The sequence below is a fragment of the Mesorhizobium sp. SARCC-RB16n genome (assembly GCF_008520305.1).
In the GTDB taxonomy this organism is placed as follows: Bacteria; Pseudomonadota; Alphaproteobacteria; order Rhizobiales; family Rhizobiaceae; genus Mesorhizobium.
This window is the reverse complement of record NZ_ML703285.1, coordinates 56358-112841: the sequence shown is the minus strand read 5'-3', so window position 1 is coordinate 112841 and position 56484 is coordinate 56358. Positions and strand designations below refer to the sequence as shown.

The window sequence follows — 56484 nt, the reverse complement described above, 5'->3', positions numbered from 1 at the left end:
CTCGGCCTTCGCCTGGTCGAGCGGGATCCGACGTACCTGCGTCGGCGCCTCGATCAAGTTCTCCATCACCGTCATGTGCGAGAACAGGTTGAAGGACTGGAACAGCATGCCGATCTCGGCGCGCCGTTGGCAGAGAAGGTCGTCCTTCACCTCATAGAGCTTGTCGCCCTGGAGGTCGTAACCAACGAACTGGCTGTCGACGAGCAGGATGCCGCCGCTGAGCTTTTCGAGATGGTTGATGCAGCGCAGGAACGTGCTCTTGCCGGATCCCGACGGGCCGATGATACAGGCTACCGATCCCTCCGGTACATCGAGGTCGACGCCTTTGAGAACTTCAAGCTGGCCATAGGTCTTGCGCACGCCGCGCGCGAACACCATGGAGTTGGCCGGCACGCCGAAGCGGGTACGATTTTCGGACTTCACATCGCTCATCGGGCAACGCCGCGCAGGCTGACGGCGTTGCGCAAGGCGCGCATCGTCAGGGGTTCTCGCCTGATATCGCTGCGGCCGAAATGGCGCTCCAGGAAATGCTGCCCCACCGACATGATGCTGACCACGGCGAGATACCAGAAGGCGACCACGATCAGCAGCGGGATCGTCTCGAAAGTGCGCGCATAGATGCTCTGCGCCGTGTAGAACAGGTCATCGACCGCGATGAATGTCACCAGCGAGGTCATCTTCAGGAGGTTGATCGCCTCATTGCCGGTCGGCGGCAGCACGAAGCGCATGGCTTGCGGCAAGGTGATGCGCTTCAGGATCATGCGGTAGGGCATGCCGAGCGCGCTCGCCGCCTCCGACTGGCCGGACGGCACCGACTTGATGCCAGCGCGGATGATCTCGGCCATGTAGCCGGCCTCGCACAGCGAGAGCGCCACCACGGCAGAGAAGAACGGGGTTATGAAATCATTGGTGCGTACGGAAAACAGTGTGCCGAGGAATGGCAGCGTCAGCGAGATTTCGCGCACCAGCAGCGACAGGTTGAACCAGAAGATCAGCTGGATCAGGGCGGGGACACCCCGGAAGAACCAGACATAGACGCCAGAAAAGCCGCGCAGCACCGGGCTCGGCGACACCCGCATGATGGCGATGACGGTGCCGACCACGATCGCCAGAACCATGATGATGACGGTGAGCATCAGCGTGTTGCCCAGGCCGCGCATGATCGAGGGGTGGAACAGGTAGCCGACGGCCGTGCCCCACGCGAAGGCCGGGTTGCTGGCGAAAGCGCGAATGATCAGGAAGGCCAGCAGCAGGGCGAACGCCGTGCCGACCCAGATGCCATAGCGGCGCTGCGGCACGACGGTCAGTCGTGACACAGCGGCGGAAACGCCTGGCTCGACGCCGATGTCGGTCGGGTGGGCAACGCCCATCGATGGATCTCCAGATTGCTGGCCGGCGCTGACCGATGATCAGGCGCCGGGTAATCTCATTCGGCGCGAAGCGCGTCCATGGAGCCGACGAAGTAGGGTTCCTTGATGGCGTATGCGCCCATGCCGTACTTGTCCAGGATAGCCTTGTAGGTGCCGTTCTTGAACAGCTCGGCAAGTGCCGCCACCATCATGTCGGCGGTCTCCTTGTCGCCCTTGGCGATCGCCATGCCGAGTGGCGCGACCTCGTAAAGCGTCGGCAGGACCACCAGCTGGCCCTTGCTCGTCACCTCGAAATAGCTCGATGCGGTGGCATCGTCCATACGCGCGTCGACCCGGTCCGAAAGCACGGCCTGGACGATGTCGGTCGAGGAATTGAACACCGACTTCTCGATGGCTTTCTGGCTCTTGTCGGTGCACTCCTTGCCGAGCTTGTCGACCAGGAAATCCGAGGCGCTGCCGGCCGAGACGCCGATGCGCTTGCCACAAAGCGGCGTATCGCCGCTGAAGCTCGTCTTCTTGTCCGGCGACGTGGAGACGGCCAGGCCGGCCTTCAGGAACATGACGAAATCGACCTGCTTCAGGCGCTCGGGCGTGGCCGAGAAGGTCTCCCAGGCGATCTTGAAGCGCCCGGCCGCAAGGCCGGGGATCATCGACGGGAACGGCGTGCGCTGGATATCGAGCTTGGCGTCGACGAGCTTGGCCACCTCGCCCGCGAGTTCGATGATGATGCCGGTCTGCTTGCCGTCGGCGTCGAGATATTCGAACGGCGCGAAGTCCAGCGTGTTGGCGACGGCGAGCGTTCCGCTCGCTTTCACCTCAGCCGATTTCGGCACATCGGCGGCCTTGGAAACCCCGCCCCAGACGGTGGCGGAGATCGCCAGCGCAAGGCTGGTCATTCGCAGATATCTGTTCATTGCTGTTCCCCTTTCTTGTCCTTGTTTGCAGTCTTCCGGCAAAGCCCGCGCCGGCAGCCGGCACGGGCCCGGCATCCCTTACGAAGCGGCGGCTTCGGCCGCCTTCTTCTTGCGGTAGTGATAATTCTTGTCGATGCGCTCCATCAGATAATCGCCATAGAGCACCGGCGCGTATTTAGGCTGTGTGCCGGCCGGCACGCAGACCGGCAGTGCTTCGATAGTCTCGTCCATCGAGGGATCGAAGAAGAAGGGCTGCGAATAGCGCTCGCGTCCGGAGCGGTTGATGACGCGGTGCGGCGTCGAGACGAACTGGTCGTTCGACCAGCGTGCCAGTATGTCGCCGACATTCATGACGAAGGAATCCGGGACCGGGGGCGCGGGAACCCAGTCGCCGGCCTTGTTCTTCACCTCGAGGCCGCCGACATTGTCCTGCGCCAAAAGGGTGATGAAGCCATAGTCGGTGTGCGGGGCCGAGCCGAAAAGCCCCTCCTCCTGGGGCTGTGTCGGATAGTGCAGCAGTCGCAGGAAGGTCGTCGGCTGCTCGAAATGGCGGTCGAGGCTGTCGGAGGGTAGTCCGAGCGAGAGCGCGATGGCGCGCACCATCTTGCGGGCGAGCGTGCCCATCTCATCGACATAATGCTCGATCGTCTGCCTGAAACCCGCCACGGCGGCCTCATCAGGCCACTGATTGGGGCCTTGCAGCGGCTTGTCGGCCAAGGCCCGGGGATCATCGGCGCCGACCTCGTGCATGAAGAAGATCGATTCGCTCTGGTTCGGCTTGCTGACGGTCGCCACCGACGAGGTCACGATGGTCGAGCCGGCAAAGGGCAGGTAGCCGCGGAAATTCTTGTCGATCTTCAACTTCGCCTTTTCCGCCTCGGGCAAGGCGAAGAAGCGCTTGGAGGCTTCGCGGACCGCTTCGACATCGGCGCGCGGAATGGGATGGCCGGTGACATAGAGGAAGCCGATCGTCTCGAGATAACGGCGCAGTGTCGCTGCCGTTGCCCGGATCGCGCCTTCGTCGTCGCCATAGAGCGCCGAGACATCGAGGATCGGAATTTCGGAAAAATCGCCGCGCTCTTGTGCATCCATTTTCGAACACCCTGTCTTGAACATAAGATACAGTACTGTATTTCTACACATCCAAACGGCCTCATCAATAGGCTTTCGATCGCAAAACGAAGGACGCGGCATCATGGCACCACGCAAGATCATCATAGACACCGATCCGGGGCAGGACGACGCGTTCGCCATCCTCTTCGCGCTGGGGTCGCCTGATGAACTCGATGTGGTCGGCATCACCACGGTCGGCGGCAACGTGCCGCTTGCCCTGACCTCGAAGAACGCGCTGAAGATCGTCGAACTCGCCGGGCGGCCGGACGTGCCGGTCCATGCCGGATGCCCGGCACCGATGGTGCGCAAGCTGATCACCGCCGAATATGTCCACGGCGAAACCGGCCTCGACGGCGCCGATCTTCCCGAACCGGCGACGCCCCTGCAGGACGAACACGCGGTCAACTACATGGTGCGCGCCATCATGGAGGCGCCGGAAGGCGAATTGACCGTCTGCACGCTCGGGCCGATGACCAACCTCGCCATGGCCATGACCATGGAGCCGAGGATCGTGCCGCGCCTGCGCGAAGTGGTTCTGATGGGTGGCGGCTTCTTCCAGGGCGGCAACGCCACGCCGGCCGCGGAGTTCAACATCTTCGTCGACCCGCATGCCGCCCACAAGGTGTTCGATAGCGGCGCGCCGGTGACCATGGCGGGCATCGACTGCACCTACACCGCGCTGATGACGCCCGAATGGCTGGAGCGCCTGCGCGCCACCGGCAGCCGCGCCGCGATCGAGGCCGCGAACCTGGCCGACTTCTACCGTCAATACGGCACCCACAAATTCGAGACGCCGGCACGCCCCATTCACGATGCCTGCGTCACCGGCTATCTCCTGGCGCCGCAGATCTACGAACAGCGCCAGTGCGCGGTGACGGTCGACATCGTCTCGCCGGAGACGATCGGCATGACCGTCGTCGACTGGTGGCACGTGACCGGGCGCCGCAAGAACTGCAACGTCCTGCGGCGCATCGATCCGGCGCCGTTCTTCGAACTGATGCTGGAGCGGATCAGCGCATTGCCCTGAGTCGCGCCTTCCGCGATAGATGGACGCTTGATGAGTCGCGAAGCGCATCGGAGCCGGCGAACGGATTTGCGGGCGTTGCGCGTGCGATGAAGGTCTTGATCGGATGAAATCGGACAGCGCCCCGGCCAAAAGCAAGAGATCGTCCAAAGCCGCCCTGCGCCCGAAGGCGGCGCGGCAGACGCTGAGCCGCGAGGCCTGGATATCAGCGGCGCGCAAGGTGCTGGAGAAGCACGGCATCGGCGAGGTCAAGATCGACCGCCTGGCGAAGCAGTTCAAGGTGACGCGCGGCAGCTTCTATTTCCATTTCACCAGCCTGGCCGATCTTCGCGACGGCCTGTTGCAGGAATGGCGAGATATCAATTGCCAGCCCTTCTGGGCGATGCGCGAGATGCTAGATATAGACGGCCTACAGTTCTTCACCGACATCGTGCATGTCTGGGTGGACGAGGCGCCGTTCAGCCCCCTGCTCGACCTCGCCGTGCGCGACTGGTCGCGAACTTCGAAAAAACTGGCGCAGGAGGTCAAGGATATCGACGACCTGCGCATCGAACTCCTGATCCGCTCCTTCCGCGCCATGGGCTATCCCGAGGATGAGAGCCTGGTCAGGGCCCGCATCACCTATTTCCACCAGATCGGCCAATACGCTCTGTCCTTCAAGGAGGACCCGGCGGTGCGCCGGAGCTACCAGCCGCTGTTCGGCGAAGTGCTGCTCGGCCCGCGGGTCCAGGAGCCGGGTTCGGCGCCGAGGCCGGTGGAAATACGCGGCGGACGGCGATAGCGGGGCGAAGGCGCATCAGCCCGTTGGGGGTATCGCGATGCCAGCATGGTGGCTTCCCAACTGCCAGAAGGGTAGCCGGAAGCGCTGACGCTCCGCTTCGACGACATGGAAGCCCGCCGCCCGGATCAGGTGCAATGGATCTCGGTTGAGGTGGCAGCCGCCGGCGAGTCGGCCCCAAGGCCGGTTCAGACGCTCCTGCCATTTGCGGCAGCGCGGCCCCTCGGCCTGGCCGTGCTCGATGAAGATCAGCCGGCCCGTGGGCTTCAGGATGCGCCGGATCTCGGTCAGCGCCGCCTCGGGATCCGGAATGGTGCAGAAGGCGTAGGTGACGACGACCGTGTCGGCGAAGGTGTCGGTCAACGGCAGTCTTTCACCGCTGGCCCGGATACAGTCGACATTGAATGGCAAGGAACGGCTCTTCGGTTCGGCCAGGCCGAGCATCGTGCCGTCGGGATCGACGCCGACCAGCCGCTTCACCCTGCCGGCGTCGTAATAGGGAAGGTTCAGGCCGGACCCGAAACCGACCTCGACGACAACGCCGTCTGCCCGTGGGATCAGGCGCCGTCGCATATGCGTGAAAACGCGGGCCGAACAGCCGACGTGGACGAAGTAGGGAGCCATGCAGCGCGCGTACCAGGAGAGACAGGATTGACACATGTCTCAGCCTCCGTGCCCTGCGCCGGCAGCGCCAACAGGGGCGCCACCGCCGGCAACAGGCCCTGCAGTGCAATGGTGGATGAGAGTATTGACCAGTGACATTTCTCGCTCCAAGGGAGTCTCATGATCGGGCCCGATCGGCCCGATGTCGTGGGAATGGATAGAAGGCCGGCGTCCCCTCAGCGTCCCCGCATGGCCGTGGTCGGATCGATGGAGCGATTGGAATTCCGATTTCTGGGTTTTCCGGAGTTCCGCTTGAACGGCCGGCGGGTGGAACTTGCCTTGCGCAAGGCGGCAGCGCTCCTCATCTACCTGGCCGAGGCCAGCGGGCCGGTGGCGCGCGATGTCGTCGCCACGCTTCTGTGGCCCGAGACCGACGAACAGGCCGCTCGCGCCCGCCTTCGGCGGACCCTCTATAAAATCCGCATCGCGTTCGGCAGAGAGATCATCGCCGCCACAGGCGCCTCGCTGAGCCTGCACCCAGCCTTGTCCGCCGAGATCGACACCAGGGTTTTCGAGCAGGCCTGCAATTCCCGCTCGCTCGATGAGGCAGCCGACGTCTACAACGACGATTATCTCGCCGGCTTCTCACTGCCGGACTGTCCGGAATTCGAGGAATGGATCTTCTTCCGGCGAGAGACCTTGCGCGGCCGGCTGGTGCAGGCGCTGGAGCGGCTCGTCGAAGCCAAGATCGCCGGCGGCGAGCCGCGCGGCGTGGTCGTTCATGCGACACGGCTGACGGCGCTCGACCCTTTGAGCGAAAGCGCGCACCGCCACTTGATCCGTGTCCACCTGGCCGCCGGGGACAGGGCAGCGGCCGAGCGCCAGATCGAGACGTGCATCCGGCTCTTGCGGGACGAACTCGGCGTAGCGCCGGACCCCGCCACGCTAGCCATGCTGCGCGAGCCAACTCAGGACGCTACCTTGGACGTGCCCAGGACGCGCTACGTCGCGGTGGACGGCATCCACATCGCGTACCAGATCGTCGGCAGCGGCCCGACGGACATCGTGCTTGTTCCCGGCTTCATTTCGCATGTCGAGCGTATCTGGGAAGACCCAGGCTGCCGCAACTGGCTGACCGCGGTTTCGCGCCTGGGTCGCCTGATCCTCTTCGACCGGCGCGGCATGGGACTTTCCGACCGGGTCGGCGCCCGTCCCACGGTCGAGGCAACGGCGCAGGATATTCTGGCGGTCATGAACGCGGCCGGCAGCCGCCGGGCCTTGCTGGTCGGCGCGTCGGAGGGCGGGCCGGGCTGTATCCGCTTCGCGGTCGCGCATCCCGATCGGCTGAGCGGCCTTGTTCTCTGGGGCTCGCTGGCGAAAGGCAGCCGTGCACCCGACTATCCCTACGCATTGACCGTCGCGCAGTATGATCTGTGGAAGCAACGCCTGCTCGCGGGTTGGGGTGGCCCAGCGGAAATCGAAACCTTCGCCCCAAGCCTCACTGGCGACCGTCAGGCGAGGACCTGGTGGGCCGGATTGCTCAGGGCGGCCTCCAGCCCGGGCGCGGTCGCGGGCCTGCTCGAGGCATTACGGGACGCCGATGTCCGTCACCTGCTGGCAAAAGTCTCCGCCCCGACGATGGTCCTCCACCGTTCCGGCGACCGCGCCGTGCGCATCGAGGCCGGGCGGTTCCTCGCGTCCAGGATTCCGGGCGCCCGGTTCATCGAGGTCGACGGCGACGACCACTGGTTCTGGGTCGGCGACCAGCAGTCGCTGCTCGACAGCATCAGTGCCTTTGTACGACGCGGCTGATCCCGCCTCACGCCGTCTTCTGTGCCACCAGTCCCAACTCTTCCGCCATCGCCTGACGCATCAGGAATTTCTGCGGCTTGCCGGTCACCGTCATCGGCAATTCGGTGCGGAAGCGGATGTGGCGCGGCACCTTGTAGTGGGCGATCTGGCCGGCGCAAAAGGCCTTGATCTCCTGTTCGGTGGCGACCTGGCCGGGCTTGAGCACGATCCAGGCGCACAGCTCCTCGCCATATTTGGCATCCGGTATGCCGAAGACCTGTACTTCCCGCACCTTGGGATGACGGTAGAGGAATTCCTCGACCTCTCTGGGATAGACGTTCTCGCCGCCGCGGATGACCATGTCCTTGACGCGGCCGACAATGTTGCAATAGCCCTCGGCGTCGATGGTGGCGAGGTCCCCGGTGTGCATCCAGCCGTCGCTGTCGATCGCCTCGCGGGTCTTTTCGTCGTCGTCCCAATAGCCCTTCATCACCGAGTAGCCGCGCGTGCAAAGCTCGCCCGGCGCGCCGACGGCAACGGTGGCGCCATCGGCATCGACCGCCTTGACCTCGACATGCGGGTGGATGCGCCCGACCGTCGAGACGCGCTTTTCCAGGGGATCGTCGACGCCGCTCTGGAACGAGACCGGGCTGGTCTCGGTCATGCCGTAGGCGATGGTCACCTCCGACATATGCATCAGCGACACCACCTTCTTCATCACCTCGATCGGGCATGGCGAACCGGCCATGATGCCAGTGCGCAGGCTGGAGAGATCGAAGGATGGGAAGTCGGGATGGTCGAGCATGCCGACGAACATGGTCGGCACGCCATAGAGGCCGGTGCAGCGCTCCTGCGATACGGCTTTCAACGTCAGGCCCGGATCAAAACCCTCACAGGGGAAAACCATGGTCGCGCCCTTCGACACACAACCCATCGTGCCCATCGACATGCCGAAGCAATGATAGAGCGGCACAGGGATGCAGAGCCGGTCGTCTACGGTTAGCTTGATGGCCGAGGTGACGAAATTGCCATTGTTGACGATGTTCAGGTGGGTCAGTGTCGCGCCCTTGGGTGCGCCCGTCGTGCCTGACGTGAACTGGATATTGATCGCATCGCCCGGCTTCAGCCCCTCGGAAATGCGGTCAAGGCTGTCATGCTCGTCGCGACCGGCCATGGCCAGCACGTCGCCGAAATTGAACATGCCTGGCGAATTCTCCTCGCCCATGCGGATGACGATCCTGAGCGCCGGCAACTTCTTTGCCTTCAGCTCGCCCGGTGTCGCCGTGGTGATCTCCGGCGCCAGCGTCTCGATCATGCCGAGATAGTCCGAGGTCTTGAAGCTGGCCGCCGTCACCAGGGCCTTGCAGCCGACCTTGTTGAGCGCATATTCCAGTTCAGTCAAACGGTAGGCCGGGTTGATGTTGACCAGGATCAGGCCGATGCGGGCGGTGGCGAACTGCGTCACCAGCCATTCCCAGCGGTTCGGCGACCAGATGCCGACCCGGTCGCCCTTATGGAGGCCGAGCGCCAGGAAGCCGGCGGCCAGCGCATCCACCGTGTCCGACAGTTCGCTCCAGGTGAAGCGCTTGTCCTGGCCGACGAACACGGCGGCATCGAGCGTGCCGTATTTGCTGACGATGTCGGAGAAAAGCTCCGGAATGGTCTTGTCGAGCAGCGGCACGGCGCGATCACCCGAGACATGCGCCCTGCCGTCCACGGGCGCGATGAAGACCCCGCCGGCGCGCGCGCCGCGTCCGCGCAGATTGGTGGCGTTCTTCAGCTCGTCGAGATTGACCGGCATCGCTGTCTCCTCCCAAGACTGGCTGAACCTATCAGCCTGCCGGGATGCTGGAAATCCCGTCGATGGTACTGGAACTCCTTCCCTGAAGGATCGCTATGCGACCGTGGCCGCCATCTTCGCTGCGATGTCGCGCAGGACGGCTTCGTCGGCGGCCGCACGTGTCTTCCTCGAGGCCACCAGACAGGCTTGCGATTTCAGGACCACGCCGTCGCCCAGCACCTTGAGATGATTGGCGCGCAGCGTCGAGCCCGTACTGGTGATGTCGACGATGACGTCTGCAAGGCCGGCCGCCGGCGCGCCCTCGGTGGCGCCGAGGCTCTCGACGATGCGATAGACCTGGATGCCGTGCTTGAGCGAAAAGAACTGTTGCGTCAGCCGCCAGTATTTGGTGGCGATCCTGAGCCGCCGGCCATGACGCTGGCGGAAATCGGCGGCGACGTCGTCGAGATCGGCCATGGTGTCGACATCGAGCCAGATGTCGGGCACCGCGACCACGACATCGGCATGGCCGAAGCCGAGACGGGCGACGATCTCGGCCCGCGCTTCCCAGTCGGCGAGATTTTCCCGCACCAGGTCCTCGCCGGTGATGCCAAGATCGACCGCGCCCTGGCCAATCTCGCCCGATATTTCGGAGGCAGACAGGAAAGCGACTTCGACATTGTTCAGGCCCTCGACGCGGGCGTGATACTTACGCTCGTCTCCCCGCAGGCTGACGGCGAGGCCGGCCTTGGCCAGCACCTCCAGGGACTGCTCCTTGAGCCTACCCTTCGATGGGATCGCCAGTGTGATCATGATGCCGCCCCCCGCAACGCCTCGATGCGGTCGAGCCACACCGAGAAGCCGACGCCGGGGATCGCGGTCTTGGCGCCGAGCAGCGTCAGCAACCTGTCGTAACGCCCGCCACCGGCCAGGGGACGCTCGCCATTAGCGGCCGCGATTTCGAAGACGATGCCGGTGTAATAATCGAGCGGACGGCCGAAAGCGGCATCGTAGCGGATTTCTCCCGAGGGCAAGCCATGCGCCTCGATTGCCTTGGCGCGAGCGGCGAACTTTTCCAACGCGGAACCCAATGAAAGCCCGGCACCAGCGGCGAAAGAATCCAGCGCCTGCGCCGCGCCATCGAGCGGCACGTCGATCGCCAGAAAACCCTTCAATGCCGCGAAGGCCTCGTTCGACAGCCGCACGCTGCGCAATTCGGCTTTCTCGATCAGCCGCCGAGCGATATCCGATGGCGCGCGCCCGGCGGATGCCGACAGGCCGGCCTTCTCCATGCCGTCGGCAATGTGCCGGGAAAGACCGTCCAGATCACCATCGAGGACGAGCGCCGCAACATCGCCAGAGAGCTGGCTGTTGCGTGGCGGGTTGGCAAGATCGGCGAGTGCTGCCTCCAGCATCAGCGCCGAGCCGAAGGCGCGGGCCAGCCGCATGCGCCAGCCGCGCGGCAGGCCGAGCGCCGCCAGCACTGCCTCGAAGATGCCCTGGTCACCGAGCGTGACCGCCAGCGACTGGCCGGGCAGCACCAGCGACAGCAGCGCATGCGCGTCGGCGACCGAGCGGGCATCGGCTTCAGCCGTGTCGCGGTCGCCGAGATCCTCGATGCCGGCCTGGAAGAACTCATTGCCGCCCTCGCGGCGCTGGCGAAACACTTCGCCGAGATAGGAGTAGCGGCGCGGCGTGCCGGCCTGGCTGGCTATATGGTCGAGGCAGACGGGAATGGTGAATTCGGGCCGCAGGCAGAGCGTCTGCCCGTTCTCGCTCTCGGTGAGGAAAATGCGGCGGCGCAGATCCTCACCGGCCATGTCGAGGAACGGATCGGCCGGCTGCAGCACCGCGACTTCGACGGCATGTGTGTTACGCGCGGCGAAGAGGGTGGTGATGTCGGCTGCGATGGCGGGGTAGCGGGAGGTCACTGGCCGCGCTCTTATTTCGCGCGCTCGCCGGCCTGCGCCGCCAAAATCTTCTTCACCTCGGTGACCAGTTCGCTTTCCGCCACCGTCACCTGCGCCGGCCTTGCTGCGCGCCATTCGGCGTTGTCGGTGATCTCGGCCGACATGCGCGCGCCTTCGATCAGGTCCTTGATCTGCAGCTCACTCTTCGCGCGCTCGTCGCCGCCTTGGATGATTGCGACCGGACAGCCGCGCCGGTCGGCATATTTGAGCTGCGCCTTCATGCCGGCGCCGCCGAGATACATTTCGGAGCGGATGCCGGCGGCGCGCAATTGCGAGACCATTTTCTGGTAGCGGCCGAGGCTTTCGGTGTCCTTGTCCATGACCAGCACGACAACCGGCGCGATCACATCGGCGCTGTCGAGCTTGCCGAGGTTCTTCAGCGCCGTCATCAGCCTGGAGACGCCGATGGAAAAACCGGTCGCCGGAACCGGCTCGCCACGGAAGCGGGAAACCAGGCCGTCATAGCGACCGCCGCCGCCGACCGATCCGAAGCGCACGATCTGGCCGTCTTCGTTGGGGATTTCGGCCAGCAGTTCGGCCTCGAAGACGGGACCGGTGTAATATTCCAGGCCGCGCACGACGGAACGATCCATGGCGATGCGGTCCTCGGCATATCCGGTGGCCCTGACCAGGGCTTCGATCGTCGCGAGTTCGCCAACGCCCTCCTGGTAGACCGCGTTCCCGCTGACGCTGGCATCCAGGCCAGCCTGCGCATTTCGCGCGGTCGCCAAAAGAACGGCCTCGGCTTGCGTATCATTCAGCCCGGCGCCCTTGGCGAAGTCGCCCTCGCCTTCCTTGCCGCCGTCCCAGCGCCCCGGGCCAAGCAGAAGCCGGACACCGTCCGGGCCGAGCTTGTCGAGCTTGTCGATTGCGCGCAGCACCGTCAGCCGGCGGCCGGCATTCTCCTCGCCGCCAAGGCCTATCGCTTCGAGCACGCCGTCCAGCACCTTGCGGTTGTTGACGCGAATGACGTAGTCGCCGCGCTTGATGCCGAGCGCTTCCATGACGTCGGCCATCATCATCGCCATCTCGGCGTCAGCCGCCACGCCCGGCGTGCCGATCGTGTCGGCGTCGAACTGCATGAACTGGCGGAAGCGGCCGGGGCCGGGCTTTTCGTTGCGGAACACCCAGCCGGAACGGTAGCTGCGATAGGGTTTTGGCAGGCGTTCGAAATTCTCGGCGACGAAACGCGCCGTGGGCGCCGTCAGGTCGTAGCGCAGGGAAAGCCACTGGTCGTCATCGTCCTGGAACGAGAACACGCCTTCGTTCGGCCGGTCCTGATCAGGCAGGAATTTGCCCAGCGCATCGGTGTATTCGATCAGCGGCTGGTCGGCCGGTTCGAAGCCATAGAGCTCATAAACCGAGCGGATCGTCGCCATCATCTTCTCGACGGCGCGGATGTCCTCGGCGCTGCGGTCGGCAAAACCGCGCGGCAGCCGCGCTTTCGTCTTTTCCGATTTGTCGGCCATGGGGTGCTTGCTCGATGTTTGTGGCGATGGCAGGTCAGTCATAGTGCGATTTTCGCAATATGATGCGATTTTCACAACGCGCGTGTCCTAAACGATGACGCATGGTGCGGCAAGGCCGCGCGCGAAGCCTCGCATGCTGCAACAAACCACTGCGGAAATGAACCAATTCCGCCACAAGCGCGGCATTCCGCCGACACAATCGCGGGCGATAAAGCGGGCCGGAACAAGGGGATCGGGCCATGGCGGTGGCGCGGAAATTCGACATCGGCTATGGCGGCGCCAGCGACCTGCACGCACATCTGCGCCCGGCCGACATCCACACTCACAAGATAACAAGCCAGGCAGCCGGTCCCTTCGAGCCCGGCGAAGGCGCCGGCCCCTCTACGCGCGACGCGCTGGTGACCGGCCTGCTGGTGATCTATCCGGCCCTCGCCATCGTGGCCGCCATTGTCGCCGGGCTATATCTGTCCGGAGCCGCCGGCACCTGATATGTGCCGGGCTGCTCTCGGGACTTGAGCCTCGCCGCTATTTCGGCCGCTTGAAAGCTTTCCGTTCCTTCTCGACCTCCTTGCGGCACACGCACCCCTCGAGATGGTCGTTGACCAGGCCCATGGCCTGCATGAAGGCGTAGACCGTGGTCGGGCCGACGAAGGTCCAGCCGCGCTTCTTCAGGTCCTTCGAGATCCGCACGGAGACCGCGGTGGTCGGGTTGGCGCGCAGATGGGCCAGGTCGACGATCTTGGGCCGCTCCTCCTTTCCGGGTTCGAACTTCCAGAACCAGGCAGCCAGCGAGCCGAATTCATCCACCATCTCGCGGGCGCGTTTGGCATTGTTGATGGTCGACACGATCTTGCCACGATGGCGGATGATGCCGGCATTGCCGAGCAGGCGCTCGACATCCCGCTCCGTGAAGGCGGCGACCTTATCGAAGTCGAAGCCGGCGAAGGCCTCGCGAAAATTCTCCCGCTTGCGCAGGATGGTCAGCCACGACAGACCCGACTGAAACCCTTCGAGGCAGATTTTCTCGAACAGCCTGCGGTCGTCGGCCACCGGCCGGCCCCATTCATGGTCATGGTAGTGCAGATAGTCGGGCAGATTGCCATGCCAAAAGCAGCGCGCGACACCGTCAGGACCGGCAAGCAGGCCGGTGTTTTCATTGCTCATCCTCAAAAACCCATCCGTTAACGCGCTTCCGCGCTGTTTTTACCGTGGCTTTACCAGATTCCTGAACCCGGCGGTAACCACACCAAAGGGTTTACTGACAGAACCGCATTTTACGCATTCCGATTCATGTTTCGGTTGCTGCTCGCCGCCAATGATCGCGCAAACCGGGACGTTCCTGCCCGGCGTATCAGACGATCAAGGGTGCGTTCCCGATGAAACTCCTGCTTCCGTTGTTCAGTGCGGCAGTGCTTGCCGCAAGCGCAATGCCCTCCCTTGCCGGCGACCGCTATGCCGACAGACCGCCGGTGATGGTGAGCCCCGACCTTTCCGCGCCCTGGGTGCTGCAGCTCGGCCATGCGCCGGGCATCGTGCGGCAGAACCGACAGGCCGCGCAGCAGCAGCAGCAGCCGCGCCAGCGCACCGCGCAGCCCGACCGCGTGCAGACGACCGCCGTGCAGGCGCCAGGCAAACGCATGGTCATGCGCCCCCAGATCAACCCGGTCTACCTGCCGCAGGAAGTCGCCTATGACGGCGCGGAGAAACCGGGCACGATCGTCATCGATACCACGCAGAATTTCCTCTATCTGGTCGAGAAGAACGGCAAGGCTCGGCGCTATGGCGTCGGCACCGGCAAGCCCGGCTTCGAATGGTCGGGTACGCACAAGATCACCAACAAGCGCGTCTGGCCCGACTGGCGTCCGCCGGCGCAGATGATCAAGCGCGAGGCGGCCAAGGGCCGCTACCTGCCGACCTATCTCGCCGGCGGCATGGAAAACCCCCTCGGCGCGCGCGCACTCTATATCGGCACGACCGAATACCGCATCCACGGCACCAACCAGCCATGGACAATTGGCGGCGCGGTATCGTCGGGCTGTATCCGCATGCGCAACGAGGATGTCGTCGACCTCTATGAACGGGTCAATGTCGGAGCGACGGTCGAAGTGATATAGTGGTAGCGAATCAGCCGGTTAAGCAGTGCTGAGCAGGTTTTGGCGCGCTGTTGCCCTCAGGCCATAGCGCACTGTTGGAAGACGTGCTTAGACTGGCAACGGGTTTACGGGGGACGGGCCGTGTGGGGATACGGCCAGTCACGAGAGGGCAGCACGGGTAACCGGGCTGCCCTTTTCGTTTCAGGTGCGACAGGTCGCCCCGGAGGCACGGCGTTTCGTTTTCAGGGCTGATTTCCGGGCCAGGCTCTGCTATTGCAGTGCACAATCTCCCCACCAAAGGTTCGAACTATGTCCGTGTCCGACGACAGCCGCTATCTTAAGGGCGGCCCGGTTGCCCAGCGCATCATCGCCGCCGTGCGCGAGGATGCGGCGATTGCCAAAGCCGAAGGTTTCCCGCCCAAGCTGATCTCGATCACCGTCGGCGATACCGACGCTGTCGATGTCTATGTGCGCAACCAGCGCGCCAAGGCTCAGCTTGCCGGCATCGATTTCGAGGAGCGGCGCTTTCCCGCCACCATCACCTCAGGCGAGCTCGAAGCGGCCATTCATGGGCTGAACGCCGATCCGCGCGTCACCGGCATCATCATCCAGCGGCCGGTTCCCGGGCATATCCCTATCAAGACGCTGCAGGCGGCCGTGCATCCGCTGAAGGACGTCGAGGGCATGCACCCGGCCTCGATCGGCAACATAGTCTACAACCAGCTCGACCTCGCGCCCTGCACGGCGGCCGCCTCGGTCGAACTGCTCAAGGAAACCGGCCTCGACCTCAAGGGGCTCGAGGTGGTTGTCGTCGGCCATTCCGAGATCGTCGGCAAGCCGATCGCCTTCCTGTTGATGAGCGAGGGTGCGACGGTGACGGTCTGCCATCACATGACGCGCTCGGTCGCCGCGCACGCCCGCCGCGCCGATGCGCTGTTCGTCGCCGTCGGCAAACCCAGGTTGATCAAGGCCGACATGGTCAAGCCAGGCGCTTGTGTCATCGACATCGGCATCAATTCCGAGATCGGACCGGACGGGGCGAGCCGCATAGTCGGCGACGTCGACACTGAAAGCGTCAAGGAAGTGGCCGCCTGGATCACGCCGGTGCCTGGCGGCGTCGGCCCGCTCACGGTGGCGATCCTGCTGCGCAACACGATGGTGGCGCTCAACCGCCAGCGCGCGCTTTATCGCGCCACTTATGGCGTGCCGGACCAGCTCGCGGCGGAATAGGCGCTGGCGTCAGGTGTATTGCGGCACGTGGCAGGTCATGCGGCTCTCCTCGTCCCAGAAGATGTAGAGCATGCCGCCGCTGCCCCAGAAGAAACCGGCCAGCGAATCAAACTGCAGCAAGAATTTCATTGGCCGGTCCGTTCCGGGAACTACCGGAAATTGCGGTCCCTGAACCCAGGACGGCAGTCCGCCGAGCCGGAACAGGTTCTGCCGCGAATTGCTTGTTCCGTAGGACTGCCTAAGCCAGCGTGGCGGTGTGGGCGCCAGACGGACTGTGCTCTTCCTCGTCATCGGTTGAGGCGTGAAATCGTTGTCGGAGTGAAATGGTGCAATCGGAGTCGGCCTGCCCTCTTCATCATGCACGTAAAAGGTGACCTCCAGTGAGCCATGGCACGTCTCGATGCGAAGCCGAGGCAGAGACAAATTTGCCGAGACACCGAAGTTGTCCAGGGTGATCAGATGCGCCAGCCTTTCGCTGCAAGTTGGACATTGACCCGTTCCTTCACCACCGATCGTGAATGGCTGCCCCGCCGTCGGCAGATGCCAGGTGGGATGATTGACGCGTGTTGGAAAGAACGGGTCGTCCGGCGCACCGCCTTCAAAGACAAGGTGATGACATCCGGGGGGTGAGCGAGGATCGGCATGGGTCAGCCAGTCTTCGAAATCGGGAATATTCGCCAGCACGTCGTCCGGGAACAGGTTAGGCTGCTGCAAAGCTGCTCCCGACAACAGGTCATCGACATCGGTCCCGCGCTTCGCCTCCCCTTGCAGAAAGAATGCAAGACGGGCCAGGCCCGCATCATCGAGAAACGAAACGGCATCTTCGATCAAAGGGGTCTGATGGACACCGGCTTTGATAGCTGCCTTGATCAGCGCAAACAGGAATTCAGATCCGCCGCTCAGGTGCCGAGCCACGATTGCCGTGCACTCTTCATAGCGCGCCTGGCGTGTCAGCCGCGGCGTCTTCGACAACAGCCGAACGACGGTTTCGATCTCCAGCGTTTCCAAATCGGTCATCGCCAGATTCTCTCGCGCAAATTGTTTGCGATCAACTTAGTTTGGGCGGCTCGCCGCCATAGGCCCAGTCGAGCAGCTTGATCGTGTGCACCACCGGCATCCTGGCGGCGGACGCGATCTGCGTGATGCAGCCGATATTGCCGGTGGCGACAATCGAGGCACCCGTCGCCTCGATGTTTTTCACCTTGCGATCGCGCAGTTTTGCCGAAATCTCGGACTGCAGGATGTTGTAGGTGCCGGCCGAACCGCAGCACAGATGGCCTTCGCGTGGCTCGCGCACGACGAAACCGGCCTTTGCGAGCAGTTCCTTCGGCTGGCGCGTTATCTTCTGGCCGTGCTGCATGGAGCAGGCCGAGTGATACGCAACGACCGTGCCCGGCCTGCGCACCGGTTCAGGCAGTTCGATGGCCGACAGATATTCGGTGATGTCCTTGGCCAGCGCCGACACGCGCGCTGCCTTGTCGGCATAGGCCGGATCAAGACGCAGCATGAAGCCGTAATCCTTGATCGTCGTGCCGCAGCCCGACGCGGTGATGATGATGGCGTCGAGCCGGCCCTGGTCGATGGCGCGTGTCCAGGCATCGACATTCTGCCTGGCCGAGGCCAGCGCCGCCTCTTCCCGCCCCATGTGATGGACCAGTGCGCCGCAGCAGCCCTCGCCCGGTGGCACAACCACCTCGACGCCAAGCCGTGTCAGCAACGAGATGGTGGCGTCGTTGATGGCGGGGTCGAGCACCGACTGCGCGCAACCGGTAAGGATGGCGACGCGGCCCTTTTTAGTTCCCTGCCCGGCATGGACGCCGGGCGAGGCCATCGGCGAGGGCGCGGGGATCGATGCCGGTGCGAGCCTGAGCATCGCGCCAAGCGGCTTGAGCGCCGGGAGCTTCTCGAACAGGCCGATGAACGGTTTGCCGAGTTTAGCCAATTTGAGCGCGGCGCGGAATCGCTGGGGATAAGGCAGCACGAAGGCCAGCATGGCGCGGGTCAACCGGTCGAGCAGCGGCCGCTTGTAAGTTTCCTGGATATGGGCGCGGGCATGGTCGACCAGGTGCATGTAGTTGACGCCTGACGGGCAGGTGGTCATGCAGGCCAGGCAGGACAGGCAGCGGTCGATATGGGTGACGATCTCCTTGTCGGCGGGACGGCCGTTCTCCAGCATGTCCTTGATCAGGTAGATGCGCCCGCGCGGTGAATCGAGCTCGTTGCCAAGCGTTACATAGGTCGGGCAAGTAGCGGTGCAAAAGCCGCAATGCACGCATTTGCGCAGGATCTTTTCGGACTCGGCGACATGCGGATCGGCAAGCTGTGCGGGCGAAAAATTGGTCTGCATCTCTGATGTCCTAGGCCATGCGGCCGGGATTGAGGATGTTCTTCGGGTCGAATTCCTGTTTCAGCCGCTGGCTGAGCGCCGCCAACGCCGGCGCCTGCGGCTCGAACACCGCCAGGGCCGCCCGATGAGAAGGGGTAGCGCGCACCAGCGTCGCGTGGCCGCCGCCATGTTTTTTTAGAAGCCCGCGCAGCAAGGCGGCTTCCGGTTCGCCTCCCTCCATGCGCAGCCACACCAGCCCACCCTGCCAGTCGTAGAAGGCACTGACGGCGGCCTGCATGCGCAGCGTCAGCACCATCTGATGCCCCTGGGCGGGCGTCATCGAGACCCGCCAGACCGGCTTCTCGCTGCCATCGACGAAGGGCCTGATATCGCGCACGTCGCGCCAGATTGCCTTGGAGGTCTCACTGGCAATCTCCTCCAGCGGCCCGGCCTTGCCAAGCAGTGTCTTCAGCGCGGTGATGCGGTAAGCAACGGACGGGCCAAAGCCTTCGACGCGCAGCAGCGTGGCGGCTTCACTGCCGAGCGCACCGCCCGCCACGCGCGCGGCGATGCGCTCCGGCAAGTGGGCAGCGCTCGACACTTCCGCGCTTGAGCCGAGCGCCAGAGCCATGGCGCTCGCTGCGGCATCGTCGAGCAGCCCACGGACGGCGAGCGTCACCTCGGTCTCGGCTGCCGGCAGCACCTTGAAGGTGACGTCGGTGAACACGGCCAGCGTGCCCCAGCTGTTGGCCATCAGCTTGGAGAGATCATAGCCGGTGACATTCTTGACCACGCGGCCGCCCGACTTGAAGGCCTCGCCTCGGCCGGAGACGACATTGATGCCGAGGATATGATCGCGCGCGGCGCCCGCCTTCAGCCGGCGCGGGCCGCACAGGTTGGTGCCGAGCACGCCGCCGATGGTGCCTTTGCCCGGCTTGCCGCCGAGCAGCGGGCCGTAGTCCATCGGCTCGAAGGCGAGTTGCTGGCCATTTTCAGCCAGCAGCTTGTCGACCTCGGCCAGCGGCGTGCCTGATTTGGCCGACAGCACCAGTTCGGCCGGTTCATAAAGGGTCACGCCCGAGAGTTTCGACAGGTCGAGTGTATGCTCGGTCTGCAACGGACGGCCAATGCCGCGCTTTGAGCCGTGGCCGATGATTTCGAGCGGCGACTCTTCCGCCGCGGCCCAGGCGACGGTAGAGAGGACTTCATCTGGGGTAAGGGGGGTGAAGATGCTCATATTCGCACCTGGTTCCTCGCCCCCGCAAAGCGGGGGAGAGGTGGCTCGGGCGAAGCCCGAGACGGAGAGGGGGCCATCATAGAGCGTCGCCTCCAATTTTCTTGGCTGCGAAAACGAACCTCAGATCCGTGGCGACCACGTCTTCGGCTAATCGCCCCTCGAGCACGGCAAGAATGATCTCGCAGACAGTCCGGCGAGTCTTGAGAACATCGACATTCCAGAAACGCAGCACCGAAAAGCCCTCGCCGCGCATAAATTCATCGCGCCGTCTGTCGTAGGAACTCTCTGCGTGCTGGCTTCCGTCCAATTCGACAACCAGCTTTTCGCTACGGCAGGCAAAGTCCGCGAAATAAGGTCCGACAGGCATCTGACGGATGAATTTGTAGCCAGCGAGGCGTTTTGCCTTCAACTCGCTCCAGAGAACTGCCTCCGCTTGATTGTCGCCCTGGCGAAGCGCGCGGGCGCGGGCGATCCTTTCAGGTGAGCGGCGGCTTGGCACGTCGGTCGCAGGCCCCCTCTCCGTCTCGGGCTCCGCCCGAGCCACCTCTCCCCCGCTTTGCGGGGGCGAGGAACCCAAGTTCTGCGGCCCCGTCATCTCAAAACCTCGGAATGTCGGGAAACGCCACCTGCCCGCGATGCACGTGCATGCGACCGAGTTCCGCGCAACGGCGTAATTGCGGGAACACCTTTCCGGGATTGAGCAGATGATTGGGATCGAAGGCGCATTTGACGCGCATCTGCTGGTCGAGATCGACCTGGTTGAACATTTCCGGCATCAGGTCGCGCTTTTCGACCCCGACGCCATGCTCGCCGGTCAAGACACCGCCGACCTTGACGCAGAGCCGCAAAATGTCGGCGCCAAAGCTTTCGGCCTTGTCGAGTTCACCCGGCACGTTGGCATCGTAGAGGATCAGCGGGTGCAGATTGCCGTCGCCAGCGTGAAAAACATTGGCGACGCCGAGACCGTATTTTTCCGACAGCTCGCGCATGCCGTGCAGGACGCGCGGCAGTTCCTTGCGCGGGATGGTGCCGTCCATGCAGTAGTAATCGGGCGAGATGCGGCCGACCGCGGGGAACGCTGCCTTGCGGCCGGCCCAAAAACTCAGCCTCTCCTGCTCGGATTGCGAGATACGGCAGGTGGTCGAGCCGTTGCGGATGGCGATCGCCTCGACGGCGGTGATGAGGTGGTCGACCTCGACGCTCGGGCCATCGAGTTCGACGATCAGCAGCGCCTCGACGTCGAGGGGATAGCCGGCATGGACGAAATCCTCGGCAGCATGGATCGCCGGCCGGTCCATCATTTCCATGCCGCCGGGAATGATGCCGGCGCCGATGATGTCGGCGACGCACTGGCCTCCCTGCTCGCTGGTCGGAAAGCCGATCAGCAGGGCGCGCGCGGTCTCCGGCTTCTTCAGGATGCGCACTGTGACCTCGGTGACGACGCCGAGCAAACCTTCCGAGCCGGTCATGACGCCGAGCAGGTCATAGCCTTCCGCGTCGAGGTGGCCGCCGCCGAGCCTCACCACCTCGCCATTCATCAGCACTATCTCGATGCCCAGCACATTGTTGGCGGTGAGGCCGTATTTCAGGCAGTGCACGCCGCCGGAGTTCTCGGCCACGTTGCCGCCGATCGAGCAGGCGATCTGGGAGGATGGATCCGGGGCGTAGTAAAAGCCCTCCTCCTCGACGGCGGTGGTAATGCCGAGATTGGTGACGCCCGGCTGGGCTACGACAATGCGGTTGGGAAAATCGATCTGGAGGATGCGGTTGAACCGGCTCATGACGAGCAGCACCGCGTCCTCCAGCGGCAGCGCGCCGCCGGACAGCGAGGTGCCGGAGCCGCGCGGCACGACGCGGATGTTGCGGTCGTTGCAGTATTTCAGCACGCGCGAGACCTGCGCCACCGTCTCGGGCAGGACCACGACCAGCGGCACTTGCCGGTAGGCGGTCAGACCATCGCTTTCGAAGGCGCGCATTTCATTGGCGGCGTCGACCACGCCCTCGCCCGGCACGATGATGCGCATGTCGGCGACGATTTCGTTGCGCCGGCGCAGCGTCCCGGCGTCTGGCTTGGGCATGGCAAGGCCGGACATCGGCACTTCCTCCACTCGACTGGTAAAAATGATTTACCAGCTAGCGACATTTGTTGCAAACCTTGCTTTGGTAGTCTCCGGGCGGCGGAGGCAGGCAAAGCTTCCGCAGCGGCAATCTGCCGCTGCACATCCATAGCGCTTGAGGCGTAGAGCGGACTATTCGCCCGGATGTTTGGCCGGCTCGGAATGCATGCGACGCACACGGCGCACGCCCCACCAGACCAGGAGAATGGCGACCGGCACCGATGCGGCAGTGACGACCTCCGGCGCGAAGGCGTGGCCAAAGACTGACGCACCTTTGGCGACATAGCCGATGAGGCCTACGACGTAATAGGAGACGGCGGCGACCGAGAGGCCTTCGACGGTCTGCTGCAGGCGCAATTGCAGGCGGGCCCGGTTGTTCATCGAGGCGAGCAGGTCGCGGTTCTGCTTTTCGACCTCGACGTCGACCCAGGTGCGCAGCAGCGTGGTGGCACGGGTCAGCTTGCGTGACAGATTGGCCTGGCGCTCCTCGACCGAGCGGCAGGTGCGCATGGCTGGCGCCATGCGTCGCAGCAGAAAGCCCGCCCAGGTGTCGTAGCCCTGCACAGGCTCCTCATCCAGGGCCTCCAGCCTTTCCGTGACGATCCCATCATAGGCGCGGCTGGCGCCGAAGCGGTAGAGGCTGGAGGCAGCGTCGGCCTCCAATTCGGCCGCGAGTTCAGTCAGGTCGGCGAGCAGCGTCTGGCTGTCGCGGGTCTCGGCCACCTTCATTTCCAGCGTCGTCTGGGCCAGGCGATCCTCGATGCGGCGAGCGCGGCCGGACAAGGTGAGCGCCAGCGGCAGGCCGAGCATGGCAAGCGTGCGGTAGGTCTCGATGTCGATCAGCCGCTGCGACAGCGCGCCCGTGCTGGCCGGAGTCAGACCACGGTCGAGCACCAGCATGCGGGTCATGCCGTCGCCGTCCTGGCGGAAGTCGGTTACGATGGCCGCATTGCCGCGCTCGACCACCGAGTAACTCAGGCTGGTTGGGTCGAAACCGGCGACCAGCCGTTCGGCTGCCTGCGTCCATTTACGGATCTCGAGCCGGATGCCCGAGATGACGGTTCCCGGCGGCGAAAAGCCATTGCCGAAGGGCGAATCCTCTTGGCCCCGGCCATTCTCGGCCAGCGGCCCTTCCCAGAGATAGGTCGAAAATTCCGTATGCCGCTCCCAGCGCAGCGTGCCCTTGCCCCATTTCATGGCGTGGTGGCGGGCATGACGCTCGGGGGCGGCGATGCCGAGGCGGCGCGACAGCTCTGAAAGCACGGCATGGTCGACCGCGGAACCTCCTTCGGTCATGAAGGAGAGCTGGACGAGCACACGCGGTTTCTCGACCAGCGGATGTGGGCGGGCATGAACCTCGCCGAGCGCGCCGGGCCGGCCTTCATGCGCCGGAAAGCCCATGACGCTGCCCTGGCTGCGCGGCTGGAATTCAAGATTGGACGTCTCGTCCGACACGTCTGGTCCCCCTGGTTTCGACCTTCGTGCAATGGCGTCGTCTTGCGGCAATCAGCAAGGGACGTAAACAGCAAAGTTTAGCGGGAGGCGATATGCCGGCGCGGCGCGAAAATCGACTACACAAGACGAATTGGATAAATAATTTGACCAGTTGACGACGGAAGCATTAATCTGCGCGACATTCATTCCGTTCTCCAGGCGCTTCCTTTGAGCGACATTTTCTCCAGGATCGAGCATTCGCGCACCGCCGACGAGGTGGTGCAGCAGATCGAGAGCCTTATTCTCGAAGGCGTGCTGCGCACCGGCGACCGGCTGCCGGGCGAGCGCGAGCTGGCACGCCAGTTCGAGGTCTCGCGGCCAATCTTGCGCGATGCGCTGAAGGCGCTCGAAGGGCGCGGCCTGCTGTCGACCCGTCCGGGCGGCGGCACGCACGTCGCCGACATCATCGGCCAGCTGTTCACCAAGCCGGTGGCGGACCTGATCTCGACGCATCGCAAGGCGGTGGCCGACTATCTGGAATACCGCCGCGAGATCGAAGGCATAGCCGCCGAATATGCGGCGCGGCGCGCCACACCGGAAGACCTCGCCCTGCTCGACCGCATCATGGCGCGCATGGACGAGGCGCATCGCACCGGCGACTTCGACGACGAGGCCGAGATCGACGTCGAGTTCCATCATGCGATCTGCGAATGCGCGCACAACATCCTGCTCTTGCACACGCTGCGCTCCTGCTACCGGCTGCTTTCGGAAGGCGTGTTCCAGAACCGGCTGCTGGTGTTCACCGTGCCCGGCGCGCGCGAGGCGCTGCTGGCGCAGCACCGGGCGATCCACACCGCGGTCAAGGCCGGCGACCCAGCCGGCGCCCGCCAGGCGGCGATGGACCACATGATTTATGTCGAGCGTTCGATGGCGGAAGCCGAACGCAGCGGCGACTGGCAACGCGTGTCGCGGCTGAGGCTGCGGCAGCGTTCGGAAGCCGGCGACAGCGAACCAGCGCGCAGACGCTCCTAGTCAGTTCGATCAAGCGGGGACCACCATGAGCGACATTCTCACCATCGCAGACCTCAAGGATCTCGCGCGCCGGCGCGTGCCCAAGATGTTCTTCGACTATGCCGACTCGGGCGCCTGGACCGAGAGCACCTACAGGGCGAACGAGGAAGACTTCCAGAAGATCAAGTTCCGCCAGCGCGTGCTGGTCGACATGAGCAACCGCTCGCTGGAATCGACCATGATCGGTCAGAAAGTGTCGATGCCGGTAGCGCTGGCGCCGACCGGCCTGACCGGCATGCAGCATGCCGATGGCGAGATGCTGGCAGCGCAGGCTGCGGAGGAATTCGGCGTGCCGTTCACGCTCTCGACGATGAGCATCTGCTCGATCGAGGATGTCGCCTCGGTGACGAAGAAACCGTTCTGGTTCCAGCTCTATGTGCTGCGCGACAAGGATTTCGTGCTCGACCTGATCGACCGGGCGAAGGCGGCGAAGTGTTCGGCGCTGGTGCTGACGCTCGACCTGCAGATCCTCGGCCAGCGCCACAAGGATGTCCGCAACGGTCTTTCGGCGCCACCCAAGATGACGCTTGCCAACATCATCGACCTGGCCCTCAAGCCGCGCTGGTGCCTAGGGATGGCCGGTACCAAGCGTCGCACCTTCCGCAACATCGTCGGCCATGCCAAGGGCGTCGGCGACGTCTCTTCGCTGTCGTCCTGGACGACAGAGCAGTTCGATCCGCAACTGTCGTGGAAGGACGTTGCGTGGATCAAGGAGCGCTGGGGCGGCAAGCTGATCCTGAAGGGCATCCTCGACAAGGAAGACGCGCTGATGGCCGCCAAGACCGGCGCCGACGCGATTATCGTTTCCAACCATGGCGGGCGGCAGCTCGATGGCGCGTCGTCCTCGATCATGGTGCTGGAGGAAATCGCCGATGCGGTTGGCAACCAGATCGAGGTGCATATGGACGGCGGCATCCGCTCCGGCCAGGACGTATTGAAAGCGCTCTGCCTGGGCGCCAAGGGCACCTATATCGGCCGGCCATTTCTTTACGGGCTGGGCGCGCTCGGCAAGGAAGGGGTTACCAAAGCGTTGGAAATCATCCGCAAGGAGATGGACATCACGCTGGCGCTGTGCGGAAAGCGTCTGGTCACAGACATGGGCAAGGACCAGCTCCGACGCTAGGTCCGTGACGTCTGACCACGGAGACATCCAGACCTTGGCGGAACCCGGCATCCATTTCCTCGACGCACACGGGCCGGACGGCGTGCGTCTTTACGCGATCGGCGACGTGCATGGCCGGCTCGACCTGCTGGCCGCCATGCATGGCCAGATAAAGGCCGAGATCGCGAGGGACCTGGTCGCTGACTGGCGCATCATTCATCTTGGCGACTATGTCGATCGCGGACCGGATTCCAAGGGCGTCATCGACTTCCTGATCGAGGCGCGCGAACGCGATCCGCGAAATATGATGCTGGCCGGCAACCACGACATCGGCTTTCTCGATTTTCTCAAGGCACCCGATCCCGAAGGGCTCTTCATCCGCTTTGGCGGCATCCAGACCGCGCAATCCTATGGGGTGACGATCAACAACGGCAACGGCGTTTGGTTCGGCAAGGCGGAAGCAACCATGCGCAAGGGCCATCAAGCCTTGCTCGAAGCCGTGCCGCAAAGCCATATCGATTTCCTGCGATCGCTGCCGTTCTCGGTAACATCTGGCGACTTCTTCTTTTGCCATGCCGGCGTCAGGCCAGGCATTGCGCTGGAGAATCAGAACCCGCAGGACCTGATCTGGATCCGCGACGTCTTCCACGACCACACCGGCCTCTTCGCCAAGATCGTGGTCCATGGCCACACACCGGTCCCGGAGGCGGAAGTGATGGCCAACCGCGTCAATGTCGACACGCTTGCCTGGCAATCAGGCATGCTTACCGCGCTCGTCGTGGACGGCGCGGACAAACGCATCCTGGAAATGTCGATAAGGGAGCCTTGAGACCCCGGCGTCCGTGGACGCGAGGGATGCGTTGGCTCAGCGCAGGGAGGCGGTGACGCCGTAGCCGTCGACTGCATTGTGATTGTTGGCGGCATCGGCGGCGTAAATGCCAAGACCGCAAAGCACGATGGCGGACAGCATGGCAAAGGACAGAAGCGCTGCTTTCACGGAGGTCATCTCTTGTTGAGCTTCCTGCATCTGTGCACGAGGCGGTTACCAATGTGTTGAAACGGAAAATACGTCTCAAAGTTTCGACGATTTCGCGCTTCTAGGCGTGTTCCGTATCGATGGTGTGTCGCACGGGCCACACAAAAGGTTCATCCCGGTTGCACAGCCGACGTAGGGCGCGCGCCTTCTAGGATAGCGGCCGGACACAAGCCAAGCATGAAAAGGTTTTCCCCAGACGGATTCCCGACCGAGTGCCAATTATGTCACGCGAAGCGTGAGCGGAGGTTAGATCGTCGCCACCCAGGCACGGGCGATGGCGAGACCGGCAGCATCGGCGTCAGCGCCGTTGCGGGCCATTTCGCCATCGAGCTTACCGGCCCAATCGGGATGGCGCGCGGCAATGGTCGGCGCGAAGGAAGAGCTCCAGTCTTTCACCATCGGCCGGTCGGCCTCGAAATGGAACTGAAAGCCGTAGACGGCGCGGCCCACGCGAAACGCCTGGTTTTCGGCGACATCGTTGCCGGCAAGCCGCACGGCGTTTTCGGGCAATACGAACGTATCGTCGTGCCACTGGAAGATCGGGAACTTTTCCGGCAGATCAGCCAGCACCGGATCGGCCTTGGCATCCGGCGTCAGCGACACGCCGCGCCAGCCGAATTCGTTGGCGCCGCCAATGCGGTTCTCGCCGCCAAAGGCGCGGGCGACGAGTTGGCTGCCGAGACAGATACCGAGCACGGCACGGTCCTTGCCGGCGAAATCGCGGGTCAGTTCGAGCAACGCCGGGAAATAGGGATATTCTTCGTCGGCCAACGCGTTCTGGCCGCCTCCGAGCACCACCATGGCATCATGGCCGGTTGCGTCCTCAGGCAGCGGATCGCCCTTATAGGGGAGGCGCAGGTCGAGATCGGCGCCCGCTTCCGCGAGGGCCGCGCCAACCTGGCCAAGGCCGGTATTGTCGTAGTTCTGGACCACCAGCACCCGCATCGCAAACCCTGCTGACATGAAAACGGTGAAACGAGCGATATCATGCCGTCAGTATTGCAGCCAAGATGCGTATCCCAGGAGAAAACTATGCCACTGCAGAACCGGGTCGATCCGTTCGGCGCCATCCATGCCGTGCCGGAGCGCGGCCTGTTCACTGGCAACCGCGGCATCATCCACGACCCCGCTACAAAGACTCTCCTGAAAAAGCACTGGGCGCTTCAAGCCTGGATCACCTGCGTGTGCCAATTCCGCAATGTGCGGCGCGAGCCGATGGGCCGCAATCGGCCCGGTGGCAAGGCCGGCTGGACCGAATTGTTTTTCCTCGACGAGGTAACGGCGCTGGCGGCCGGGCATCGCCCCTGTTTCTTTTGCCAGCGTGACCGCGCTAGGGATTTTGTCGCCCGCTTCGGCCAAGCCTTCGGTATTGCCGAGCCACGCGCCCCGCAGGTGGACAAGCGGCTGCACAAGGAGCGGCTGGCGTCGGGCGGCAAGCGGCCGGCCGTCGCAACGGATGCGCTTGCCAGCCTGCCTGACGGCGCGATGATCGCAGCCGGCGGCGACGCCTATGCCTTGCGCAAAGGCAACGCGTTGCCATGGGCTTTTCCTGGATACGGCCCGCCAACCAGCCTTGATCGGCTCAAGGACGAGACGCTTGTGCTGCTGACCCCGGAAACGACGCTTGCCGTCCTGCGCCATGGCTTTCAACCCGTGTGGCATCCTTCCGCCAAGGCTTGACGCCGGCGGCCGCCTCGCCCATTCCTCGGTCATGCGCGCCAACTACAAGATGCAACGCCTGTTCGTGCCCGACGACCTCGGACCAGACATCGAGTTCGAACCCGGCCAACAGCAGAGCCATTATCTCCTGCATGTGCTTCGGCTCGCCGAAGGCGCCGAGATCCTTGTCTTCAATGGCCGCGATGGCGAGTGGTCGGCGGCGATATCAGCGAAATCAAAGCGGTCGGTGAGGCTGAAGGTATTGGCACCGCAAAGACCGCAGCCGCCCCTGCCCGATCTCATCTATTGCTTCGCGCCGCTGAAGCAGGGCCGGCTCGATTATCTCGTGCAGAAGGCAGTGGAAATGGGCGCCGGCATCCTGCAGCCGGTCATCACCCAGCACACGCAGGTGGCAAAGCCCTCCATCGATCGCCTGCGCGCCAATGTCGTCGAGGCCGCCGAACAATGCGGCATCCTTGCTGTGCCGGAGGTGCGCGAGGCGGAAAAATTCGAGCGCCTGCTGACCGGCTGGGACAAGGAAAGGCGGCTGATCTTCTGCGACGAGGACGCCTCGACCAACAATCCGCTGCCTGCCTTGCAAGCGGTAAAGGAGAAGAAGCTCGCCCTGCTGGTCGGGCCCGAGGGCGGCTTTTCCGACGAGGAGCGCAAGATGCTGCGGGCGCTCCCCTTCGTGACCGCCATTCCGCTCGGGCCGCGTATCCTGCGCGCCGACACGGCGGCGGTGGCGGCGCTTGCCGCGATGCAGGCAACAATTGGCGACTGGTAGGACGTTGTCCCTTGCAAGAGGGGTTTGCGGGCCGTGGCCTTCAATTCCTCTTGACCTGTGGCTCAGGATTTTTCGCTTGATCGGCTACTGACATTTCGTCCATTTAGCGCCGGCGGTGGTCCAACCGCCTTTGAGGGCTTGAAAATGGCGCGCGACACAACCGATTTCCGGCCCATCGAAGGCGTAGACGAGCTTGTCGAGCACCTGGCCGAAGGCAACAAGCCGCGCGAAAAATGGCGCATCGGCACCGAGCACGAGAAATTCCCGTTCTATGTCGATGGCAACGCACCGGTGCCTTACGGCGGCGAGCGCGGCATCCGCGCCATCCTTGAAGGCATGCAGAACAAGCTGGGCTGGGATCCGATCATCGATGACGGCCGCATCATCGGCTTGGTCGAGCCGACCGGCCAGGGCGCGATTTCGCTGGAACCCGGCGGTCAGTTCGAGCTCTCCGGCGCGCCGCTGGAAACGATCCACCAGACCTGCCGCGAAGGCAATGCCCATCTGGCGCAGGTCCGCGAGATCGCCGAGCCGATGGGCATCCGCTTCCTCGGTCTCGGCGGCAGCCCGAAATGGTCGCTGGCCGAGACGCCGAAGATGCCGAAGTCGCGCTATGAGATCATGACGCGCTACATGCCCAAGGTCGGCACCAAGGGCCTCGACATGATGTACCGCACCTGCACGATCCAGGTGAACCTCGACTTCGAGAGCGAGGCCGACATGCGCCGCAAGATGCAGGTGTCGCTGAAACTGCAGCCGCTGTCGACGGCGCTGTTCGCCAACTCGCCCTTTACCGACAGCCGGCCGAACGGGCTGCAGAGCTGGCGCGGCGATATCTGGCGCGATACCGACAACCAGCGCTCGGGCCTGCTCGAATTCTGCTTCTCGCCCGATTTCGGTTTCGCCGACTATGTCGAATGGGCGCTCGACGTGCCGATGTATTTCGTCATTCGCGACGGCCGCTATCACGACATGACGCATGTCACCTTCCGCCAGTTCATGGCCGGGACCGCGCGCAACGAGGTGCCGGACGGGCTGCCGACGATGGGCGACTGGGCGAACCATCTGTCGACGCTGTTCCCCGACGTGCGGCTGAAGCGTTTCCTGGAAATGCGCGGCGCCGATGGTGGGCCGTGGCGGCGCATATGCGCGCTGCCGGCCTTCTGGGTCGGGCTGCTTTACGACGAGGCGGCGCTCGACGCGGCCGAGGCATTGACGTCGAGCTGGACCTACAGCGAAGTGCTGGCCATGCGCAACGCCGTGCCTGAACTCGGCATTTCCGCGCCCTTCCGCAACACCACGCTGCGCGAGGTCGCCCGCGACGTCATGGCCATTTCACGCACCGGGCTGAAGAACCGCGGCAAGAAGAACCGCGACGGCTACGATGAAACCTCGTTCCTCAACACGCTCGACGAGGTCGTGGCGCGTGGCACTACCAGCGCCGAGGAGATGCTGTCGGCCTATCACACGCGCTGGGGCGGCTCGATCGAGCCCGTATTCATGGAATATGCCTATTAAACCCGCGCATTAACGAGCGGCAAAAGCCGCTTCAATCGGGCGTTGAAACGAATTAGGCTCTCTTCCGAGGATTTGCCGGAGGAGAAGCCGATGCCTACCTTGTTCGACATGCTGACGCAGGCCCAGAACGGCAATGGCATGCAGGCGCTTGCCCAGCAATACGGGCTTTCGATGCAGCAGACGCAGGCGGCGGTCGCCGCACTGCTGCCGGCCTTTTCGCAGGGGTTGCAGCGCAACACTGCCGATCCCTATGGGCTCGGCGCCTTCATGACGGCGATGGCAAGCGGCCAGCACGCGAAGTATTTCGAGGATGCGACGCGCGCCTTCTCGCCGCAAGGCGTCGAGGAAGGCAACGGCATTCTGGGACATCTGTTCGGTTCGAAGGATTTGTCGCGCGCCGTGGCCAGCCAGGCGGCGCAAGCGAGCGGCGTCAGCCAGCAAGTGCTGCAGCAGATGCTGCCCGCGATCGCCTCGATGGTGATGGGCGGACTGTTCAAGCAGACGACAAATCAGATGCAGGCCGCGGCTGGTCTTGGTAGTGGCGGCAACAATCCACTGGGAGAGATCATCGAGCAGATGATGCGGCAAGGCGGCATGCAGGCGTCGCAACAGCGCCAGGCGCCGCCGCCTCAGAGCCCCATGGATAGTCCGCTCGGCAAGGTCTTGCAGGACATGTTCGGCGGCGGCTCACCGCAACCGCAAAGTCAGCCGCAGCCGGCACCCAATCCCTATGGCGACAATCCGCTCGGCAAGGTGCTGCAGGACATGTTTGGCGGCAGCGCGCCGCAGCAGCCACAAAGTCGGCCTCAGCCCCAGCAGCCACAGAGCCCCTACGGCGACAACCCGCTGGGGAAAATCTTCGAGGAGATGCTGCGGCAAGGCGGGGGCTTCGGCCTGCCCGGCGGACAGCCGGCGCAGGAACCTCAAGCGCCGCAGCCGCAGGCCAATCCGAGCGGCCGGCCAAGGAACCCGTTCGACGACATTTTCGGCAAGATGTTCGAGACCGGTGCCCAGCAGCGCGACGACTACCAGAAGGGCGTCGAAACGATCTTCGACCAGTTCAAGCGGGACATGGACCGGCGGTAGCCACCCGGCCTTCAGCAAACCCCAAAAGAAAAGCCCGGTCCTTGGGAGGACCGGGCAGCGTGCAGGCGGGCCGGCGGGGAACCGGCAGGGAGTGGGGAGCCTGCATGAACCTTGGTCGCGCTGCACCGCAAAAAGGTTCAACGGGACCGAAACTGAACCAATCAGGCCACCTTGCGGGCGATATCCTCGATCGTTTCCACGCGATCGCTGGCGATTTCACGCAGGATCGCCGTCGGGTCGCGGCCAAACGGCACGTCAATAGCGACATGCAGGTCGGCGCGCGTCAGGCCGATATCGGCGAGCTCGGCGTCCGACATCTCACCAAGACGGTAGAACGCCCGGCGGTTTTTCCACGCGCGGTAAAAATTGAAGACCGTGTTGGCCACGCGCATCGCAACGGCCGGACGCGAGGTGATGCGCGAGGTCTCGGTGGCGAAATCGATCGTGGTCATGTCGGTCTCCTTCAGACTCGAACAGACGAAACCCGACGATCGGCGCTGATGACAGCGGCCGTTCCGGCTTCGATTCACATGCCTTCATGTGGACAACGCCAATTTGCCATCGACCGATTGATTAATCCAACGAATGTTTTTAATCTTTGGCATCAACACTAGTGATGGATTGGACCGATGAAAGCGCCGCTCGATCTGGATCAGTTGCAGACCTTCATCTCGATCGCCGACACCGGCAGCTTCACGCGCGCAGCGGAAGAGGTGCACCGGACCCAGTCGGCGGTGTCGATGCAGATGCGCCGGCTGGAGGAGCGGATCGGCAAGCCGCTGTTCGAGAAGGAGGGGCGCAGCAACAGGCTGACGGAGGAAGGCGACAAGCTGCTCTCCTACGCAAGGCGGCTGCTCTATCTCAACCGCGAGACGCTCGCCGCCTTCGACGACCAGCGGCTCGAAGGCACGATCCGCATCGGCACGCCGGACGACTATGCGGACCGTTTCCTGCCCGAGATCATGGCACGGTTCACGCGCTCCAACCCGCGCGTCGAACTGACCGTCATCTGCGAGCCGACGCCGGGGCTTGTCGAACACATCAAGCGCGGCAATCTCGACCTGGCGCTGGTGACGCACAATGATGTGCGCGGCCAGTCGGAAGTCGTGCGGCGCGAACCGCTGCTGTGGGTCTCCTCCGCCAATCATGCGACGCACGAGCAGGAAACGCTGCCGATGGCCTTCGGTCGACCGAACTGCATCTGGCGGCGCGCCGCCGTCGACGTGCTGGACCAGCAGAACCGCGACTATCGCATCCTGTTCACCAGCTTCTCGGCGACCGTGATCGCCGCCGCCGTGCTGTCCGGCCTGGCGGTCTCGGTGCTGCCGGAATGCGCGCTCAGACCCGGCATGCGGGTGCTGGGCGAAGCCGACGGGTTTGGCGCCCTGCCCGACTGCCGCATCGGCATCATGCGCGGCCAGACCTCGCGGCCGGAGATCGTCGATGCGCTTGCCCGCCATATCTCGGAAAGCCTGGACAACATCTCGATCCCGCTTGGCGAGGAGACGGGAACGTTCGATTTCGCGGCACTTGCCTTCGCCAAGATGAAGCGGAGCAAGCCGAACCAGATCCTGCCGGGCTGGTAAAAACCGGATCATGAATATCGGGCCTGACACGGCCGCCTTGACGCCGGCGTCCAACCAGCCCCCAATCGACCGATGAGCGAAGCAGCATCCGAATCACGCACCAACGCCACCGAATACACGGTGAGCGAAATATCAGGCGCGCTGAAGCGTACGGTCGAGGACGTCTTCGGCAATGTGCGGGTGCGCGGCGAAATCTCGGGCTATCGCGGGCCGCATTCCTCCGGCCATGCTTATTTCGCGCTGAAGGACGACCGCGCCCGGCTCGACGCCGTGGTGTGGAAAGGCACGATGAGCCGGCTGAAATTCCGTCCCGAGGAAGGGATGGAGGTGATCGCCACCGGCAAGCTCACCACCTATCCCGGCAAGTCCAACTACCAGATCGTCATCGACAATCTGGAGCCGGCAGGCGCCGGGGCGCTGATGGCGCTGCTGGAGGAGCGCAAGCGCCGGCTGCAGGCTGAAGGGCTTTTCGATGCCGGCCGCAAGCGCCGGCTGCCGTTCATGCCGCGCGTCATCGGGGTTGTCACCTCGCCGACCGGATCCGTCATCCGCGACATCATCCACCGCATCAAGGATCGCTTTCCCCTGCATGTGCTGGTCTGGCCGGTGCGGGTGCAGGGCGACACGGCGAGTGCGGAAGTGACCAATGCCGTCACCGGGTTCAACGCGCTGGCATGGGACAGTTCCATCCAGCGTCCCGATCTGCTGATCGTCGCGCGCGGCGGCGGCAGCCTGGAAGATCTCTGGGGCTTCAACGACGAGGCACTCGCCCGCGCCGTCGCCGCCTCGGGCATTCCGGTGATTTCGGCCGTCGGGCACGAGACCGACTGGACGCTGATCGACCTTGTCGCGGATGTGCGGGCGCCGACACCGACGGGCGCGGCCGAAATCGCCGTGCCGGTGAAGGCAGACCTCGAAGCGACGCTGGCCAGCCTCGGCGCACGGCTCAAGGCCGCGGTTCTGCGCAATTTCGAGCGCAAGCGGCAGGCAGCCCGGGCGGCGGCGCGTGCGCTGCCCTCTCCCGATCAATTGCTGGCGCTGCCGCGCCGGCGCCTGGACGAGGCGACATCGAGGCTCGGTCGTGGCCTCATGGTTTCCACCGAGCGCAAGCGAGCACGATTCTTTGCCGTAAAATTGACACCGGCAATGCTGTCGCAGCGGATTGCCGAGGCGCGGCGCACCAACGACCGTAACCTTTTGCGGGCGCAAGGGGCCCTGCGCACTCTGGCGAGAAGCCGGCGCGCGGAGCTCAATCGTGCCGCGGATCAGTTGCCAAAATGCGCCAAGGCATCGCTGCGGCGGCACAGGCAGCAATTGGCTTTGCTGCAGGGCCGCATCACGATCGAGCCGACAGCCCGACGGCAACGTGTGCAGAGGGATTTGCTGACGGCTTTGACGAGACGCGGCGGCCAGGCGATGCTGCTCAGGCTGGAGCGGTTGCGCGGCCGCATCGTCCAGGCCGACCGGCTGATGGCGACGCTTTCGCACAAAGCCGTCCTGGCGCGCGGCTTCGCGCTGGTGAAGGATGCCGAGGGCGCCGTCATCAAGCAGGTCGCCGACGTGGCGTCGGGGATGGCGCTTTCGCTGGAGTTCGCCGATGGCACGGCGGATGCGGTGGCGACCAGTGGCGCGGCGCGGCCGAAGCCCGCTGCCAGGCCCGCGGCCAAGGCCCCAGTTGCCAAGGCTAAAGAACACGGCAATCAGGGATCCTTGTTCTAAGAGCATGGCCGACAATCAGCACCATCTGGCAACGCCGTCCGGCAAGCCGCGCGCGCGAAGCTTCAATATCGGCTTCGACGGAACGCCTGGGCCGTTCAATGCGATCACCGACGTGTCTGGGGTCGCGGTCGGCTATGCGACGCTGATATCGGGCGATGGCGCGCTCGTCGTCGGCAAGGGACCGGTCCGCACCGGTGTCACCGCGATCCTGCCCAGGTTGCGCGCCGAGCTGGCGACCCCGGTCTTTGCCGGCATTTTCAGCCAGAACGGCAATGGCGAGCTGACCGGCTCGCACATCATCGAGGAAACCGGCGCCTTCAACTTCCCGATTACCGTCACCAACACGCATTCCTGCGGCGTTTCGCGTGACGGCACACTACGCTGGATGAACCAAGTGCTGCCGGCGGCCGTCGACAGCGCCTGGGGCCTGCCGGTGGCGGCGGAGACCTATGACGGGTTTCTCAATGACATCAACGGCCACCATCTGACATCGGAGCATGTCGCCGAAGCCCTTGATGGCGCCGCCAGCGGTCTGATCGAGGAAGGCAGCGTCGGCGGCGGCACAGGCATGATCACCTTCGGCTTCAAGGCCGGTTCCGGCACGGCCTCGCGCATCGTCGCATGGCAAGGGCGCACCTACATGGTCGGCGCCTTCGTGCAGTCGAATTTCGGCAAGCGGCACAATTTCACCATTCGTGGCCTGCGCGCCGGTTCCGAACTAACCGAACCGGCGATCCGCGAAGCCACGTCGCGCGCGGAAAAGGGCTCAATCATCGCCGTCGTCGCGACCGACGCGCCTTTGCTGCCGCACCAGATGAAGCGGCTCGCCCGCCGGGTGCCGCTCGGCGTCGCCATGACCGGCGGCTTCGGCTACCACAGTTCGGGCGACATTTTTCTCGCCTTCTCGACAGCCAATCCTGCCGCTGCGCTGGGGCTGTCTGGCCGCATCGCCAGCGCCGATTTCATTCCCGATGTGGACATTGACCCGTTCTTCGATGCCGTGATCCAGACAGTGGAGGAATCGATCCTCAACGCCCTTGTCGCCAATCACGACATGACCGGTCGGGACGGGAATTTCGTGCCTGCCCTGCCGAAAGCGTGGCTCAAAGAAAAATTTGGCTGAGAAGGATGGCTGAGACGAAAACGCGGGCCGAAGCCCGCGCGTCTCGAACGGGGTTGCCCGCTTAAACTATTCCGCGGCCTTGCTGGAAGCCTGCTGGCTTTCGTCGGCTTCTGCCGCTTCCTCGAGCCGTGACGCAATGAGTTCCTTGATATCGCCGACTTCCTCCTGGATGTCTTCCAGCGGTATGCCGACCTCGGCTGCATTGGCGGCACATTCCCTGGCCAGCGTCTCGGCCTGCTTCTCGATCCTGGCGTGGGACTGGCAATGGACCTTTTCGCCGATCCATCCCCGCAAGAACTCGATCGCGTGTTCACTCATGCTGCTGTTCCCTGGCGGCAAGGCCGGTTGGTAATCATAAACGTCGGCATCCCGCAAAGGATGCATGTTCCCATTCCAGCCGAGTCGCGGCCAGCCGGCAAGCCGAAGCCGACCAGGGTCCACAGAGCCGAAGGAAATCGAGGGGTTAAGAGCATTTTCTGATTCTGAAGGACTGTACCGTTGGCGGGATCTGCCCGCTCCGAGCAATTGCTTCTACCTTTTACGGTTTCCAGTCCGTTTCGTATCTCAATGGCTGTCGCTGCAGCCGCCTTATGACGTTACGCTTCAAGGCGCGAGCCATCGAAGCCGCCGCTATATAGTGACATCCTCATACGATGTCGACTCTCCTCATGGCCTGTGCACACGAGCTATGCAAAGGTCGCATGGATCGCTGATACGGTCAGAAGTTTTCGACCCACGGCCTGAGTTCCATTTCCCAGGTCCAGGCGCTGCGGTGCTGGCGATGGATGGAGAGATAGGCCTCGGCGATCGCGTCCGGCGACAGCCGGCGATCCTGCGGTTCGGACTCCTGTCCGGACGCGGCCGAGGCAATGGCGCCGTCGATGATGAAATGCGCGACATGGATGTTCTTGGGCGCCAGTTCACGGGCCATGGACTGGGACAGCCCGCGCAATCCGAACTTGGGCATCGCAAAGCCGGCGGAGCCGGCGAACCCCTTCACGCTTGCCGTCGCGCCGGTGAAGAGGATCGACCCCGAACCTTGGGCCAGCAGCCGGCGGGCGGCCTGCTGGCCGACCAGGAACCCGCCATAGGCTCCGACCAGCAGCGCCTGACGGACCGCCTCGGGATCGAGTTCGGCAAACGGGCCGCGGGCGCGCCCGCTGGCGTTGAAAACCACCAGGGAAAGCGGGCCAGCCTGGTCGGCGACATTGAACAGACGCTCCACCGACGCTGGATCCGAGACGTCCGTTGCCACGGCCTGCGCGCCGGTTTGCGCCTGCAATGCACCGAGCTTCTCGATGTTGCGGGCAGCCAGGACAACGTGGAACCCTTCCCTGACGAGAAGACGCGCGAGCGAGGCGCTCAGGCCGGAGCCCGCGCCGGCAATGACGGCGACGTTGGATGTCATGAGACCTCTCCCCTTTCCGATGGTTGCGGCCAATAGCCGGCAAGGTGAAGTCTGCCGGATCGGCGCCGCACCGGCAACGCGCAGGGCGGAAAGAAAAATGGCCGGGCGCGAAAACGGCCCGGCCAAAAGAAGGTCATAACCTTCAGAGGGGAACACCGTTCAGCTAAATGGGAGGAAAACACCGAACGGGTTTTTCTGTTTTGAACCGATCCTTGCGCGGATACGACGAACGATTTTCCAAAATCAGCCAGAACTGCGAAAAATCCCATTCGTTCTTGCTTCAACTGGCTCAACCCGCTCCGGTTTCTGGCTGAAGCAGGGCGGCGTAATGCCGGCGCGCGACGTCGGGATGCGAGCTCAGCCGGCTTCTCAGCACTAAAGCGATGGCCCCATCTGGATACGGCTGCCGTCGCTGAAACGTGATAGGCGAAACCTTTGCAGATTGTGTCCGGTCTCGTTGCCCTGGATCAAGTCGGACAGCACGCGGCCCATGCCAGGGCCTATGCCAAAGCCGTGGCCGCTCATCCCTGTCGCGATGATGAGACCTGGAACCTTGTCGGCGCGATCGACCACCGGCACGACATCCGGCATCGCATCGATCATGCCGGCCCAGCTTGCCTTGAGCGGTACCGCCTCGAATTGCGGGAAGAGTTTCCGAAAGCCCACGTCGATGGCGCGAAGCGCCTTGGCCTCCGGAGCCGGATTGAGAACGCGCATTCGTTCGAACGGGCTTTCCTTGTCCGCCTCCCATTTACGTGGGGTAGACCAGCTGTCCGGATATGCACGCGGCGCCGCCGGCAGGTAGCGCGTGCCGAAAGGATTTGCCTTCAGGGCGGGCAGATATTTCGGTGCGTGACGCAATGCATCCGGCCCGACATAGAGCAGGTGGCTGCCTCCCGCCGCCAACGTGTATCCGCCGTCCTTTCTACGCCGGAAGGCTATGCGTTCGTCCGCGGCGGCGCCCGCATGGATTTCCGGCATCGGCATGGTCGCCGCGACGGTCGTCCGGACGCTGAGCTGCGGGATCGAGACGCCATGCGCGCGCAGGAACAGCGACGTCCAGGCGCCGCTTGCGACAAGCACGTTCGATGTGGCGATGCGGCCTCGTTCGGTCCACACGCCGCTGATGCGTCCAGCCGAGATATCGAGCATGCGTGCCGCACAATTCTCGATGATGGTGACACCCTGGCGAACGGCCAGGCGGGCAAGCGCCGGCACGGCGACCCAGGGCTCGGCACGCATGTCCGACGGCGTGGTCATGGCGCCCTTGAAGGGGCGTGACATGGCCGGGATCAGCCTGGCAGTCTCACCCCGGTCGAGGAGACGCGTGTCGACGCCATGGACCTCGGCGATCTTCAGGAACTTGGCGAAATCAGCCATGTCCTTGTCGGTGCGCGCAAGATAGGTCACGCCCGTCTGCGTCAAGCCTATGTCCTCGCCACATTCCTCGGCCAGTTGGCGCCAGAGACGCTGCGCTTCGATGACGATGGGCAGTTCGTCCGCGTCGCGGCCCTGCTGGCGGATCCAGCCCCAATTGCGCGAGGACTGCTCCGCTGCGATGCGACCCTTCTCCAGCAAAGTCACTGCTATGTTGCGCCGGGCCAGGAACAAGGCCGCGGTCACGCCGATGATGCCACCACCGACAATGACCACATCCGACGTCTTCGTCAGCGGCGCTTGAAACTGGATCGGACTGGCTTCGGTGAAAGGGAAGGTCGTCAAAGGATTGTCCTTTTCATGAGCATGGCCTTAGCGGTGGCTGGTCCCAGTGGCGCGAAAGTCGCCCGCGTTCATCGGATGCTGGCCAAGCATGAAGTGCGTCGACGAGCACTACACGACCGGTCTCGAAAATCTGCATGCCAGCTCGATGAAATTGTTGACCACCGTCGAGGCCGTTGCTCTTTGCGATACGCAGGCTTCGAGAACTGAGCTCCGGCCGGCGCTACATGACCTGGCAAAGCGGGATGGTGGCTCAGCTTCTTACGTCTCGAAGCCCCGCCAGGTCGATCTCGGTGATGTGCCAGCGGCCGAGGTTCGCGGTGTAGAGTTTGTCGCCCTTGAAGGCGATATTGGTCGGGTGCGCCAGCGTTGTCGCCGCCGGGTCCTCGATCAGCACTTCGAGGCCTTTGTCCTTGCGCCAGCGATAGATGCGACTTGGCTCGTAGCATGAGATGAACAATGAGCCGTCAGGCGCGAAGGCGAGGCCGTCCGGAACATTGCGCACGCCTTCGATGACGACTTTTCGCGGCCCTGCCGAGCCGTCGGCGAGGATCGGCACATGGCTGATGCAGGGTGCGTCGCTTTCCACGATATAGAGGCCGTTGCCATCTGGCGCCATGGCCATGCCGTTGGCGAAGGACATCGCCTCCCGGCACCAGGGGCCACCCTCGCCGGTTTTGAGATCGTAGCGGAAGATGCCCGAACGATTGTCTTCGCCGACGCTGTCCGAGACATAAAGCCAGCCCCTGGCCTCATCGACGATCGGATAGTTAGGCACGCGGATGCCGGATGACGCGAAGCGCTCCATCTGACCTGAAGCGGCATCCCGGCGGAAGATCGCGGCATGCCTGAGATCGCAGGCAAAGCAGTTGCCAGCGCTGTCGAAGGCAATGCCGAGCAGAAAGCCGTCCGTGCCGCCCATGCGCTCGACCGAGCCGCCATCCGCGGCCAGCCGCAAGAGGTCACCTGTCTCGGTGCCGCACCAGATCGAGCCATCGCGGTGGACAGCCACGCCCTCGGGATGCGCGACACGCGGGGTGGTGAAGATGCCGTCGAAAAAGACGCGCGCGGCTGACATGTCAAGCAACGGCTTTGCCATGAATCAACTCCTCGCGATGGACAGCCTTTGCTGCGCGGCGACACAGCGCTCGACCATGGCGCGGTCGGCGGCGAGAATTTCCGCGATGAGCGCGCCGCGCTGCTTGGCGCTGACGAACTCCAGGCGGCGCAGGCCGAGCGGGTCGATGCGGTGGCGCAAGGTGGCGAGTGTATCGTCGGAGGGTTGTGCGACCTCGCGGCAATCAGCATCGAACGTCACTGCAAATCCGGTGGCATCGCGGACCTGCTGCTGCGTGATTCCAGGCATCGTCTCGATGACGATCAATTCCCGGGATATCTGGTCGAGGCCGAAGACGCAGAGGTCGGTGAAGACCAGCGCCTTGCCGGTGCGATAGCCCATCGGCTCACGCTCAGCCGGCGTCAGCAGTCCACGCGCGGAACTGGCAATCTCGACCTCGTCCACCAGCGATTGGACCGAATGGCGGGGGACGTAGAGCAAATAATCGCGATGCATGTTGGCGACATCGGCCATCCCGCCTTGCCCCGGCAGCCGGATCAGGCCGCCGCTTGGCTTGCGCAGCGCGATCGTGTTGACACGCCCGCGCCGGTCGACTTGCGCCGCGCCGACGATCTCATGCGTCACCGCACCTGGCTGGTAGTAACCTGAGTAGGTGTCATCACCACCGGCATGCGCTGCGGCCGTTTCACAATCCAGGCTTTCGATCAACGACAGGATCATCGGGCTCGGAGCGACGTCGAGATGTCCGCAACTCATCGTCGCGATGATCATGTCGGGCGCGTGCGTTGCCTTGGCCAGCCGGTAGGCGACGTTGGCCAGCGGCGACACGGCGCCCGCACTGGCGAAGCTCTCATTGTCGAGCTCGGCGGCTATGCGGGCGGCGATGATCTCGTCGATGGATGCTTCCTTGTCGGCATGCACGAGACCTGGCATCGCGAGGACAGTCTCAGCGCTGACTTTCGCAGCTTGCTGCAGCGACTCCGCCACGCCTCCGGAAGGCATGCGCAAGCTGTCCGCCAGGGCTATGTCCCTTGCCGCGAATGCCTCCGACAATGCCTGATAGTCCGTGACATAGAATGGCAGGCAGGATGCCGGATAAGCGCCGCCGGGCGCCAGCGCTATGGCCGAAACCTGATTACGCGTGAGGATGCTCTGACGGCCGTCCTGCCGCAGCGCCCCGACCGGGACGATTTCCTCGACCGTCACCAGCACATTGCGCGCCGCGCCCGCCATGGCGAAGTCCAAGGCACGCGGCCCGATGATCTGCACATTGCCGCTTTCGTCGGCGCGCTGGGCATGGACGACGGACGTATCGAGCCGCAGCGGCGGGATAAATCCGGTATCTGTTCCGTTCAACGGATCAGGTCCGGCGCTTGCGCCCGGTATCCGCGCCAGCATGTCCGATCCCAGTGGCAGTTGGAACGGCATCGACGGCAGGTTCTGCTGTGCAGCCCGCAATGCCTGGATCATGGCCAGTGCCGTCCAATCGCGAACCGGAATTGCGCCGGCCTCGGCGGCCGCGCGGAACTTCGGCGGCAGGCCAAAAATATCGAGGCTGGAAAAGCAGAGGTCGATTTTCGCGACAGCATTTGCCTCGAGCAACAATTCGAGCGGCAAGCCGCCGGCCCAGCAGACGTAGTGCAAGTCCCTGACGCCGGAACGCGCGATAGCATGCAGCAAGGCGATCGGCAGCCGGGCGAAATGGTGGCCGCCTACGCCAAGCGAGTCACCCTGGCCGACCATCGCGGCCAGCCCCTCGATATCGGTGAAGCGCGGCCGGTTCGGTTTCACCAGCGACGTTGCAGACCTGTTCATTAGAGCGCGGATGCCTCGATGCGGTAGCGGGTCACGAACGGCTTTTCGGGCGAGAATTCCAGCGCCGTCGCAATGCCGGATTGGGCGATGGGATTACCGGCCAGGGCCGTCGCCGGGCCGAGCCCGAAGGGCGAGCAGATCGGCTCGATGCCGATGGCGACATGACGCCCGTTCCAGGGTGCGGCCTTGCGGCCGCGATTGGAGTACCACAGCAGAAGGCTCGGGAAGTGCTCCTTCTGCCAGGTGAGTCTCACCCGATACCCGTCAGCGTGGTTGGCGAGCGCCACGGTGCCGCCGACCCCCTCGATCTGCAACAATTCCTCGGTATCGGCGGCCAGAGGCAATCGCGAGGCGTCGGCCATCCCGCCGGCGCGCGTCGGCACGCTGATCAAGTCGGTGAAGGATTTGTCCCGGGCGAACAGTTCCGCGCCGGGTTCGACATCGTGTGGATAGGTGCCGCCTTCATCGAAGCTGCCGAGTTCCAGCGCGGCTGCACCAGGTTCTATCGGCAACCGGAACACCGGATGCAGGCCGATCGGCAGGCGGCAGGCGCGGCGAACAGCGATCTTGAACTCGATGTCGATGGCCGCCGCCGACGGATCGGGCCTCACTGTCCGTTCAACGCGTTCGATCTCGCTGCCCTGGGGATAGGCCAGCATTAGCGATAATGATCCGCTGTCGCTGTCGCGCCAAGCCCAATCATGGTTGGAGCTATGTCCATGGATTTCTTCATCGGGCGCTGGCGAACCCATCACGCGCGCCCAGTCCTCGGGCCACCCTTCGGCAGGCACCGAATAGCCGAAAGGCACGCAAGGCCATTCGCCGCGCAGCTTGCGCAGGATGCCCGGCAGCGCTTCTGCCGCAGGCTCGTTCGACCAGGGTGCGATGTGCATCGGCGAGACCTGCCGGCCATCGGCGAGCAGGAACGTGACAGGCGCCAGCATGGCGCCGAGCCGCTGTACTGTCAGCGCGCCGTGCGCCCAGCCCAGGGCGCGATAGTCGTCGCCGCTCTTCACGGCCCGGCCTTCTTCACCTTCGCAGTGCTCCTCTCGGCGAATTCCCTGACGCGCCGCTGGCCGATCTCGCCGCGGTAGAGGCCGCCCAATATGTCGCGCTCCATGGCGAGACCGGCGGCCAGGTCGCCCGAAACGGCGTGCGCCGTCAGCGTCTTCAGCCCTTCGATCGCGGCGGCAGGCTCGGCCGCGATCATTCCGGCCAGTTCCAGCGCGCGCGGCATCAACCTGTCGACGTCGACGATTTCGTTGACCAGGCCGGCATGGACGAATTCGGAGGCCGGCACGATGGCGCCGGTCATCAGCAGAAAATTGGCGCGGTTGCGACCGAGCTTGGCGACGCTGCGTTGCGTGCCGCCGCCGCCGGGGATCAGCCCGAGCTTGATCTCCGGCAGGCCGAGCTTGGCGAACTGGTTGGCGATGACGATATCGCAGCAGAGCACCAGTTCCATGCCGCCACCCAATGCAAAGCCGTTGACCGCCGAGATCACTGGCTTCGCATTGTTCTCGATCGCCGCATACATGCGCATGCCGGCCGCCTGGAACGTGTCGAACTCCGGGCCGGTCTGCGCTGCATATTCCTTGATGTCGGCGCCGGCCATGAAGCCGCGTCCCTCGCCGGTCACCACGATCGCACCGACGCCTTCGTCGACCGACAGCGCCTCGAAGGCCTCGGTGATCTCACCTTGCATCAGCCGGTTCATGGCGTTGAGCTGGTCGGCCCGGCGGAAAGTGACGACCGCGATGCGGCCTTGGGTCTCGACCGTGAGTGTCTGGTAGGCGCGCATCGTCAGGCCGCGTCCACGGTCATGTCGCCGGATGCCTCCAGCGCTTCGATCTCGTCCTTCGACAGGCCGAACTCGGCCAGGATCTCGCGGCCATGCTGGCCGACCAGCGGCGCCGGCCGCTCGATGGTCGCCGGTGTCTCGCTCATCTTGACCGCGGGCGCCACCACCCGCACCTTGCCGCCGCGCGGATGATCGTAGCTGGTGATCATGCCCATGTGCCTGACCTGAGGATCCTCTGCCGCGCGCCTTATATCCTTCACCTCGGCGCACCAGATGTCGGCTGCTAGCAGCCGCGCCAGCAGGTCATGCGTGGCGAATTTCTTCGTCTCGGCATTGACCCTCTCGAACACCTCGTCGCGCTTGTCGAACAACGTCTTGAGATCGTCGTAGACGGCAAGCTGCGGCGCCTCCAACACCTCGTACAGCGTCTTGAACGGGCTCATGGCAATCGACACGTAGCCGCCGTCCTTCGTCTCGTAGATGCCGAACGGCGCCTGCATGCCGGGATGGCCGATGCCGGAATTCGGCCGTACGAAATCCTCGCCGAGGTTGAGCACGGCGACATATTCCTGGTTGAGATGCGCCAAAAGGCCGGCGAGCAGGTTGACCTCGATCTTCTGGCCCTTGCCGGTCTTCTCGCGATAATAGAGCGCCGACAATATGCCGTAGACCATGTTCATCGCGCCGATCTGGTCGGCGAGGCCGGCGCCGGCGGGAACCGGAGCCTGATCGCCACGGCCGGTGTTGGCGATCAGGCCAGCGAGACCCTGGATCAGCATGTCCTGGCCGGGGCGCTCGACATAGGGCCCTTCCTCGCCATAGCCCGAACCCGAGCAGTAGATGATGCGCGGATTGACGGCCTTGAAGTCCTCATAGCCATAGCCGAGCTTGGCCAGCACGCCGGGGCGGAAATTCTGCACCACCACATCGGCGCTCTTGGCCATCTCCATGATGATGGCATGCACCTTGCGGCTCTTCAGATTGAGCGCGATAGAGCGCTTGTTGCGGTTCCAGGCGAGGAAGTTCGGGCTCTCCGATCCGCCCACCCATTTGGCGAAGAAGGTCATGCCACGGAACATGTCGCCGGCGCCGGCGCGCTCGACCTTGATGACATCGGCGCCCATGTCGCCGAGCAGTTGTGTGGCGAACGGCCCTTGCAGCAGATGGCTGAAATCGAGGATGCGGACGCCTTCGAGGGCCTTGTTCATGTCATGTCTCGTTTCAAAGTTTCAAAGCAGTTCGGGAACGTAGCGCGGAGCTGCGGTCAGCCCGCCGTCCACGCGCAAATCGGTTCCGGTGGTGAAGCCGGCGGCATCGGAGGCGAGATAGACCGCCGCCTCGGCCACCTCGGACGGTTCGCCGATACGGCCGAGCGGATGCATTTTCACCCAGGCCTTGGCGAGATTGCCGCCGATCTCCTTGATCAGCTTGTCGTTCATCGGCGTGTTGATGGTGCCTGGCGAGATCGAATTGACGCGGATGTTCACCGGGCCGAACTCGACCGCCATCTGACGCGTCATCGCCATCACCGCGCCCTTGGCGCCGGCATAGGCGGTCCAGCCATCCAGCCCGATATGCCCCTGTGCAGACGCCATGTTGATGATCGAGCCGGATTTTTGCGCGATCATATGCGGCAGCGCGTATTTGCAACCGCGGAAGACGCTGGTCAGGTTGACCGATATCAGCCGGTGCCATTGTTCGTCGGTCATTTCGTGCACCGGCATGCCGCCAATGGCGATGGCCGCATTGTTGACCATGATATCGAGGCGTCCGGTCTCCTTGACGGCACTGTCGATGAGGCCCGAAATATCGGCCTCCTGCGACACGTCGCAATGCACATAGTCCGCATGGTAGCCGGCCGCACGCAGTGCAGCCGCGAAGGCCTCGCCAGCGCTGTCAGCGATGTCGCCGAGGAAAACATGCGCGCCTTCGCGCGCCATCGCTTCGGCGATCGCGTGGCCGATGCCGTCGGCGGCACCCGTGATGACGGCCGTTTTTCCTTCGAGACGAGCCATGTCAGCCTCCGTTCGCACGCCGGCGTTTCGCCTCGTCGAAGGCGACCGCGGCGATGATGATCATGCCGGTGATGACCAGTTGCCACTCGGTCGGCAGGCCGAGCCCACGCAGGCCGTTGGACAGGAATTGCAGGATCAGCACGCCGAGCGCCATGCCGGTGAGGCTGCCGATGCCTCCGGCAAGGCTGACGCCGCCCAGCACCGTCGCGGCCACGACCTGGAATTCGAAATTCAGACCCGCCGTGTGCTGCGCGGAGCCAACCCGCGCGGCCAGGATGATGCCGGCAACCGTCGCCAACAGCGAACTGATGATGAAGCAGATGAATTTCACGCGCCGCACGTCGTAACCGGCCAGCCGCGCGACTTCCTGGTTGCCGCCGACGGCATAGATCTGCCGCCCGAACGGCCGGTGCTGCATCATGTAGCCGAAGGCGACGAGCAGGACGATGGCGATGACGGCCGAATAGGGGATGATGTTGAACAGGCGGCCATCCGAGAGCGCGATGAAGCTGTCGAGGCTGGCATTGTCCGGGATCGCGCGCTGGCCGGTGTAGAGATAGACGCCACCGCGCATGATGAACATCGTGCCCAAGGTCACGATCAGCGAGTTGATGCCGGCATAGGCGGTGAGGTAGCCGTTCACCACCCCGATGATCAGGCCGAACAGCAGCGCCGCACTGACGCCGAGCAGCAGCGAATTTGTGTCGTTCATGATGATGATCAGCGGCAAGGCGATGGTCGCCAGCAACGATCCGATCGAGATATCGACCTCGCCGGAAATGAAGACGATGGCGCAGCCAATGCCGGCGGTGAGCGCGAGCGAGGCCTGGCCAAGCACGTTGGTCATGTTGCGCACGGAGAAGAAATTCTCGACCGTGACGGAAAAGAAGACCAGCACCAGGAGGAGGCAGACGAGCAACGCCAGTTCCTGCCGGGCAAAGAGCCGCGCCAGCACGGATGGCTCGGTTTTGACGGAAGCGGTGTTTGCAAGGCTCATGGTCTTATCCGATCGCCGCATTGAGGATCTTCTCCTGCGTGGCTTCATCGCGCGACATGATCGCGGTCAGACGGCCCTCGCACATCACCGCGATCCGGTCGGCGAGACCGAGCAGTTCCGGCATCTCGGACGTCATCATGACGACCGCCAGGCCCTCGCCGGCGAGCCGGTCGATCAACGCGAAGATCTCCGACTTGGCGCCGACATCGATGCCGCGCGTCGGCTCGTCGACGACGATCACCTTGAGGCCGCGCATCAGCCAGCGCGAGATCAGCACCTTCTGCTGATTGCCGCCCGACAGGTTCTTCACCTGCTGGAACAGGCTGGGGGTCTTGATGCGGAAGCGGTCGACATAGTCCTGCACCGCGCGGTGCTCCTTCGCCGTGTCGACGAAGCCCATGCGCGCGAAGGCACCAAGCGAGGCGAGGCTGGCATTCTGGTAGACGGGCAATTCTCCCATCAACCCTTCGCTCTTGCGATCCTCGGTGAGCAGGCCGATGCCGAGACGCACACCGGTCCGCGTGTCATGTGGCGTGAGGCGCTGACCATCCACGCTGATCGTGCCCGCGGTGATCGGATCATAGCCGACAATCGCCTTGGCGAGTTCGGTGCGGCCCGCGCCCATCAAGCCGAAGAAGCCGAGCACTTCACCGGCGCGTGCCTCGAAGGACACGTCGTCGAGCTTCTTCGCCGTGCTGAGCTTCTCCACCGACAAGGCAATTTTGCTGCCGGCCGCGCCGCGCTGGCGGGGAAACAGATTGTCGATGCGGCGGCCGATCATATCCTGGATCAGCGTGTCGTTGGTGTGCTCGCCGACCGGCTTGGTCGAGATGTGGCGCCCGTCGCGCAGCACCGTCACCGTATCGGCGATCTCGAACACCTCGTCGAGCTTATGACTGACATAGACCACCGCGATGCCGAGGCTGGCCAGACGGCGGATGACGGTGAACAGCAGCGACACCTCATTCGGTGTCAGCGAGGATGTCGGCTCGTCCATCACCACGACGCGGGCTTCATGGGCGAGCGCGCGGGCGATCTCGACCATCTGCTGCTGGCTGACCGGCAGCGATCCGGTGCGTGCAGCCGGATCGACGTTGAAGCCGATGCGGTTGAACAAGGCGGCTGAATCGGCGCGGATTTTCTTCCAGTCGATCGAGCCCGTCTTGCCGGTCGGATAGCCCTCAAGGAAGATGTTCTCGGCAACGGTGAATTCGGAGATCAGCGCGATCTCCTGGAAGACGACCTTGATGCCCTCCTTCAAGCTGTCGCGCGGCGACTTGATGTCGACCTCGCGTCCGCGCATGCGGATCGTGCCGGCATCTTTGCCGTAGACACCGGCCATGATCTTGATCAGCGTCGACTTGCCGGCGCCGTTCTCACCCATCAGGGCATGGATCTTGCCGGGCTCCAGTGTGAAGTCGACATTGTCGAGCGCCACGACGCCCGGGAAGCGTTTGTCGATGCCGCGCAATTCCAGCGCCGGCACATCTTTTTCGATGGCCGCGCCTTCGCCGGGGTGCAGGAAATCAACGGACATTGGCTCTGTTCCGGATAATGTCGAGATAGGTTGCCAGGATGATGACGACGCCCGGCACCACCATCTGCAGGTCCTGGTTCCAGCCGAGGATGATGATGCCATTGTCGATCACCTTCAGCACCAGCACGCCGAGCAAGGTGCCGAACAGCGAGCCACGGCCGCCGAGCAGGCTGGTGCCGCCGAGGATGACGGCGGCGATGACCGTCAGTTCGAAACCGCGGCCGGCGGTCGGCTGGCCGGCATTCATTAGCGACGACAGGATCATGCCGGCAACGCCGACGCACAGGCCGGTGACGACGAAGGCAAACAGCTTGAGACGTTCGGAGCGTACGCCGGACAGGCGCACCGCCTTTTCATTGGCGCCCACCGCATAGAGGTAGCGGCCGAGCGTAGTGAAGCGCAGCGTCACATAGGCAACCACGAAGATCAGCGCCGCCAGGATGACAGGCACAGGCACCGGCCCGACATAGCCGGCGCCGAGGTCGGTGAAGCTCGCCAGTTGATTGTGGTTCTGCACCGCCTCGCGCGTGAACAGATAGACGCCGCCCTGCAGCATCATCATCGTGCCGATGGTGGCGATCAGCGAGTTCACCCGGAGCCTGGTGACGACCAGGCCGTTGAACAGGCCGACCCCGCCGGCGAAGGCAAGTGCGGTCAGCATGCCGAGCGCCAGGCTGTGGGTGGAATTCAGCACCGCCATGCCGATGCAGCCGACGAAGGCAAGCGACGCGCCGACCGACAGGTCGACCTCGGCGGTGATGATGAGCATGGTCATGCCCGAGGCGACGATCAGCACCAGCGCGCATTGGCGCAGGATGGCGATGATGTTGGCCTCCGAATAGAACTGCGGCGCCGCGATCGAGATGGCGATGCACAGCACAGCCAGAATGATACACAGCACGAGCTGGCTGCTGCCCAGCAACTGGCCGCCGATGAAACGCTTCGGTGCGGAGGCGTGTGTAAGCTCGCTCATTTCAGTCCATTCCAGACCGCTTGCCTGACACCGCCCTTCCCGCGTCACGGGAAGGGCGGTGCCGTCAGGCGTTATTGCTTCAGGTCGGCGGAGGTCTTCATGCACTTTGCCGGCGGCTGGAGCGCGTTGACGGCATCCCATTTGATGGTGCGGGTGGTGCCGTCATAATCATAGTACTTCTTCCAGTCGTCGCCGTTCATCGGCGCCGTCGGGCTGACGATGTGCTCGGGCACTTCCTCGTTGTTGAAGAGCTTGACCGCCGCGTCGATGGCGGTGAACCCTTCCTTCTCCGGGAACATCGCGGCCTCGATGCGGTAGGACGGCTCGTTCTGCATGGCGTTGATGAAGGCGAGGCCCTCGCCGCCGGTACCGACTGTCAACAGGCTATCCTGCGACTTGCCCGCCGCCTTCCAGGCTTGCAGGCCGCCAAGCGAGGACGAGTCGTTGATGCCGTAGATGATGTTGATGTCGGCATTCTTGGCGAGCGCCGCCGAAGAGACTTCGAGCGCACGGTCGGGATTGCCACCGCCGTCGAGGTCATGGACCATGACCGCATCGGGAATGACGGTCTTCAGCCCGTCCATGAAGCCGTGCGAGCGCAGCACCGTGGCTGACAGAAGCGGCAGGCCGACATTCATCACCTTGGCAACGCCGCCCAGCTTGTCCTTGGCGTATTTGCCCGCTTCGACGCCGGACATATAGCCGGTGTCGTAGTCGCAGATGGCGACCATCGTCGTCATGCCCTTGACCGGGTTGCCTTCCAGCACCACCGGGACGTTGGCGGCCTTGGCTTGACGCAGCAGCGGCACCACGCCTTCCTCGTTCACCGGGGTGATGATCAGCACGTCGACGCCCTTGGCGATGAAGTCTTCGGCCGCGGCGACCTGCTTAGCGATGTCGAGATTGGCGTCCTGCACCTCGACTTCGATGCCGAGTTCCTTGCCGTGAGCCTTCATGCCCTTGATGACGTTCTGATACCACTCATGGGTGGCGTAGTTGGTGACGTAACCGATGCGCTTGGGCATGTTTTCGGCATGCGCGGCGGCGGCGCCGAGCACCAGCATGGCGGCTGACGCAAACAGGATTGATTTGGACCAGAGCATTTTCTTCTCCCAGATTTATCGCTTTTGTTAGTCGCTGAACGGGTAATCCCGCCGTTCCGGGTCGGCACGTAAAGAGGGGGTGGATTCGGACCAGCCGAGTGCCGCCGATATCTTTTCGGCGGCGGCCTGGGTGCGTTCGAAAACGGCTTCGCGGCCAAACCGCGCCGCCTTTTGCGGCAGCAGCGGCACGGTGAGCGCGGCGATGACGGCCCCGGTGTGGTCGCGCACCGGCATCGAGATGTTGGTGCAACCTTCGACGGCCAGCGAGGCACGCATCTCGTAGCCGAGCCTCGACACTTCGTTCAGCCGCGCCTCGATTTCCGCTCGCGTGCCCTGGCCTTCGCCGGAGACAAGGATGCGCTCGACGATGCGATCGCGCTCGGTCCGGTTCGAATGGGCAAGCAGCACGGCACCCGAACTGGTTTCGAGGATCGGGAAATGCGACCCCAGCGCAACCGAGTAACGCATCGGCAGCGGGGAATCGATCTGCAGCACCACCAGCGCGTTCTGGCCTTCGCGCACCACCAAGTGGCAGCTTTGGTCGGCATTGGCGGTCAATTCGCGCATCACCGGCAGCGCGCATTCGACCAGCCGGTTTACCGGCGGATGCATATGCGCCAGTTCGAACAGCTTCAGCGACAGCCGGAAGCGGTCCGACTGGGTGCGGAAGATGTAGCCGCGCTTCTCCAGGAGAAGCAGGATGCGGTAGATTTCGTGGATGGAGCGTCCCAAGCCGGCCGCGATCTCGGTCTGGGTCAGCGGTTCGGCGCTGGAAGCCATGAACTCCAGAACGTCGAGCGCCTTGTCCACCGCCGGCACGCGATAACCGTTGCGGCCGGCTTCGCCGTCGTCGAGTGTCTCGGCAACGCTGGCGGCCATCACGCAATGCTCCGTTCCGGTTGCCTGGTTTCGCGGTAGAGGCGATTGACGCGGCCAGCGAGTTCGGACGCAGATAGCTCGCCGGCGATGGCGGCGGCGGCATGCGGCGCGCATTCGCGGAAGAAGGCGATGAAGCCCGGATGCGTCGGACGCAGATATGACGAGGCGATCGTCCGAAGCGTCGCGCTGAAGAAATCGCCTGAAAGCGCGTTGACCTCAGCGTCCTTCCAGGCGGCGAGCGATCCCGGCTGTCCGCCCGCCTTCACATAGTCGGCGCGCTGGTAGTCGGGCGAACACAGGAAGAGCGCGTAGTCGATCGCGGCTTGTTTGTGTTTCGACCGGGCGCTGACGCCGATGCCGGCGCCGCCGAGCAAGGCGCCGGAGGAGCCCGGTGTCGGCACGTCGGCAAAGCGCAGATATGGTCTGTCGGTTTTCGCCGCATAATTCACATAACCGAAGGCGAACGGCACATAGACCACGTCGTCATGGGCGATCATGTGGTCGTAGCAGCGGATCGGGTTCCATTTCGATGAGTCAGGATGCGAAAGCGCTGCCAGTTGCCGCAACTGCGCGATAGCCTGCTCGACCCGTTCCCTGGCGATGAATTGCTCGCCATCCTCCCGCGGATTGCCGAGCGTTAGAAGCATGCACATCGCATCCGTCGGGACCGAGGGCAGACCGAGCCATTTGCCGTCCTTGCGCGCAAGCCGGCCGAGTTCCAGCACCTCGTCATGCGTGCGCGGCACCGGCCCATAGCGCTCCAGCAGGTCAGGACGATAGGAAGCAACCTGGCAGGCGGCATCGATCGGCAGCGCCCACTGGCGTCCGGCCTTTTGGTAAGAGCGCCAGGACGCGCCGACTGAATCCTGTTCGAAGAAACGGATCTGCTCCGCCGACAGATAGGCATCGAACGGCACCATCAATTCGTCCTGAGCGATGTCGCCGATGAAGGGATGGTCGAAAACGACGAGATCGTAGGTGTCGAGCACCGGGCCGAGCGCACCCTCGCCGAACTCATAGAGGCTGCGGCGGTCCCATGCGATTTCCAGGCCAGGATTGCCGGCGCAATAGGGCGCGACGCTGGCGTCCAACGGACCCCAGCAACGTCGATGATCCCACGCAAGACCGCGCAGTCTTGTCATTTCAGCCAATTCCTCCCTGGAACCGGGTATTTCCACCCGGCTCGCTTTAGTAGCAGGTATTTTCACATAGACAAGTAACTTTTACATATGCAAACGACTACTCGGCTGCCGGTGGCTTCACGCCAGCCCGAACCGCTCCACCGCACGCATGATGCCGCGCAGCTCGGCTAGGCCTTTCAGCCGGCCGATCAGCGAGTAGCCGGGATTGATCTTCTTCTTGCCGATGTCGTCGGCGAGCAGATGGCCATGATCCGGCCGCATCGGGATTTGCCAGTCGGCACGGCCCTCCCCGCGGCGGCGCGCTTCTTCCTGCATCAAGGCGAGGATGACATGCGCCATGTCGGTGCCACCCTCGAGATGCTCGGCCTCGTAGAACGAGCCGTCCTCCTCGATGGCGATGTTGCGCAGATGGACGAAATGGATGCGGTCGGCGAATTCCTTCACCATGGCGACGATGTCGTTGTCGGCGCGCGTGCCGTACGAGCCGGTGCAGAACGTCAAACCATTCGCCGGGCTGTCGACCGTCTTGAGGATGAAACGCGCGTCCTCGGCCGTCGAGACGACGCGCGGCAGGCCATAGAGCGAAAACGGTGGATCGTCGGGATGGATGCACATGCGCACCCCCGCCTCTTCGGCGGCCGGAATGATCTCGTGCAGGAACCAGGCGAGATTATCGCGCAGTTCCTTCGGGCCGATCGCATCGTATTCTGTCAGAGCCTCGCGGAAACTGTCCCTGTTATAGCTGCGCTCCGTCGCCGGCAGGCCGGCGATCAGGTTGCGCTCGATCTGGTCGATCTGCTCCGGCGTCAGCACCTTCAGCCGCCGCTCGGCGTCGGCGATACGCGCCGGGGTGTAGCTGGCCGCGCCATTCTTGCGCTGCAGGACGAAGAGATCATAGGCGGCGAAGTCGATGGCATCGAAACGCAAGGCATAGCCGGTCGTCGGCAGCCGGTAGGCCAGGTCGGTGCGGGTCCAATCGACTACCGGCATGAAATTGTAGCAGATCGTCTGGATGCCGGCTTTGGCGAGCGCCCGGATGCTGTCGCGATAATAGCCGGCATAGCGCTCGCGCTCCGGCGCGCCGATCTTGAAGGAATTGTGGACCGGGATGCTCTCGACAACCGACCAGGTCAGCCCAGCCGCCTCGATGATGCGCTTGCGCTCGAGCACCTCGGCCTCGGGCCATGCCCTGCCATCATAGATGTGGTGAAGCGCCGAAACCACGCCGGTGGCGCCAGCCTGTTTGACATGCTCAAGCGTCACCGGGTCATCCGGGCCATACCAGCGCCAACATTGTTCCATGGGGGCCTCCTCACGTTTGAAGGCGACCATATTGTTGGGCCACAGAGCTGTCAACAAGCTAAAATATGAACCACATATGTCGACATCGCCCTTTTTGTCGGCTCACAGTTGATTTCTCACTTCATTTGCCTTAGGTTTGGTCCAACAAATTACGGGAGATAGTCGCTTGGAACAAGCCGGTCTAGACTTGGCGGGGGTAACAGAAGATGCTGGCGTCAGCAGCTCGGCCGTCGACCAAGCGGTGCGGCAAATCCTCGACCTTATTCGCAATCGCGCCATGTCAGTCGGCGACGTCCTGCCCACCGAACGGGAGCTTTGCGAACTGTTCGGCGCCAGCCGCAACACCATACGCGAAGCGCTGCGCACCATCCGCACGTATGGCCTGATCGACCCCAAGCCGCGTGTCGGCGCGGTCCTGGCCGACCGCCAGAATGTCGCGATCCAGAACTTCTTCGCCGCGCAGATGGATATTTCGAAGACCTCCTTCAACGACATCCAGGGGTTTCGCCGCATCATCGAGGTGAGCATCGGCGACCACATCATCCTCAATACCAGCATCGCCGAGCTCGACGCCCTGGACGAGGTCAACGGCCTGATCGAGACCGCCAGGGATGTCCAGGAGGCGGCACAGCGCGATTTCGATTTCCACCTGGCGCTGATGAAGCTCGCCGGCAACCGCATGCTGGTGCAGACCTACCAGTTCCTGTCGCCGGTCATTCTCCACATCATGACCGTCGGCAAGTCCATCCGGCCGGTGCTCAGCGAAACCCGCCGCGCCCATGGCGAGATCATCGCGGCGCTGCGCGCGCGTGACCGCATCGCCTATAGCTATTTGATGAGCCGGCACCTCGACTTCGGCCTGCGCTTCGTTCCCGACGATCTCGAAAATGCCCACACCGCGCCGGCGGCGCAGTCAGACATCCCATCTTCCAAGGAATTGCCCCATGCTTGATTTCGAGAACAAGGTCGCGCTGATCACCGGCACGACCGGTATCGCGCTGGCTACCGCGAAACGGCTGGCGCAAGGCGGTGCCGCGATCGTCGCCTGCGGCATCGACAAGGCGGCCAACGCCGCCATGCAGGAAAGCCTCGCCACGTCCGGAGCGAGCGCTCTGGTGCAAACAGTGGATGTCTCGGTCTCCGACCAGGTGCGCGAGGCGGTCGCTGCCGGAGTCGCGAAATTCGGCGGCATCGACGTCATCGTCAATTCGGCGGCGGTGCATCCCTATGGCACGGCGACGACAACCGACTGGGAAACGTGGAACCGAACAATGACGGTCAATGTCGGCTCGATCTATCTGACCGCCCATTTCGGCATTCCCGAAATGATCAAGCGGGGCGGCGGCGCCATCGTCAACGTCGCTTCGGTGCAGGGCTTCGCCTGCCAGCAGAACGTCGCCGCCTATGCCACGACCAAGGGCGCCATCCATACACTGACGCGCTCGCTGGCGCTCGACTATGCGGCATCGGGCATAAGGGTCAATTCGGTCAGCCCGGGTTCGATCCGCACACCGATCCTGGAGAAAGCCGCGCGTGGCGACGGCGGCAGCGACGCCGATGTCGAAGAAGCCTACAGACGCTTCGGTGCGGCCCATCCGCTTGGCCGTATCGGCGAACCGGAAGAGGTGGCGGAGTTCATAGCGTTCCTGTGTTCGTCGAAGGCCGGCTTCTGCACCGGCGCGGACTATAAGATTGACGGCGGCCTGACCGCCGGCATCGGCGTGAAGTAGCGTCATGAAGATCGGTCTTGGCCTTTACCGGGAATCTCTGACACCGGACAATTTCCGTTTCGCCCGGCAGGCAGGCGCCACGCATATCGTTGCCCATCTCACCAACTATTTTCGCGGCCGCGACCCCTCGCTGTCGGCGGGCAGCGAGAAGGAAGGCTGGGGTGACTGCTCAACCGACAAACTCTGGGACTACGAGGATTTCGCCGGCCTGGTGAAGACCGTGCGCGACAATGGCCTGGAAATCGCCGCGATCGAAAATTTCTCGCCCCGCTTCTGGTCCGATGTGCTACTCGGCGGCCCGGACAGGGCAAAGCAGATCGAGGGGCTGAAGCGCCTTGTCCGCAATGCCGGACGCGCTGGCATTCCGTGCATCGGCTACAATTTCTCGATAGCCGGCGTCTGGGGCTGGTCGCGCGGACCGTTCGCGCGCGGCGAAGCGATGTCGGTGGGGCTTGACCTCTCGGCCATCGATCCCGACCTGCCCTTGCCCGACGGAGTCGTCTGGAACATGCGTTACCGAGCCGGGCGGGCGAATGCCGAGTCAGTGCAAGTCAGCAGCGACGAACTTTGGCAGCGACTTGGCGTCTTCCTGTGCGAGGTCGTGCCGGTGGCCGAAGAGGCTGGCGTCATGCTGGCGGCGCATCCCGACGATCCGCCGGCCGAGGCGCTGCGCGGGGCGGCGCGGCTGGTCAACCGGCCGGAAAAATACGACCGGCTGATGGATATCGTCGACTCGCCGTCCAATGGACTGGAACTCTGTCTCGGCTCGCTGCAGGAAATGCCAGGCACCGACGATATCTACGGCCATGTCAGGCGCTTCGCCCGAGGCGGCCGCATCGGCTACATCCACTTTCGTAACGTGCGCGGCAAGGTGCCTAGATATCACGAGACCTTCGTCGACGACGGCGACATCGACATGGCCGAGATCGTGCGCATCCTGCGTGACGAAAACTATGATGGCGTGATGATCCCCGACCACACGCCGGAAATGTCCTGCGACGCGCCCTGGCATGCCGGAAAGGCCTTTGCTCTCGGCTATATGCGCGCGC

The 56484-nt window shown here is 63.9% G+C and carries 54 protein-coding genes (2 of these 54 running past the window's edge); 19 read left to right on the top strand and 35 right to left on the bottom strand.

Annotated features, from left to right (window positions below):
* The 4 genes from C7I87_RS27580 to C7I87_RS27565 form a co-directional block, all read right to left on the bottom strand.
* Positions 1–432, bottom strand: the 5' portion of a protein-coding gene (locus C7I87_RS27580; protein WP_149907189.1) for an amino acid ABC transporter ATP-binding protein. The gene continues 375 nt to the left of window position 1, outside the view; 432 of the gene's 807 nt are visible here — the first part of the coding sequence; it begins with the start codon at positions 430–432; the stop codon falls past the left edge of the window.
* Positions 429–1370, bottom strand: a complete 942-nt coding sequence (locus C7I87_RS27575) for an amino acid ABC transporter permease (protein WP_149907188.1) — start codon at positions 1368–1370, stop codon at positions 429–431. The genes C7I87_RS27580 and C7I87_RS27575 overlap by 4 nt, the downstream gene beginning before the upstream one ends.
* A 56-nt stretch (positions 1371–1426) precedes the next feature.
* Positions 1427–2284: an ABC transporter substrate-binding protein gene (locus C7I87_RS27570; RefSeq protein ID WP_149907187.1), complete on the bottom strand. Its 858-nt coding sequence runs from the start codon at positions 2282–2284 to the stop codon at positions 1427–1429.
* Positions 2285–2362: 78 nt separating this feature from the next.
* Positions 2363–3376: an isopenicillin N synthase family dioxygenase gene (locus C7I87_RS27565; RefSeq protein WP_149907186.1), complete on the bottom strand. Its 1014-nt coding sequence runs from the start codon at positions 3374–3376 to the stop codon at positions 2363–2365.
* A 103-nt stretch (positions 3377–3479) separates the two neighbouring features.
* On the opposite strand from C7I87_RS27565, the gene C7I87_RS27560 reads away from it, so the two are divergent.
* Together C7I87_RS27560 and C7I87_RS27555 are read left to right on the top strand one after the other, a co-directional pair.
* Positions 3480–4424, top strand: coding sequence for a nucleoside hydrolase (locus C7I87_RS27560; protein ID WP_149907185.1), 945 nt, complete (start codon positions 3480–3482; stop codon positions 4422–4424).
* A 103-nt stretch (positions 4425–4527) separates the two neighbouring features.
* On the top strand, positions 4528–5202 hold the full coding sequence (locus C7I87_RS27555; RefSeq protein ID WP_149907184.1) for a TetR/AcrR family transcriptional regulator: 675 nt from the start codon (positions 4528–4530) through the stop codon (positions 5200–5202).
* Positions 5203–5217: 15 nt separating this feature from the next.
* Here the strand turns inward: C7I87_RS27555 and C7I87_RS27550 are convergent, their stop codons facing one another.
* The gene (locus C7I87_RS27550) at positions 5218–5859 is read right to left on the bottom strand and encodes a class I SAM-dependent methyltransferase (protein WP_149907183.1); all 642 of its coding nucleotides are present in this window, start codon (positions 5857–5859) and stop codon (positions 5218–5220) included.
* 210 nt (positions 5860–6069) lie between these two features.
* Here C7I87_RS27550 and C7I87_RS27545 point away from each other — a divergent pair, with 210 nt between their 5' ends.
* Positions 6070–7614, top strand: coding sequence for a bifunctional AfsR/SARP family transcriptional regulator/alpha/beta hydrolase (locus tag C7I87_RS27545; RefSeq protein WP_149907244.1), 1545 nt, complete (start codon positions 6070–6072; stop codon positions 7612–7614).
* A gap of 7 nt (positions 7615–7621) precedes the next feature.
* Here the strand turns inward: C7I87_RS27545 and C7I87_RS27540 are convergent, their stop codons facing one another.
* From C7I87_RS27540 to hisS, 4 genes are all read right to left on the bottom strand, one after another.
* Positions 7622–9394, bottom strand: coding sequence for an AMP-binding protein (locus tag C7I87_RS27540; RefSeq protein ID WP_149907182.1), 1773 nt, complete (start codon positions 9392–9394; stop codon positions 7622–7624).
* A 93-nt stretch (positions 9395–9487) separates the two neighbouring features.
* Positions 9488–10186: an ATP phosphoribosyltransferase gene (gene hisG / locus C7I87_RS27535; RefSeq protein ID WP_149907181.1), complete on the bottom strand. Its 699-nt coding sequence runs from the start codon at positions 10184–10186 to the stop codon at positions 9488–9490.
* The gene (locus tag C7I87_RS27530; RefSeq protein WP_149907180.1) at positions 10183–11304 is read right to left on the bottom strand and encodes an ATP phosphoribosyltransferase regulatory subunit; all 1122 of its coding nucleotides are present in this window, start codon (positions 11302–11304) and stop codon (positions 10183–10185) included. Before C7I87_RS27530 ends, hisG begins: the two co-directional genes overlap by 4 nt.
* 11 nt (positions 11305–11315) lie before the next feature.
* Positions 11316–12812 (bottom strand): histidine--tRNA ligase, encoded by a 1497-nt coding sequence (gene hisS, locus C7I87_RS27525; protein WP_149907179.1) that lies wholly within the window; start codon positions 12810–12812, stop codon positions 11316–11318.
* A gap of 239 nt (positions 12813–13051) precedes the next feature.
* Between hisS and C7I87_RS27520 the strand changes: the two genes are divergently transcribed.
* Positions 13052–13300, top strand: a complete 249-nt coding sequence (locus C7I87_RS27520; RefSeq protein ID WP_149907178.1) for a hypothetical protein — start codon at positions 13052–13054, stop codon at positions 13298–13300.
* Positions 13301–13337: 37 nt separating this feature from the next.
* On the opposite strand, the gene C7I87_RS27515 is transcribed toward C7I87_RS27520, so the two are convergent.
* A complete protein-coding gene (locus tag C7I87_RS27515) occupies positions 13338–13976 on the bottom strand; it encodes a DNA-3-methyladenine glycosylase I (RefSeq protein WP_149907177.1) in 639 nt (212 codons plus the stop codon).
* Positions 13977–14188: 212 nt separating this feature from the next.
* Between C7I87_RS27515 and C7I87_RS27510 the strand changes: the two genes are divergently transcribed.
* Together C7I87_RS27510 and C7I87_RS27505 are read left to right on the top strand one after the other, a co-directional pair.
* On the top strand, positions 14189–14926 hold the full coding sequence (locus C7I87_RS27510; RefSeq protein WP_149907176.1) for a L,D-transpeptidase: 738 nt from the start codon (positions 14189–14191) through the stop codon (positions 14924–14926).
* A 288-nt stretch (positions 14927–15214) separates the two neighbouring features.
* On the top strand, positions 15215–16135 hold the full coding sequence (locus tag C7I87_RS27505; RefSeq protein ID WP_149907175.1) for a bifunctional 5,10-methylenetetrahydrofolate dehydrogenase/5,10-methenyltetrahydrofolate cyclohydrolase: 921 nt from the start codon (positions 15215–15217) through the stop codon (positions 16133–16135).
* A 9-nt stretch (positions 16136–16144) separates the two neighbouring features.
* On the opposite strand, the gene C7I87_RS27500 is transcribed toward C7I87_RS27505, so the two are convergent.
* From C7I87_RS27500 to C7I87_RS27475, 6 genes are all read right to left on the bottom strand, one after another.
* The gene (locus tag C7I87_RS27500; protein WP_149907174.1) at positions 16145–17152 is read right to left on the bottom strand and encodes a hypothetical protein; all 1008 of its coding nucleotides are present in this window, start codon (positions 17150–17152) and stop codon (positions 16145–16147) included.
* Positions 17153–17183: 31 nt separating this feature from the next.
* A complete protein-coding gene (gene glcF / locus C7I87_RS27495) occupies positions 17184–18482 on the bottom strand; it encodes a glycolate oxidase subunit GlcF (RefSeq protein WP_149907173.1) in 1299 nt (432 codons plus the stop codon).
* Positions 18483–18492: 10 nt separating this feature from the next.
* Positions 18493–19698 carry an FAD-binding protein gene (locus tag C7I87_RS27490; protein ID WP_149907172.1) on the bottom strand — a complete coding sequence of 402 codons (1206 nt, stop codon included), beginning with the start codon at positions 19696–19698 and terminating at the stop codon, positions 18493–18495.
* A 76-nt stretch (positions 19699–19774) separates the two neighbouring features.
* Complete coding sequence (locus tag C7I87_RS27485; RefSeq protein WP_246696429.1) at positions 19775–20242, bottom strand: endonuclease domain-containing protein; 468 nt, start codon at positions 20240–20242, stop codon at positions 19775–19777.
* A gap of 52 nt (positions 20243–20294) precedes the next feature.
* The gene (locus C7I87_RS27480; RefSeq protein ID WP_149907170.1) at positions 20295–21791 is read right to left on the bottom strand and encodes an FAD-linked oxidase C-terminal domain-containing protein; all 1497 of its coding nucleotides are present in this window, start codon (positions 21789–21791) and stop codon (positions 20295–20297) included.
* 156 nt (positions 21792–21947) lie between these two features.
* Complete coding sequence (locus tag C7I87_RS27475; RefSeq protein ID WP_149907169.1) at positions 21948–23270, bottom strand: DUF3422 family protein; 1323 nt, start codon at positions 23268–23270, stop codon at positions 21948–21950.
* 207 nt (positions 23271–23477) lie between these two features.
* Between C7I87_RS27475 and C7I87_RS27470 the strand changes: the two genes are divergently transcribed.
* Genes C7I87_RS27470 through C7I87_RS27460 form a run of 3 tightly spaced genes read left to right on the top strand, consistent with a single transcriptional unit; the run spans position 23478 to position 26251 of the window.
* On the top strand, positions 23478–24281 hold the full coding sequence (locus tag C7I87_RS27470) for a FadR/GntR family transcriptional regulator (protein WP_149907168.1): 804 nt from the start codon (positions 23478–23480) through the stop codon (positions 24279–24281).
* 25 nt (positions 24282–24306) lie between these two features.
* Positions 24307–25443, top strand: a complete 1137-nt coding sequence (locus C7I87_RS27465) for an alpha-hydroxy acid oxidase (RefSeq protein ID WP_149907167.1) — start codon at positions 24307–24309, stop codon at positions 25441–25443.
* A gap of 34 nt (positions 25444–25477) precedes the next feature.
* Positions 25478–26251: a metallophosphoesterase gene (locus C7I87_RS27460; RefSeq protein WP_149907166.1), complete on the top strand. Its 774-nt coding sequence runs from the start codon at positions 25478–25480 to the stop codon at positions 26249–26251.
* Positions 26252–26287: 36 nt separating this feature from the next.
* On the opposite strand, the gene C7I87_RS27455 is transcribed toward C7I87_RS27460, so the two are convergent.
* Positions 26288–26428, bottom strand: coding sequence for a hypothetical protein (locus tag C7I87_RS27455; protein ID WP_023782442.1), 141 nt, complete (start codon positions 26426–26428; stop codon positions 26288–26290).
* Between the two features lie 276 nt (positions 26429–26704).
* The gene (locus C7I87_RS27450) at positions 26705–27403 is read right to left on the bottom strand and encodes a type 1 glutamine amidotransferase (protein WP_149907165.1); all 699 of its coding nucleotides are present in this window, start codon (positions 27401–27403) and stop codon (positions 26705–26707) included.
* 87 nt (positions 27404–27490) lie between these two features.
* Between C7I87_RS27450 and C7I87_RS27445 the strand changes: the two genes are divergently transcribed.
* The 4 genes from C7I87_RS27445 to C7I87_RS27430 all read left to right on the top strand — a co-directional run bounded on the left by C7I87_RS27445 (position 27491) and on the right by C7I87_RS27430 (position 31508).
* Entirely contained in the window at positions 27491–28138 is a 648-nt protein-coding gene (locus C7I87_RS27445) for a hypothetical protein (RefSeq protein WP_149907164.1), read from the top strand.
* Positions 28139–28169: 31 nt separating this feature from the next.
* Complete coding sequence (locus C7I87_RS27440; RefSeq protein WP_149907243.1) at positions 28170–28904, top strand: 16S rRNA (uracil(1498)-N(3))-methyltransferase; 735 nt, start codon at positions 28170–28172, stop codon at positions 28902–28904.
* Between the two features lie 144 nt (positions 28905–29048).
* Positions 29049–30422, top strand: coding sequence for a glutamate--cysteine ligase (locus C7I87_RS27435; protein ID WP_149907163.1), 1374 nt, complete (start codon positions 29049–29051; stop codon positions 30420–30422).
* Between the two features lie 90 nt (positions 30423–30512).
* Positions 30513–31508 (top strand): DUF937 domain-containing protein, encoded by a 996-nt coding sequence (locus C7I87_RS27430; protein ID WP_149907162.1) that lies wholly within the window; start codon positions 30513–30515, stop codon positions 31506–31508.
* A 161-nt stretch (positions 31509–31669) separates the two neighbouring features.
* On the opposite strand, the gene C7I87_RS27425 is transcribed toward C7I87_RS27430, so the two are convergent.
* Complete coding sequence (locus tag C7I87_RS27425; protein WP_019860034.1) at positions 31670–31960, bottom strand: DUF1127 domain-containing protein; 291 nt, start codon at positions 31958–31960, stop codon at positions 31670–31672.
* Positions 31961–32137: 177 nt separating this feature from the next.
* Here C7I87_RS27425 and C7I87_RS27420 point away from each other — a divergent pair, with 177 nt between their 5' ends.
* From C7I87_RS27420 to C7I87_RS27410, 3 genes are all read left to right on the top strand, one after another.
* The gene (locus C7I87_RS27420; protein ID WP_149907161.1) at positions 32138–33094 is read left to right on the top strand and encodes a LysR substrate-binding domain-containing protein; all 957 of its coding nucleotides are present in this window, start codon (positions 32138–32140) and stop codon (positions 33092–33094) included.
* A gap of 72 nt (positions 33095–33166) precedes the next feature.
* Complete coding sequence (gene xseA / locus C7I87_RS27415) at positions 33167–34813, top strand: exodeoxyribonuclease VII large subunit (RefSeq protein ID WP_149907160.1); 1647 nt, start codon at positions 33167–33169, stop codon at positions 34811–34813.
* 4 nt (positions 34814–34817) lie between these two features.
* Positions 34818–35936: a DmpA family aminopeptidase gene (locus tag C7I87_RS27410; RefSeq protein ID WP_149907159.1), complete on the top strand. Its 1119-nt coding sequence runs from the start codon at positions 34818–34820 to the stop codon at positions 35934–35936.
* 66 nt (positions 35937–36002) lie between these two features.
* On the opposite strand, the gene C7I87_RS27405 is transcribed toward C7I87_RS27410, so the two are convergent.
* The 16 genes from C7I87_RS27405 to uxuA form a co-directional block, all read right to left on the bottom strand.
* The gene (locus C7I87_RS27405; protein ID WP_149907158.1) at positions 36003–36254 is read right to left on the bottom strand and encodes a DUF768 domain-containing protein; all 252 of its coding nucleotides are present in this window, start codon (positions 36252–36254) and stop codon (positions 36003–36005) included.
* Between the two features lie 400 nt (positions 36255–36654).
* On the bottom strand, positions 36655–37344 hold the full coding sequence (locus C7I87_RS27400) for an SDR family NAD(P)-dependent oxidoreductase (protein WP_149907157.1): 690 nt from the start codon (positions 37342–37344) through the stop codon (positions 36655–36657).
* A 375-nt stretch (positions 37345–37719) separates the two neighbouring features.
* Positions 37720–39066: an NAD(P)/FAD-dependent oxidoreductase gene (locus C7I87_RS27395; protein WP_149907156.1), complete on the bottom strand. Its 1347-nt coding sequence runs from the start codon at positions 39064–39066 to the stop codon at positions 37720–37722.
* Between the two features lie 250 nt (positions 39067–39316).
* Entirely contained in the window at positions 39317–40162 is an 846-nt protein-coding gene (locus C7I87_RS27390; protein ID WP_149907155.1) for an SMP-30/gluconolactonase/LRE family protein, read from the bottom strand.
* 3 nt (positions 40163–40165) lie between these two features.
* Positions 40166–41956, bottom strand: coding sequence for a CoA-transferase (locus C7I87_RS27385; protein WP_149907154.1), 1791 nt, complete (start codon positions 41954–41956; stop codon positions 40166–40168).
* The gene (locus tag C7I87_RS27380) at positions 41956–42972 is read right to left on the bottom strand and encodes a hypothetical protein (RefSeq protein WP_149907153.1); all 1017 of its coding nucleotides are present in this window, start codon (positions 42970–42972) and stop codon (positions 41956–41958) included. Before C7I87_RS27380 ends, C7I87_RS27385 begins: the two co-directional genes overlap by 1 nt.
* The gene (locus C7I87_RS27375) at positions 42969–43757 is read right to left on the bottom strand and encodes an enoyl-CoA hydratase/isomerase family protein (protein WP_149907152.1); all 789 of its coding nucleotides are present in this window, start codon (positions 43755–43757) and stop codon (positions 42969–42971) included. The genes C7I87_RS27380 and C7I87_RS27375 overlap by 4 nt, the downstream gene beginning before the upstream one ends.
* 2 nt (positions 43758–43759) lie before the next feature.
* The gene (locus C7I87_RS27370; RefSeq protein ID WP_149907151.1) at positions 43760–44965 is read right to left on the bottom strand and encodes a CaiB/BaiF CoA transferase family protein; all 1206 of its coding nucleotides are present in this window, start codon (positions 44963–44965) and stop codon (positions 43760–43762) included.
* 21 nt (positions 44966–44986) lie between these two features.
* A complete protein-coding gene (locus tag C7I87_RS27365; protein WP_149907150.1) occupies positions 44987–45772 on the bottom strand; it encodes an SDR family NAD(P)-dependent oxidoreductase in 786 nt (261 codons plus the stop codon).
* 1 nt (position 45773) lies between these two features.
* Complete coding sequence (locus tag C7I87_RS27360) at positions 45774–46769, bottom strand: ABC transporter permease (protein WP_149907149.1); 996 nt, start codon at positions 46767–46769, stop codon at positions 45774–45776.
* A gap of 4 nt (positions 46770–46773) precedes the next feature.
* Entirely contained in the window at positions 46774–48306 is a 1533-nt protein-coding gene (locus tag C7I87_RS27355) for a sugar ABC transporter ATP-binding protein (protein WP_149907148.1), read from the bottom strand.
* The gene (locus tag C7I87_RS27350) at positions 48296–49279 is read right to left on the bottom strand and encodes an ABC transporter permease (RefSeq protein WP_149907147.1); all 984 of its coding nucleotides are present in this window, start codon (positions 49277–49279) and stop codon (positions 48296–48298) included. The genes C7I87_RS27355 and C7I87_RS27350 overlap by 11 nt, the downstream gene beginning before the upstream one ends.
* 71 nt (positions 49280–49350) lie before the next feature.
* Positions 49351–50382, bottom strand: coding sequence for a sugar ABC transporter substrate-binding protein (locus C7I87_RS27345; protein WP_149907146.1), 1032 nt, complete (start codon positions 50380–50382; stop codon positions 49351–49353).
* 27 nt (positions 50383–50409) lie between these two features.
* Positions 50410–51261 carry an IclR family transcriptional regulator gene (locus tag C7I87_RS27340; protein WP_149907145.1) on the bottom strand — a complete coding sequence of 284 codons (852 nt, stop codon included), beginning with the start codon at positions 51259–51261 and terminating at the stop codon, positions 50410–50412.
* Complete coding sequence (locus C7I87_RS27335; RefSeq protein ID WP_149907144.1) at positions 51261–52403, bottom strand: ABC transporter substrate-binding protein; 1143 nt, start codon at positions 52401–52403, stop codon at positions 51261–51263. The genes C7I87_RS27340 and C7I87_RS27335 overlap by 1 nt, the downstream gene beginning before the upstream one ends.
* A gap of 117 nt (positions 52404–52520) precedes the next feature.
* Positions 52521–53705, bottom strand: coding sequence for a mannonate dehydratase (gene uxuA / locus C7I87_RS27330; protein WP_149907143.1), 1185 nt, complete (start codon positions 53703–53705; stop codon positions 52521–52523).
* 166 nt (positions 53706–53871) lie between these two features.
* On the opposite strand from uxuA, the gene C7I87_RS27325 reads away from it, so the two are divergent.
* The 3 genes in view from C7I87_RS27325 to C7I87_RS27315 are tightly spaced (at most 4 nt apart) and all read left to right on the top strand, a layout consistent with a single transcriptional unit that may run on beyond the window.
* Positions 53872–54657, top strand: coding sequence for a FadR/GntR family transcriptional regulator (locus C7I87_RS27325; RefSeq protein WP_149907142.1), 786 nt, complete (start codon positions 53872–53874; stop codon positions 54655–54657).
* Positions 54650–55435 (top strand): SDR family NAD(P)-dependent oxidoreductase, encoded by a 786-nt coding sequence (locus C7I87_RS27320; RefSeq protein ID WP_149907141.1) that lies wholly within the window; start codon positions 54650–54652, stop codon positions 55433–55435. Before C7I87_RS27325 ends, C7I87_RS27320 begins: the two co-directional genes overlap by 8 nt.
* 4 nt (positions 55436–55439) lie before the next feature.
* Positions 55440–56484, top strand: the 5' portion of a protein-coding gene (locus C7I87_RS27315; RefSeq protein ID WP_149907140.1) for a mannonate dehydratase. 71 nt of this gene lie beyond the right edge of the window; only the first 1045 of its 1116 coding nucleotides appear in the window; its start codon is at positions 55440–55442; the stop codon falls past the right edge of the window.

What these genes read in the sequence shown, in the direction of transcription:
- C7I87_RS27500 (WP_149907174.1), bottom strand. Translation starts at nt 17,152, where the DNA reads ATGACCGATTTGGAAACGCTGGAGATCGAAACCGTCGTTCGGCTGTTG.
- xseA (WP_149907160.1), top strand. Translation starts at nt 33,167, where the DNA reads ATGAGCGAAGCAGCATCCGAATCACGCACCAACGCCACCGAATACACG.
- C7I87_RS27385 (WP_149907154.1), bottom strand. Translation starts at nt 41,956, where the DNA reads ATGAACAGGTCTGCAACGTCGCTGGTGAAACCGAACCGGCCGCGCTTC.
- C7I87_RS27520 (WP_149907178.1), top strand. Translation starts at nt 13,052, where the DNA reads ATGGCGGTGGCGCGGAAATTCGACATCGGCTATGGCGGCGCCAGCGAC.
- C7I87_RS27335 (WP_149907144.1), bottom strand. Translation starts at nt 52,403, where the DNA reads ATGACAAGACTGCGCGGTCTTGCGTGGGATCATCGACGTTGCTGGGGT.
- C7I87_RS27445 (WP_149907164.1), top strand. Translation starts at nt 27,491, where the DNA reads ATGCCACTGCAGAACCGGGTCGATCCGTTCGGCGCCATCCATGCCGTG.
- C7I87_RS27430 (WP_149907162.1), top strand. Translation starts at nt 30,513, where the DNA reads ATGCCTACCTTGTTCGACATGCTGACGCAGGCCCAGAACGGCAATGGC.
- C7I87_RS27340 (WP_149907145.1), bottom strand. Translation starts at nt 51,261, where the DNA reads ATGGCCGCCAGCGTTGCCGAGACACTCGACGACGGCGAAGCCGGCCGC.
- C7I87_RS27570 (WP_149907187.1), bottom strand. Translation starts at nt 2,284, where the DNA reads ATGAACAGATATCTGCGAATGACCAGCCTTGCGCTGGCGATCTCCGCC.
- C7I87_RS27565 (WP_149907186.1), bottom strand. Translation starts at nt 3,376, where the DNA reads ATGGATGCACAAGAGCGCGGCGATTTTTCCGAAATTCCGATCCTCGAT.
- C7I87_RS27370 (WP_149907151.1), bottom strand. Translation starts at nt 44,965, where the DNA reads ATGAACAAGGCCCTCGAAGGCGTCCGCATCCTCGATTTCAGCCATCTG.
- C7I87_RS27320 (WP_149907141.1), top strand. Translation starts at nt 54,650, where the DNA reads ATGCTTGATTTCGAGAACAAGGTCGCGCTGATCACCGGCACGACCGGT.
- C7I87_RS27515 (WP_149907177.1), bottom strand. Translation starts at nt 13,976, where the DNA reads ATGAGCAATGAAAACACCGGCCTGCTTGCCGGTCCTGACGGTGTCGCG.
- C7I87_RS27490 (WP_149907172.1), bottom strand. Translation starts at nt 19,698, where the DNA reads ATGAGCATCTTCACCCCCCTTACCCCAGATGAAGTCCTCTCTACCGTC.
- C7I87_RS27480 (WP_149907170.1), bottom strand. Translation starts at nt 21,791, where the DNA reads ATGTCCGGCCTTGCCATGCCCAAGCCAGACGCCGGGACGCTGCGCCGG.
- C7I87_RS27440 (WP_149907243.1), top strand. Translation starts at nt 28,170, where the DNA reads ATGCGCGCCAACTACAAGATGCAACGCCTGTTCGTGCCCGACGACCTC.
- C7I87_RS27560 (WP_149907185.1), top strand. Translation starts at nt 3,480, where the DNA reads ATGGCACCACGCAAGATCATCATAGACACCGATCCGGGGCAGGACGAC.
- C7I87_RS27450 (WP_149907165.1), bottom strand. Translation starts at nt 27,403, where the DNA reads ATGCGGGTGCTGGTGGTCCAGAACTACGACAATACCGGCCTTGGCCAG.
- C7I87_RS27540 (WP_149907182.1), bottom strand. Translation starts at nt 9,394, where the DNA reads ATGCCGGTCAATCTCGACGAGCTGAAGAACGCCACCAATCTGCGCGGA.
- C7I87_RS27425 (WP_019860034.1), bottom strand. Translation starts at nt 31,960, where the DNA reads ATGACCACGATCGATTTCGCCACCGAGACCTCGCGCATCACCTCGCGT.
- C7I87_RS27510 (WP_149907176.1), top strand. Translation starts at nt 14,189, where the DNA reads ATGAAACTCCTGCTTCCGTTGTTCAGTGCGGCAGTGCTTGCCGCAAGC.
- C7I87_RS27410 (WP_149907159.1), top strand. Translation starts at nt 34,818, where the DNA reads ATGGCCGACAATCAGCACCATCTGGCAACGCCGTCCGGCAAGCCGCGC.
- hisS (WP_149907179.1), bottom strand. Translation starts at nt 12,812, where the DNA reads ATGGCCGACAAATCGGAAAAGACGAAAGCGCGGCTGCCGCGCGGTTTT.
- C7I87_RS27405 (WP_149907158.1), bottom strand. Translation starts at nt 36,254, where the DNA reads ATGAGTGAACACGCGATCGAGTTCTTGCGGGGATGGATCGGCGAAAAG.
- C7I87_RS27505 (WP_149907175.1), top strand. Translation starts at nt 15,215, where the DNA reads ATGTCCGTGTCCGACGACAGCCGCTATCTTAAGGGCGGCCCGGTTGCC.
- C7I87_RS27350 (WP_149907147.1), bottom strand. Translation starts at nt 49,279, where the DNA reads ATGAGCGAGCTTACACACGCCTCCGCACCGAAGCGTTTCATCGGCGGC.
- C7I87_RS27545 (WP_149907244.1), top strand. Translation starts at nt 6,070, where the DNA reads ATGGAGCGATTGGAATTCCGATTTCTGGGTTTTCCGGAGTTCCGCTTG.
- C7I87_RS27360 (WP_149907149.1), bottom strand. Translation starts at nt 46,769, where the DNA reads ATGAGCCTTGCAAACACCGCTTCCGTCAAAACCGAGCCATCCGTGCTG.
- C7I87_RS27555 (WP_149907184.1), top strand. Translation starts at nt 4,528, where the DNA reads ATGAAATCGGACAGCGCCCCGGCCAAAAGCAAGAGATCGTCCAAAGCC.
- C7I87_RS27355 (WP_149907148.1), bottom strand. Translation starts at nt 48,306, where the DNA reads ATGTCCGTTGATTTCCTGCACCCCGGCGAAGGCGCGGCCATCGAAAAA.
- C7I87_RS27575 (WP_149907188.1), bottom strand. Translation starts at nt 1,370, where the DNA reads ATGGGCGTTGCCCACCCGACCGACATCGGCGTCGAGCCAGGCGTTTCC.
- C7I87_RS27455 (WP_023782442.1), bottom strand. Translation starts at nt 26,428, where the DNA reads ATGACCTCCGTGAAAGCAGCGCTTCTGTCCTTTGCCATGCTGTCCGCC.
- hisG (WP_149907181.1), bottom strand. Translation starts at nt 10,186, where the DNA reads ATGATCACACTGGCGATCCCATCGAAGGGTAGGCTCAAGGAGCAGTCC.
- glcF (WP_149907173.1), bottom strand. Translation starts at nt 18,482, where the DNA reads ATGCAGACCAATTTTTCGCCCGCACAGCTTGCCGATCCGCATGTCGCC.
- C7I87_RS27465 (WP_149907167.1), top strand. Translation starts at nt 24,307, where the DNA reads ATGAGCGACATTCTCACCATCGCAGACCTCAAGGATCTCGCGCGCCGG.
- C7I87_RS27345 (WP_149907146.1), bottom strand. Translation starts at nt 50,382, where the DNA reads ATGCTCTGGTCCAAATCAATCCTGTTTGCGTCAGCCGCCATGCTGGTG.
- C7I87_RS27375 (WP_149907152.1), bottom strand. Translation starts at nt 43,757, where the DNA reads ATGCGCGCCTACCAGACACTCACGGTCGAGACCCAAGGCCGCATCGCG.
- C7I87_RS27365 (WP_149907150.1), bottom strand. Translation starts at nt 45,772, where the DNA reads ATGGCTCGTCTCGAAGGAAAAACGGCCGTCATCACGGGTGCCGCCGAC.
- uxuA (WP_149907143.1), bottom strand. Translation starts at nt 53,705, where the DNA reads ATGGAACAATGTTGGCGCTGGTATGGCCCGGATGACCCGGTGACGCTT.
- C7I87_RS27420 (WP_149907161.1), top strand. Translation starts at nt 32,138, where the DNA reads ATGAAAGCGCCGCTCGATCTGGATCAGTTGCAGACCTTCATCTCGATC.
- C7I87_RS27400 (WP_149907157.1), bottom strand. Translation starts at nt 37,344, where the DNA reads ATGACATCCAACGTCGCCGTCATTGCCGGCGCGGGCTCCGGCCTGAGC.
- C7I87_RS27435 (WP_149907163.1), top strand. Translation starts at nt 29,049, where the DNA reads ATGGCGCGCGACACAACCGATTTCCGGCCCATCGAAGGCGTAGACGAG.
- C7I87_RS27550 (WP_149907183.1), bottom strand. Translation starts at nt 5,859, where the DNA reads ATGTGTCAATCCTGTCTCTCCTGGTACGCGCGCTGCATGGCTCCCTAC.
- C7I87_RS27390 (WP_149907155.1), bottom strand. Translation starts at nt 40,162, where the DNA reads ATGGCAAAGCCGTTGCTTGACATGTCAGCCGCGCGCGTCTTTTTCGAC.